Source organism: Phycicoccus sp. (genome assembly GCF_035325325.1).
Lineage (GTDB): Bacteria > Actinomycetota > Actinomycetes > Actinomycetales > Dermatophilaceae > Phycicoccus.
The window spans coordinates 1-57,671 of record NZ_DAOLAC010000015.1 but is presented as its reverse complement, the minus strand read 5'-3'; the positions used below and the strand labels follow the sequence as shown (position 1 = coordinate 57,671).

Sequence of the window (57,671 nt, the reverse complement as noted above, 5' to 3'; positions counted from 1 at the left end):
CTCCCGGTCACCCCCGAGGGCCTGCCCGACCGCCGCCACGATTTCGCTCCACTCCACCATGCGCCGCACGCTAGCCACCCAGTCCGACAGCGACGGGCCGACAGGGCCGCCCGAGCCGGCGACGGCGACGTCTCACTCCCTCCAGGTCTCGCGACATGCGGACGACCGGCGCGCTGCATCCGCATGTCGCGGGACCTGGAGCACGCCGTCGAGGGCGCGCACCCGCGCCGGCCCGGCTGCTCGGCCCGGGGACGACGGAGCCGCCGCCACCCGGTGTCGGGTGACGGCGGCTCGGGGCTCGCTGCGAGCCCCCGGCGCGACGTCGCTCAGGCCTGCTTGGCGAGCTGGACGTCGATGACGATCTTGATCTTCTCGGAGACCAGGACGCCGCCCTTCTCGAGGGCCGCGTTCCAGGTGAGGCCCCAGTCGGTGCGGTCGATGTCGCCCTCGGCCTCGAAGGCGGCCTTCTCGTTGCCCCACGGGTCGGTCGCGACACCGCCGAACTCCACGTCGAGGGTGACCGGCTTGGTGACGCCCTTGATGGTGAGGTCGCCGGTGAGGGTCGAGCCGTCGAAGGAGGTCGAGCGGAAGGTCATGTCCGGGTGGTTCTCGACGTCGAAGAAGTCGGCGCTGCGCAGGTGACCGTCGCGGTCGGCGGTGCCGGTGGCGACGGACGCGGTCTTGATGACGACCTCGGCGGTCGAGTCGGCGAGCGTCTCGCCGACGACGACGGTGCCGGAGACGTCGGTGAACGACCCGCGGACCTTGCTCACCATGAGGTGGCGGACCGAGAAGCCGACCTCGGAGTGCGAGGGGTCGATGGTCCAGGTGCCGGTGGACAGGCCGGTCAGGGTGGCGGTGCTCATGGGGACTCCTCGGGTGGGGGGCGGGATGGTGCGGTAGTTGACGGTTCAACTATGCCGCATCCGGATGTATTCCGCGCGCGGGGGTCCACGGCGTGAGCGGGCGCACTCCGCGACCGATCGCCCGGGCGCTGCTCGTCGACGTGGGACCATGGCCCCGTGACCGACGAGGTGCGCTGGCTGGACGCCGACGAGCAGACGTGGTGGCGCGCGTACCTGCGCGCCAACCGCGAGATCGACGCCGCCCTCGACCGCGACCTCGCCTGCCACGGCGTCAGCCTGTCCGAGTACGAGCTGCTCTCGATGCTCTCGGAGGCCGAGGGGCGGCGGCTGCGGATGTCCGCGCTGGCCGAGCTCATCGTCCAGTCCCGCAGCCGGGTCACGCACACCGCGGCCCGGCTCGAGCGGCGCGGCTGGGTCCGGCGCACCCCGGCCCCGGACGACGGCCGCGGCGTCGTCCTCGAGCTCACCCCCGACGGCCTGGCGGCGGTGGAGCGCCTCGCCCTCGCGCACGTCGCGAGCGTGCGGCGGCACGTCGTCGACGTCCTCGCCCCCTCGCAGTTCCGGGCGCTCGGCGAGGCGATGGCCACCGTGCGGGCGGCCTACGCGGCGGACCCGACCACCCCGCCGACGCCCTGCGACCCCCGCTGACCCGACAATGGGCGGGTGACCGACACCCCCTCCGCCCTGCCCGCTGACGACGCGCCCGCGTCGGCCGCCCTCCTGGCCCGCGCCCGCGCGGTGACCCCCGGCGGGGTCAACAGCCCGGTCCGGGCCTTCCGGTCGGTCGGCGGCACGCCGCGGTTCATGGTGAGCGGCCGGGGGCCGCTGCTCACCGACGCCGACGGTCGCGAGTACGTCGACCTCGTCGGCAGCTGGGGACCGATGATCCTCGGCCACGCGCACCCAGCGGTCCTCGACGCCGTGCACACCGCGGCCTCGCGCGGCACCTCGTTCGGCACCCCGAGCGAGAACGAGGTCCTCCTCGCCGAGGAGCTCGTGGCCCGCGTCGGACCGCTCGAGCGGGTCCGGCTCGTGAGCAGCGGCACCGAGGCGACGATGAGCGCCATCCGGCTGGCCCGCGGGTTCACCGGGCGCCCCCTCGTCGTCAAGTTCGCCGGGCACTACCACGGGCACGTCGACTCCCTCCTCGTCGCCGCGGGCTCGGGGGTGGCGACGCTCGCCCTCCCGGACTCCGCCGGCGTCCCCCGCGAGATGGCCGCCGAGACGGTCGTGCTGCCGTACAACGACGTCGCCGCCCTCGAGGAGCTCTTCGCGGTGCGGGGCGAGGCCATCGCCTGCGTCGTCACGGAAGCGGCCGCGGGCAACATGGGCGTCGTGCCGCCGGCGCCCGGGTTCACCGAGGCACTGCGCCGGGTCACGGCCGACCACGGCGCCCTGCTCGTGTCCGACGAGGTGATGACCGGCTTCCGCTGCAGCCGCGCCGGCTGGTGGGGCCACGAGGGCGTCGACGTCGCCCCCGACCTCATGACTTTCGGCAAGGTGATGGGGGGCGGCTTCCCGGCCGCGGCGTTCGGCGGCCGGGCGGACGTGATGGCCTTGCTCGCGCCGGACGGGCCGGTCTACCAGGCGGGCACGCTCTCCGGGAACCCGGTCGCCACCGCAGCCGGGCTCGCCACGCTGCAGCACTGCGACGACGCCGTCTACGCCCGCCTCGACGAGGTGTCCCGCACCATCGCCACCGCCGCCTCGGAGGCCCTGACCGCCGCCGGCGTCGCCCACCACGTGCAGCACGCGTCGTCGATGTTCTCGGTCTTCTTCCGCGACGGCGCGGTGCGCGACTACGACGACGCCCGCGCCCAGGACACCGCAGCGTTCGGCCGGTTCTTCCACGCGATGCTCGAGGCCGGGGTGTACCTCCCGCCGAGCGCGTTCGAGTGCTGGTTCGTCTCGGCCGCGCACGACGACGCAGCGGTCGAGCGGGTCCTCGCGGCCCTGCCCGCCGCGGCGGCCGCGGCGGTCTCCGCCGGCTGAGCGACGGGTGTCGAACCCCGTCCGAGGCGCTCAGGTCCGTTTGCGACAATCGGCGCCATGACCTCGTCCCCGGGTGGTGCCGTGCCCGATGAGCCGCCGCGCACCACGGTGCACCTGCTGCGCCACGGCGAGGTCCACAACCCCGGGCACGTCCTCTACGGCCGGCTGCCCGGCTACCACCTCTCCGAGCTCGGGCGGCGGATGGCCGACCTCGCCGCCGAGCACCTCGCCGACCACGACGTCGTCCACGTCGTCTCGAGCCCGCTCGAGCGCGCGCAGGAGACCGCCGCACCGGTCGCCGCGGAGCACGGTCTCGAGGTGCAGCTCGACGAGCGCGTCGTTGAGGCCGAGAACGACTTCGAGGGACTGCCGGTCGCGGGCGGGCGCGGGCTGCTGGCCCACCCCCGGCTCTGGCCGAAGATGCTCAACCCGCTGCGCCCGTCGTGGGGCGAGCCCTACGCGCGGATCGTCGAGCGGATGCGCGCCGCGATCGTCGACGCCCGGGCCGCCGCCCGGGGCCACGAGGCCGTCGTGGTCAGCCACCAGGCCCCGATCTGGATGATCCGGCTGGCCACCGAGGGGCGCCCGCTCGTGCACAACCCGGCGCGCCGCCAGTGCTCGCTCGCCAGCCTCACGTCGCTGACCTTCGTCGGCGACGAGCTGCTCTCGCTCTCCTACAGCGAGCCCGCCGCCGCGCTCCTCCCGCGCGCCCAGAAGGGAGCCGGCGCATGACGCGGGGTCCCGTCCGCCTGGTCGCCGGCGTCGCGGCCCTCGCCCTGGCCGGGGTCGCCCTCGCCGGCTGCACGAGCGACCCGAACTCGGTCGCCTCGCAGGCGAAGGCCGGCGACCAGAAGGGCTACGTCTCGGGCGACGGCGCGGTCGAGGCCATCCCCGCCGCGGAGCGCGGCGAGCCGGTGACGATGCAGGGCGAGCTCGTCGACGGCACCGCCTGGGACATCGCGGCGACCCGCGGGAAGGTCCTCGTCCTCAACGTCTGGGGATCGTGGTGCCCGCCGTGCGTCGCCGAGGCCCCCGACCTCCAGAAGGCGTGGGAGGCGCAGCAGGCGAAGCGGGCCCCGGTCCAGTTCATGGGCATCGACACCCGCGAGGAGGCGGCCCGCGGCGCGGCGTTCATCCGCAAGGCCGGCCTCACCTACCCGAGCCTCAGCGACCAGTCCGGCGTCCTGCTCCTCCGGCTCCAGGGCAAGGCGCCGACGACCCCGAGCACGCTCGTCCTCGACCGCGAGGGGCGGATCGCCGCGCGGGTCAACGGACCGGTCGACGCGAGCACTCTCGGCGGGCTCGTCGACGACGTGGTCGCCGAGTCGTGACGCCCGCCCTCGTCGCCGCCGCCGGCGACACCGTGTCGAGCGGGGCGCTCCCGCTCGCGGTCGGCGTCGCCGCGCTCGCCGGGCTGGTCTCGTTCGCCAGCCCCTGCGTGCTGCCGCTCGTGCCGGGCTTCCTCGGCTACGTCACCGGCCTCACCGGCGAGTCCGCGGCCGAGCGCTCGCGCGGCCGCACGGTGGCCGGCGCGCTCCTCTTCGTCCTCGGCTTCACCGTCGTGTTCGTCCTCGGTTCCATCTTCGTCACCGGGGTCGGGGCCTCGCTCGTCGAGCACCGCGAGGTGCTGATGCGGGTCGGTGGCGGCCTCGTCGTCCTCATGGGGCTGGTCTTCGTCGGGCTGGGCAGCCAGCGCGAGGCACGCATCCACTGGCGACCGCGGGCCGGCCTGCTCGGCGCGCCGCTGCTCGGGGCGGTCTTCGCCCTGGGCTGGGCACCGTGCACCGGCCCGACCCTGGCCGCCGTCCTCGTGATGGCCACCGCCTCGAGCGACCCCCAGCTCGTCCGCGGCGTCACCCTCGCGGTCGCCTACGGCCTCGGCCTCGGGGTGCCGTTCCTGCTCGTCGCCGCCGGCCTCGACCGCGCCGGGCGGGCGTCGGCGTGGCTGCGCCGGCACACCCGCGTCATCCAGGTGCTCGGTGGGGTGTTGCTCGTCGTCGTCGGGCTGCTCCTGCTGACCGGCGTCTGGGAGTCGATGAACCGCTGGGTGCAGACCGAGCTCGTCTCGGGGTTCGAGGTGTCGCTGTGAGCACCGACCAGTCGCTCTCGACCCAGCCCGCCCCACCGGACGGCGGCGGCCCGGGCGACGGCATCACCCAGCCACGGCTCGGACCGGTCGGTTGGCTCCGCTTCCTCTGGCGGCAGCTGACGAGCATGCGCACCGCGCTGTTCCTCCTCCTGCTGCTCGCCGTCGGGGCCGTGCCGGGCTCGACCTTCCCGCAGCGCTCGATCGACGCCGCCCGCACGACGCAGTGGATCACCGACCACCCGACCGCGGGCCCGCTCCTGGACCGGCTCGGGTTCTTCGAGGTCTACGCGTCACCGTGGTTCGCCGCGATCTACCTCCTGCTCTTCGTCTCGCTCATCGGCTGCGTCGTGCCGCGCACCCGCATCCACTGGCACCAGCAGCGTTCCCGTCCGCCGCGGGCGCCGCGCCGGCTCGAGCGGCTGCCGGCCCACCGCGAGGAGGTCCTCGACGCCACCCCGGACGAGGCACTCGAGCGGATGCGGACGGCGCTGCGGGCCCGCCGCTACCGGGTGCACGCGCACGACGCCACGTCGCTGTCCGCCGAGAAGGGCTACCTCAAGGAGACCGGGAACCTCGTCTTCCACCTCGCGCTGATCGGCGTCCTCGTCGGGGTCGCCTGGGGGCACCTGCTCGGCTGGAAGGGCGACGTCATCCTCCCGGTCGGCCAGACCTTCGCGAACACGCTCTCGCGCTACGACACCTTCAGCCCCGGGCCGTGGGTCGACCCCACCGACCTCGACCCGTTCACGATCCGGCTCGACTCGATGGACGTGTCCTTCGAGACCGGCGACAAGGGCAAGGGGCAGTTCGGGATGCCTCGTGACTTCCGGGCCGCGACGACCTTCACCGGGCCGGACGGCCGCGCCGAGCGGCGCGAGATCGCCGTCAACCACCCGCTCGAGACCGGCGGCGGCACCGTCTTCCTCCTCGGCAACGGCTACGCACCGCACATCACCGTCAGGGACGCCGCCGGCACCGTCATCTACGCGGACGCCACACCGTTCCTCGCCCAGGACAACAACTACACGTCGGTCGGCGCGGTCAAGGTGCCCGGGGCGCAGCCGGACCAGCTCGGGTTCGCCGGGTTCTTCCTGCCGACCGGGGTCATCGACTCCCAGCGCGGCCCGCACTCGGTCTTCCCGGACACCCTCGACCCCCAGCTGGCGCTCACCGCGTTCAGCGGCGAGCTGTTCCCCGGCGGCGCCCCGCAGTCGGTGTACACCCTCGACACCGCGAAGATGACCCCGTTGCCCGGCAAGGACGGCACCGGCCAGCTGCGCATCCTGCTGCGCCCGGGGGAGACCTTCCAGCTGCCGGGCGGTCGCGGCTCGATCACCTTCGACGGCGTCGAGCGGTTCGCCGGCCTCTCGATCCGCACCGACCCCGGCAAGACCCTCACCCTCGTCTCGGCGCTCCTCGCGCTCGCCGGGCTCGTCCTCAGCCTCGTCGTCCGGCGCCGCCGGGTGTTCGTCCGGGTTGGTCCGCACGAGGGCACGGGTCGTACCGTGGTCTCCGTCGGCGCCCTGGCCAAGGACGACGACGAGGGCATGGACGACGAGGTCGCCGCCGTCCTCTCCGGACCCGAAGGAACCCGATGACCGACTACACGCTCGCCCAGCTGTCGAACTACTCCGTGTACTCCTCGATGGTCGTGCTGACGCTCGCGATGCTCGCGCACGGCGTCTACCTCGCCCGCATCGTGCCCGCCCGGGAGACCGTGGCCGAGGCGGCCCCCGAGCGCGAGCTCGTCGCGGCGGGTGCGGCCACCGGCGGTGCGGTGACGCCCCCGGCGGACACCGTCGCTCCCGCGACGGCCGAGGAGCCGGCGTCGGCCCGTAAGGCGGCGGGGATCGCTCGCTCGCTCACCTGGCTCGGCACGCTGCTGCTCGTCGCCGGGGTCGTCCTGCGGGCCGCCGAGGTGCACCGCTGGCCGCTGGGGAACATGTACGAGTTCGCGCTCGTCGGAGCGATGTTCACCCTGCTCGGCTACGTCGGCTGGTCCACGCGCCGCGACCTGCGGTGGCTCGGGCTCTTCATCGTCACGCCGGTGCTGCTGGTCCTCGGCGCGGCCATCACCGTCTGGTACACCGACGCCTCCGAGCTCATGCCGTCGCTGCGCTCGTACTGGCTCGCCATCCACGTCACGGTGGCGACGATGACCGTCGCCGTGTTCACCCTCGGCGCTGCGCTCGGCGTCCTGTACCTCGTCCAGGACCGCCTCGAGGCGGGCTCCGGCGAGGCCGGCCGGCGCTCGTTCATGGCGCGCCTGCCCTCCGCCAGGGCCCTCGAGCGGATGACCTACTCGACGCACATCGTGGCCTTCCCGATGTGGACCTTCACCGTCATCGCCGGGGCGATCTGGGCCCGGCAGGCGTGGGGCTCGTACTGGAACTGGGACCCCAAGGAGGTGTGGAGCTTCGTCATCTGGGTCTTCTACGCGGCCTACCTCCACGCCCGGGCGACGACCGGCTGGAAGCGGCAGAACGCCGTCTGGATCGCGCTCGCCGGCTTCGTCTGCGTCGTGCTGAACTTCGCCGTCGTCAACGTCTTCCTCGTCGGCATGCACTCGTACTCGGGGCTGTGAGGACGCTCCAGCGATGAACGCCTTCCTGCGCTACACCGTGCTGCGCCTGCTCGTCTTCTTCGGGTGCGTGCTGCTGCTCTGGCTGGTCGGCCTGCGCGGCCGTGACCAGTACCTCCTGCTCGTCGTCCTCGCGGCGCTGCTGTCGATGGTCGTCTCGTACGTCGCGCTCCGGCGCTTCCGGCAGGACTACTCGACCCAGCTCTCCGAGACCATCGAGCGGCGGGTCGAGGCCCGGCGCGCCAAGGGCGGCGACCGGCGCACCGATGAGGAGGCCGAGGACGCGGAGGTCGTCACCCGCCGGGGGGACGAGGGCGAGGACGACTTCCGCTGAGCGAGCCGCTCAGAGCGCCCGCCCGAGGGCCACGCCGACGAGCACGAGCACCGCGTACGCGACCTCGTAGAGCCCGGTCGACGCGAGCACCGGCACGAGCCCCGGCCCGACCGTCCCGGAGCGCACGACCCGCACCCCGCGGGCGGCCACCGCGAGGGCCAGGAGGGCGAGGAGCGCCCACGGCTGCGCGACGGCCATGACGGCCAGGGCCACGACCGAGACGCCGACCAGCGCGAGGTAGAACGAGCGGGTGCGGGCGTCGCCGAGCCGGACCGCCAGCGTGCGCTTCCCGTGCTCGGTGTCGGTGGGGATGTCGCGCAGGTTGTTCGCGACGAGGATGGCCGACGCGACGGCCCCGACCCCGACCGCCCCGGCCATCCCGAACCACGAGACCGAGCCGGCCTGCGTGTACTCGGTGCCGAGCGTGGCCATCAGCCCGAAGAAGACGAAGACGTAGACCTCGCCGAGCCCGCGGTAGCCGTAGGGGTTGTCGCCGCCGGTGTAGCGCCACGCGGCGAGGACGGCGAGGGCGCCGAGCGGCAGCATCACCCAGGCCTGGGACAGCGCGACGAGCAGCAGGCCGAGCACGCCGGCGGCCCCGAACGCGAGGAACGCGGCGAGCCGCACCTGCCCGGGGTCGGCCAGTCGCTGGCCGACCAGCCGCACCGGTCCGGCACGCACCTCGTCGGTGCCGCGCACGCCGTCGGAGTAGTCGTTGGCGTAGTTGACGCCGACCTGGAGGGCGAGGGCGACGAGCAGTGCGAGCAGGGCGCGCGCGAGGTCGGCGGCGTCGACCCGCAGGGCGGCGGCGGTGCCGAGGACGACGGGGGCGACGGCGGCCGGGAGCGTGCGCGGGCGCGCGCCGGCGACCCACTGGGCGGGAGTGGCCATCGCGCGGTCAGATGCCCTTGAGGAAGTCGGGGTCGTCGTCCGGGCCGCGCGGCGGCTGCCGGCGCTCGCGCATCTCGCGGTCGCGCTCCTTGCGGCGGTAGTCGGCCTCCCAGCGCTCCTGCTGGGTCAGGTAGCTGGTGCTGCTCTCGCGGGTCGGCCGTCCCGCGACGAGCCAGGCGACGGGTCCGACGACGGGGAAGAGCAGGATGAGGAGGACCCATCCCGTCTTCGGCAGGTTGCGGACGACGACCTCGTCGGTCTGGAGGCAGTCGATGAGGCAGTAGACCGTCAGCGCGATGTCCAGGAGGACGGGCAGGTAGCGGACCACGGCGGTCATCCTGCCACGGCGAAGAGCGCGGCGACGGCGGCTCGGTCCGGCTTGCCGGGCCCGCGCAGCGGGACGGCGGGTGCCGCCGTGACCCGGCGGGGCAGGGCGTGCGCCGGCAGGTGGGGGCGCAGCAGGTCGCGGACCTCGGCGAGCGAGAGCGGCCGGGCACCCGGGGCGGGGACCACGAGGAGGCTGACCGCCTGGCCCCACTCGGGGTCGGGGGTCCCGACGACGACGGCCTCGAGGACGCCCGGGACGTGGTCGACGGTGGCCTCCTCGACGAGGCGCGGGGCCACCTTGAGCCCGCCGGTCGACACGAGGTCGTCGAGCCGGCCCTCGACGTGCAGCCGGCCCTCGTCGTCGAGGTGGCCCGCGTCGTCGGTGCGGAACCACCGCGAGCCGTCGGGGTCGACGGTGAAGGCCCGGAAGGTGAGGTCGGGACGGCCGAGGTAGCCGTGGGCGAGGGTCGTGCCGCCGAGGCGGACGCGACCGTCGTCGTCGAGGCGCACCTCGGCCCCGGTGAGCGCCCGGCCGTCGTAGACGCAGCCGCCGCAGGTCTCGCTCATCCCGTACGTCGTGTGGACGCGCACCCCGCCCGCCTCGGCCCGGCGGCGCAGCGCGGGCGGGGTGGCGGCCCCGCCCACGAGGACGCCGTCGAGGCGGGCCAGCGCCGCGGTGCCGGCCGGGTCGGCGAGGAGGCGGACGAGCTGGGTCGGCACGAGGGCCGTGTAGTGCCGGTGCCCGGGGTCGAGGCGGGTGGTCGCGTCGGCGAAGGCGGCCGGGGTGAAGCCGTCGCGCAGGTCGGTGCTCACCGGCTCGGTCTCGGCGTCGAGGCTGCGCAGGAGGACCTGAAGGCCGGCGACGTGGCCCGCGGGGAGGGTGAGCAGCCACTGCCCCGGTCCGCCGAGCCGCTCGTGCGTGGCCCGGGCGCTCGCGGTGAGGGCGGCGGCGCCGAGCATCGCGAGCTTGGGGCTGCCGGTCGAGCCGGAGGTGCCGAGGACGACGGCGAGGTCGGGAGGCAGGGCTGCCGCGGCGTGCCGCGGGAGGACCGGGGCGGGGTCGCCGGCGAGGTGGGGGGCCACCGGGGCGCCCCCGGCGAGGGCCCGCCGCAGCCGGGGCAGGACCGTCATCGCGTCCGCGCCGGCCGGGACGGGGAGGAGCTCGAGGTCCATGGCGCCACTGTAGGCAGCGGGCCGGGTGAGGCCCTGCACTGGTGAGCCGGGGCGCATCGCGGGACGATGGACGCGACGGTGAGGAGGTGCGGCATGGACGAGGCCTTCACGGCCCACCTGGACCGGGTGCGGGCGCACCGGGCCGAGCTCGGGGAGTCGATGGCGGCCCTCGACGCCGCCCTGGCCCTCCCCGTCGGTCTCGGGTCGGTGTGGCGGCGACGGGTGCGGGCGGCGCTCACCGAGCTCGCCCACGACCTGCGCGACCACGTCGAGCTGACCGAGGCCCCGGACGGCATCTACGCCGACCTGCGGGCCCAGGCGCCGCGGCTCGCGCACGACGTCGGGGTGCAGCTGACCGAGCACCAGGAGCTCCTCGCCGAGGTCGACCGGCTGCTCGCCGAGCGCGACGACGGGCTCGAGGGCGAGGAGGCCGTGCGGGCGCACCGCGAGGCGGCGACGTCACTCATCGGGCGGCTCGTCCGGCACCGACAGCGCGGGTCCGACCTCGTGTACGCCGCCTACGACATCGACCTCGGCGGGTCCGGCTGAGCGACGCCCGGGCACCGGCTCATTCCCGGTGCCGGCCATGATCGGCTGTTCGGCCGGAGCGCGGGGTGGCTGTTCGGCTGCCCCTGGGGCCCGGCTGTTGTGAGCCGGGTGGCGCGGGTGCGACGGTGTCAGCGATGCCGCACCCCGCCGCCCTGCTCCCCGAGGACACCCGCCCATGAGGCCCTCACCGGTCACCACCGACCCCCGTCACGAGACCGACACCCGGCTCGTCGACCCCACCTCGGAGACGGACTCGGAGGACGCCGGCAGCCACCCCGGTGCCGAGCCCCCCCCCGCGCGCGCGCCGGGCCCCCCGGGGGCCGCGGCCCCCGACCCCCAGCCGCCGGCGCCGCGTCGCCGGCAGGGGGGGTCGGGGCCCCCCCGCCCGCCGCTGCCCGTCATGGAGCCGCCCGCCAGCCACACCCTGACGTGGACCGGCGGCTTCGCGATCGCCGCCACGGTCCTGCTCTGGCTGGGGTACCTCGGCTGGGCGGTGTTCTCCCAGTTCGTCGACCACGGCCTCCAGGGAAGCCAGTTCATTCGGGAGACGATCGCCTACGTCATCGTCATGACGTTCCTCACCTTCTCGGCCTGCATGTACCTCGTGGCCCGGCAGGGAGCCCTCTACCGCTCCCGCGAGCACGTGCGCGTGCCGCGCGCCGAGATCGACGCCTTCATGGCCGCCTCCCCGCCGAGCCTCACCGTGCTCGTCCCCTCGTACTGCGAGGAGCCCTCGGTGGTGCGCTCCACGCTGCTCTCGGTGGCCCTCCAGGAGTTCCCGGGGGCCCGCACCGTGCTGCTGCTCGACGACCCGCCGAACCCCACCGACCCGGCCGCCGCCGCGAGCCTCGCGGGCTGCCGCGCCCTGCCGGGCGAGATCATGGCCCTGCTCGCCCAGCCCTACGAGCGCTTCCGCAGCTCGCTGGAGCGGCACGAGGCCGTCGCCGCCTCCGGCGGGTCCACCACCAGCGACGGGGTCCGCTCGCTGGCGCTCGACCACCTCTGGGCCGCCGAGTGGCTGCGCGAGCAGGCGGCCGCCTACCCGCGCACCTCGAACGCCGACGACTTCCTCGCCGACGAGGTCCTCGGGGCCCTCGCGACGGACATCGAGACGACCGCGCGTGCCCTCTTCGCCGCCCTCGACGAGGGGGCCGTGCTGCCGGCGGAGCGCCTCAGCCAGCTGTGTCGCCGCCTCGTGTGGACCTTCCAGGCCGACATCACCTCGTTCGAGCGCAAGAAGTACGCCCACCTCCCGCACGACGCGAACAAGGCGATGAACCTCAACGCCTACCTCGGCCTGATGGGGCGCCGGGTGCAGCAGATCCCCACCCAGCTGGGGATCGTGCTGCGCGACAGCGACGCGCCGGACGCCCTCGAGTTCCCCGACAGCGACTTCGTCCTGACCCTCGACGCCGACAGCGTGCTGCTGCGCGAGTACTGCCTGCGGCTGGTCCACCAGCTGCAGCTCCCGGGCAACGAGCGCATCGCGGTCATCCAGACGCCCTACGCGGCCTTCCGGGGCGCGAGCACCCGGCTGGAGCGCATCGCCGGCGCCACGACCGACATCCAGCACCTGGTGCACCAGGGGCTCACGTACTTCGGGGCGACCTTCTGGGTCGGCGCGAACGCGGTGATCCGCAAGGTCGCGCTCGACGACATCGTCGAGGTGTCGTACGTCGGCGGCCAGGAGGTGCGCCGGTACGTCCAGGACCGCACGGTCATCGAGGACACCGAGTCGAGCATCGACCTCATCGCGCACGGGTGGACGCTGCACAACTACCCCGAGCGCCTCAGCTACAGCGCCACCCCCACCGACTTCGGCTCCCTCGCGGTGCAGCGCGCCCGGTGGGCCAACGGTGGTCTCCTCATCGCCCCGAAGTTCTGGCGCCACGTGCGGCGGATGCGCAAGGAGGGCACCCGCGTGCCGCGCGCCGCGATCGCCCTGCGCTTCAACTACATGGCCTCGATCTGCTGGGCCAGCGTGGGGCTCGTCTTCCTCCTCGTGTTCCCCTTCGACAGCAAGCTGCTCAGCCCGATCCTGCTCGCCGCGGCGCTGCCGTACTTCCTCGCGATGTCCTCGGACCTGCACCGGCTCGGCTACAAGCGCACCGACGTCTTCCGGGTCTACGCCTTCAACCTCATCCTCCTGCCGGTCAACCTCGCCGGGACGCTCAAGTCGCTCCAGCAGGCGGCGGCCAAGTCGAAGATCGCCTTCGCCCGGACGCCGAAGGTCAAGGACCGGACCGCGGCCCCGGCCCTGCACGTCCTCAGCGCCTACCTCATCGCGGTCTTCGCCTTCACGACCCTGGCCAACGACGTCCTGACCCGCAACTGGACCAACGGCGCCTTCGCGGCCTTCAACGGCGTCCTCACGACGTACGCGATCGTCGCCTTCATCGGGGTGCGCAACTCGGTCGTCGACGTCGTCCTCGGCATCGCGCACTGGGTGCGGGTGCCGGTCAAGGCGCCGACGCCGACGTCCCCGGCGCCCGTCCAGGCCGACTGGACCTCGGTGCTCTACTTCGGCCCCGACGCCCCGGCCTCGATCGAACGAGCCCGGATCGGGGTCAGCCAGGCGCCTCCGCCCCGCCGCGGCGACACCCGCGCCCGACAGAGGTCCTGATGACCACCCGCCCCCTCCGACCCTGCCCCTCCAGGAGCCCCCGTTGAGCACGCCCGCCGTCGCGCCCGGCCCCGCCCGGACGCGCATCTCCCTCGCGCGCGTGGCCGTGCTGGTCGTCTGCGTCCTCGTCGCCGGATGGGTCGGCACCCGCGCCATCTCGTCGGCGGTCACCCCGCAGCGCGTGGTGCCCTCACCCACCTTCTCGGGGTACGTCGACGTCACCGCCACCCCCGCCTACGCCTTCGAGACGCCCCGCGGAGCGGCCCAGTCGCACGTGACGCTGGCCTTCGTCGTGTCCGGCTCCGAGGGGGCGTGCACCCCGATGTGGGGTGGCGCCTACTCCCTCGACCGCGCCTCGTCCGACCTCGACCTCGACCGCCGCATCTCGCAGCTGCGCCTCGTCGGCGGCGACGTCCGCGTCTCCTTCGGCGGCCAGGCGGGCACCGAGCTGGCCGCGACGTGCACCGACCAGGGCGCGCTCGCCGACACCTACCGGACGGTCGTCGACCGCTACGAGCTGACGAGCATCGACCTCGACCTCGAGGGCACCTCGCAGGGTGACGCCGCCGCGGCGGCGCGCCGGGCCGGCGCCGTCAAGCAGGTCCAGGACGACGTGCGCGCCACGGGTCACCCGCTGGCGGTCTGGCTCACGCTCCCGGTCGCACCGACCGGCCTCACCGACGAGGGCGAGGGCGTGCTCGCGGGCATGCTCGCGGCCGGCGTCGACGTGGCCGGGGTCAACGGGATGACGATGGACTTCGGCGCGGCGGCCGCCCCGGGCCGGACCATGGCCGCGCAGGCCGTCGACGCCTCGACCGCGCTCCAGCGCCAGGTGCGCGGAGCCTTCGAGAACGCCGGACGCCCGCTCGACGACGACGCGGCGTGGAGGCGGGTCGGCATCACCCCGATGATCGGCCAGAACGACGTCCAGTCGGAGCGGTTCACGCTCGACGACGCCGAGGCGGTCAACGCCTTCGCCCGCACCCACGGCGTCGGCCAGGTGTCGATGTGGTCGCTCAACCGGGACGCCACGTGCGCCCCGCCGCTGCCGGCCGTGCTCCCCGTGGTGCAGACCTCGTGCAGCGGGGTCGACCAGGCCGGCCGGTCCTTCGCCGACGTCCTCGCCGCCCACCTCGACACGACGCGTCCGTCGTCCACGAGCTCCCCCTCGGCGGCGCCCACCCGTCCCGTCGGGTCCGCCACCGAGGCATCGGGCACCGGCGTGGTCGACGACCCCGCCCACAGCCCCTTCCCCGTCTGGGACCCGCTCGGCCGCTACCCGGGGGGCACGAAGATCGTCTGGCACCGTCAGGTGTACCTGGCCCGGTACTGGACGACCGGCGTGGCCCCGGACATGCCGGTGGCCAACCCCGCGGACTCGCCGTGGACGCTCGTCGGCCCCGTGCTCCCGGGGGACACCCCAGCGCCGCTGCCGACGGTGCCGGCCGGCACCTACCCCGCGTGGGACCCGAAGCAGACGTACACCGCCGGGATGCGGGTGCAGCTCGGGCTCGTCCCCTACGAGGCCAAGTGGTGGTCGCAGGGTCAGAAGCCGGGCGAGTCGGCCGTCGGCGGCTCGCCGTGGCTGCTCGTCACGCCCGGCTCCTGACCGCGGGCGTCAGAAGTACCAAGGGAAGCATCCGGCCGGTCGCTGGCCGTCGTCGGCCAGCGTTGGTCCTGGACGAAAGTCTGGCCTGACCTGCCCAAACGCTGCCTCGACCCGCGCCGCCGGCCTCATGAGGGAGTCGGTGAACTCGGCTCAGCGAGTCCACGCGTGAGCGCCTGGATGAGCTCCAGCCGGCGCGACTCCTGCGGGACGTGGGTCGCGGCTGGGATCACGAAGTTGCGGGCGAGCATCTCGATGTTGCCGGGCCACCGCTCCAAGAGTTCGGCGAGCCGGTCTGGCCCGATGAGATCGGCAACATCCGCGCCCAGCAAGCGAGCCGCCGCGCGCGGGACGTCGACTTCCTCGGCGAGGAGCATGTCGCTTCCCTGCGGCGACTCGTAGAGCCGGTCCTGGACCTCTGACGACTCCGCGTACCGGTGCACGGTCAGGGCGATGTCGTTGGCGTCCTTCGGCTCGCCCCACGCGGTCGATCCAGCCAGGCGGCCAGCTTCGCGGCGGCGGAGCCCGGGCACCGTCGGGCATCGGATCGCCAGCGAAGGAGTGAGCGACAGTGGCCGCGCGGGGTCGAAGATCTCCGTGAACGCCCACACCGAGATCGTGTCGTCTCCCTTCGGTGGATGCACTTCTCCGACCGGATCCTCCAGCTCCCCGAACGGGATGAGGTCTGCCACCATCTCCGCGATCCGGAAGGCTAAGCCAGTGTCTGACGCCGCCGGAAAGAGCCTTGCGAGCTGCTCGTAGACGTCCCATCCCGACAGGGCCAATGCGATGTCGACGTCGCGTGTCGCTCGGGTCTCGAAGTCGTGCCCGAGTGCAGCGTGCAGGGTGTCCCGGCACCAGGCGCCCACCAGCATGACCCGGTCCGGCTCGAGTACGGGAGCGTGCTCGAGCATCTGATCAACAACGCGGACGATCGGATCGAAGAACCCCTCAGCGATCGAGCTCACGTCGAGCAACGCGCCTCCTCCACTCCGGTGCCACGCCGCGAACGCGCGGGTCATCGCTGGCCATCAGGTCGGCGTACACCAGCAGGACCGGCGCCAGGCGCTGGCCAACGAGCGGACCGTCGTCGTCGTGCGACTCGTCGCTCGGAGTCGTCCAGAACTTGTGGCGGACCGTGATGTTCCCGTTCCCGTCCGCGCGCCACCGGTTTCTCACCGGCAGCATCGGGTCGAGCTCCGCCACGTAGATCGTCAAGGCCGCCGGTCGAAGCAGGTCGTCCGCTGCCAGCTCCCCGACATCGCAGAACCAGCCAGGAAGACTGGATCCTCTGCGTTGACCTTCCTGAACTCTTCCACCGAGCCGCGATAGGTCGCCAGCGTGAGCTTCGTGGCCAGCCCTGTCGGAAACGCTGCAACCCAGAGGTCCAAGAGCTCCGTGTCGCTCCGATGCCCGCCTGGCCCGAAGCCGGAGTGGCGGAACATCCTGACGGCGTCGTTCGCCTGACCGAGGGAGACCCCGGCTGCCTCTGCGACCTCGCGCTGAGGTGCCCTCCACAACCTCGGCCATTGCAGCAAAACGAAGGCGACCTGAGCTCGCGCCCTGCTGAACAGATTGCCGCCCTTCTCGTGCTCGGGCTGAGGTTGATCGCGATCGGTGCGACGACCCCGGACGTCAATGAGGACGTCGCCGAAGTGGATCGAAGCGTTGCCCCCCGAGTCGATGAACTGGATCCCTGCCCGTCGGAAGGCGTCGGCCGACCGAGGCGACACCGACGCAGCCCCGACCATCGGGAGGATCGGTCCGGCCACGGCTGGCCGGATCCGGTCGAGGTTGGACAGCGTTGGGCGCGTCCTCAACTGCATCGCGAAGGCCTGTCGCGCACGTCCCCTCGACAACACCAAGTCCACGTCGTATCCGATGTCGTGACTCTCTCGCAGCGGATGGGCCTGGACGCGCAACCCGTAGTCCTCGATCCGAGCCACCAGTTCGTTCAGCAAGTCATCCACGCGCAATCCCCGTTGTTCGGTGTTATCCGAGGTTCGGATTACTTGAACAAGCGCAAACCCTGAACACCGCGAGCGCGACTCACCCCTCGCGATCGGGACTCACGCCGACTACACCGCCGACCAGGATTGGACTCGTGCGGACTCTTTGCGGACTGAGCGCAGACTCGGAAGCTCCAAACTCCGTCTGACCTGCGCAAACGCACCGGATCAGTAGTACCAGGGGAAGGGTGACCAGTCCGGGTCGCGCTTCTCGAGGAACTGGTCGCGCCCCTCGACGGCCTCGTCGGTCATGTACGCCAGCCGCGTCGCCTCGCCGGCGAAGACCTGCTGACCCATGAGCCCGTCGTCGACGAGGTTGAACGCGAACTTCAGCATCCGTTGGGCCTGGGGCGACTTCGACATCACCTCGCGGGCGACGTCGAGGGCCGTCGCCTCCAGCGACGCGTGGTCGGCGACGAGGTTGACCGCGCCCATCCGGTGCATGTCCTCGGCGGAGTACTCGCGCCCGAGGAAGAAGATCTCGCGGGCGAACTTCTGCCCGACCATCCGGGCCAGGTAGGCCGACCCGTAGCCCCCGTCGAACGACCCGACGTCGGCGTCGGTCTGCTTGAAGCGGGCGTTCTCCCGCGACGCGACGGTGAGGTCGCACACGACGTGCAGGCTGTGCCCGCCCCCGGCCGCCCAGCCGTTGACGACCGCGACGACCACCTTGGGCATCGTCCGGATGAGCCGCTGCACCTCGAGGATGTGCAGCCGCCCGCCCTCCGCCCGCGCCCGGCGCGCGTCGACCGAGTCGGCCGTCTCGCCCTCGGCGTACTGGTACCCGGACCGGCCGCGGATGCGCTGGTCGCCACCGGTGCAGAAGGCCCACCCGCCGGTGCGCGCCGACTGCCCGGCCCGCGGGGTCGGACCGTTGCCGGTGAGCAGCACGACGCCGACGTCGGCCGAGCGCCGGGCGTGGTCGAGGACGCGGTACAGCTCGTCGACCGTGTGCGGGCGGAAGGCGTTGAGCACCTCGGGCCGGTCGAACGCCACGCGGACGCAGCCGAGCCCGACGGCGCGGTGGTAGGTGACGTCCGTGAGGTCCTCGAAGCCGGGGACCTCCTCCCACGCGCTCGGGTCGAAGGTCTCGCTCACTCCGGGGATCGCGCTCACGCCGGCAAGGCTAACCGGGGCGGCCCTGTGGAAAACCCGGCGGGCCGGACGGGGGTCCGTGGCACGGTCGGCCCGGGACGCGGTCGGCGTCCGGGAGCGGCAGACGGGGGTGGCGACGGTGGTCGAGGGATGGCAGGGGCCGCGGAGCGGGCGACGCTGGGAGGAGGACCTCGACGGCGTGCTGCGCCCGGACCGGTGGGGCGACGACGCGCCGTTCGACGAGCCCTCCGAGGAGCCGTGGAGCGGGTCGTGGGGGGCGCCGTCCGCGGGGTCGCTGGGCCGGGTGTCGGACCTCGACCTCCTCACCACACGGCGTGACCACGTCACGACCATCGTCCTCATCGGGGACCGTGTCGTCGACGTCGTCAGGAGGCCGACGTGGGGCAGCGAGTACGAGTGCGCGGCGCTGGAGCTCGACGACGCCCGGTACCGACCGCCGCCCCCGCCCGTGCCTCGTCCCCCCGGGCACGAGCTCCAGCTGGCCTGGCTCGCGACCGTCGTCGGCGGTGAGGAGGCCTTGGCGTCGCTCGACCGCTCGCCCCTCCCGGAGGAGGCCCTGCTGCTCGACGACGTCCCGGAACACCGGCGCGCGCGGGCGGAGGCGGTCGAGGCGCTGATGGCCGGCCCGACGCTCGAGCTCCTCGGCGCCGAGGGGCTGACGGCGTGCCGCCGGCTGCTGTCCCGCCTCGTGCGCGAGACCCCGGGCGCCGTCCTGCGCTCCGACCGGCCGGAGGCGACCGCCGCCGCACTGCTCTGGGCCGTGGCGCGCGGCAACGACCTGGCCGGGACCGGTCGCCCGCTGCGGTCCCGGCCCGTGCAGGAGGCCTTCGGCCTGAGGTCGGCCCCGAGCAGCCGCGCGACGGCGCTCGCGCACGCCGTCGGGGGTGGGGCGGCCGGCTTCACGCGGGCCGGGTACTTCGGGGCGCAGAGTCCGGACGTCGTGCCGCTCGGTGACCCGGCCCTGCTGCTCGGGAGGTTCCGTGGTCGGGTCATCGGGATGCGGGACCGGGCCCTCGAGCTGCGCCGCCGGACCGGTCCCCGCTGACCTCACCGGCGCGACCCCCCCCCGCTGCGGCACCGGTCGCGGTCGTCGCGCTCGCGGTCGACGAGCTCGTGAAGGCGGTCACCGGCGACCGACCCGACCGGAGGTCGGTCCTACGGTGGTCCCGTGACCCTTCCCTCGCTGCCGGAGCTCCTCGCCGGCACCCGCGTCGTGGCCGTCCCGATGCACGTGCCGTTCCGCGGGGTACGGGTGCGCGAGGTCGCCGTCCTGCGGGGTCCGCTCGGGTGGGGCGAGTTCGGCCCCTTCCTCGAGTACGGTCCGGCCGAGGCGGCGCGCTGGCTGGCGGCCGGCATCGAGGCCGCGTGGGAGGGATGGCCGGATGCCGTGCGCGGCACCGTGCCCGTCAACGCCACGGTGCCGGCGGTCGCTCCGGACGAGGTGCCCGGCGTGCTCGCCCGCTTCCCGGGCTGCACGACGGCGAAGGTCAAGGTCGCCGAGCGCGGACAGCAGCCGGCCGACGACGTCGACCGCGTCGCGGCCGTTCGCTCGGCGCTGGGCCGGCACGGACGGATCCGGGTGGACGCCAACGGCGCCTGGTCGGTCGAGGACGCCGCCGACGCCCTGGGCCGGCTGGCCCGCTACGACCTCGAGTACGCCGAGCAGCCGTGCAACACGGCCCTCGAGCTGCGCGACCTGCGCCGGCTGCTGTCCCGCCGCGGCGTGGCGGTGCCGGTCGCGGCCGACGAGTCCATCCGCAAGGTCTCCGACCCGCTCAGGGTGCGCGAGCTGGAGGCCGCCGACGTCGTCGTCGTCAAGGTCGCGCCCCTCGGCGGGGTGCGCGCGGCCCTCGAGGTCGTCGAGGCGTGCGGACTGCCCGCGGTCGTCTCCTCCGCCCTCGACTCCAGCATCGGCATCGCGGCCGGGGTGGCGCTGGCCGCGGCGCTCCCCGACCTGCCGTACGCCTGCGGGCTCGGGACGGCCGCACTGCTCGCGGGTGACGTGGCCCGCGACCGGATGCTGCCGGTCGACGGCTCGCTCGCCGTGCGCCGCATCGCGGCCGACGAGGACCTCCTCGACCAGTGGGCCGCCCCGCCGGACCGGGTCGAGTGGTGGCGCGAACGGGTCGGGACCGCCCACGCCCACCTGGCGGGGGCGCTCGGGTGAGTGCGCGGTCGGTCAGCGCGTCAGGGGAAGGCCGAGCAGCGCGTTCTCGACCACCTCGGAGAGGGCCGGGTGGATCCAGTACTGGCCACGGGCCACCTCGTGCGCGGTCTGCCCGAGGCTCGCGGCCTGGACGAGCGGCTGGATGACGCTCGAGGCCTGCGGGCCGACCATGTGTGCGGCGAGCAGGTGGCCGTCCGGGCTGGCGTGCACCGTGAGCACCCCGGTCGTGTCCTCGAGCGCCCAGCCGTAGGCGACGTCGCCGACCTTCTGCGTGAAGGAGACGAACTCCGTTCCGTCCGAACGGAGCTGTGCGGCCGTGGGCCCGAACGCCGCCACCTGGGGGTGGCCGAAGACCGCGTGCGGGACGGGCCGCCCGTCGTCCTCCACCGGGGGTCCGGCGATCCGGCCGAGGTCGACGGCCAGGTTGTGCGCGACGATCCGCGCCTCGCCGTTCGCGACGTGCTTCAGCTGGTGCTCGGAGCTGATGTCGCCGAGCGCCCAGACTCCCCGGACGCTCGTGCGCTGCCGGGCGTCGACGACGAGCCGGCCGTCGGGGTGGGTCTCCAGCTGACCGGCCGCGGCGTCGAGGAGGTCGGTGTTGGGCCGGCGCCCGATGGCGACGAGCACTGCCTCGGCCTCGACGTGGCCGGGCCCGTCCGGGCCCTCGGTCTCCAGCCGCCACACCCCGCGCGTGCGCTCGGCCGAGGTGACGGTGGTCGAGAGGCGGAGGTCGTAGCGCTCGCGCGCCACCGCGGTGTAGTGCTCGGCGACCTCGAGCTCCTCGGCCGTGAGGAGGCGGGCCGAGCGCTGCACCTGGGTGACGCGCACCCCGAGGGACGAGAAGACGTGCGCCATCTCGCAGGCGACGAACCCGCCGCCGACGACGGCCAACCGCGTCGGCAGGGCGTCCATCCGCATGACGGTGTCCGAGGTGTGCACGCCGCGGTCCGGGTCGGCGGCGGTGAGGCCGTCGACGGGCAGCCCGACCGCCCGGCTCCCGGCGGCGACGACGACGCGCTCGGCCGTCAGCTCCTCACCGCTGTCGAGGACGAGCCGACGCGGGCCGGCGAAGCGGGCGCGCGTGCGGTAGAGGGTGACGTGCTCCTGGCCGCGGCGGTACTCCTCGCCGCCGCGCGAGATGGGGTCGATCCGCCCGAAGATGCGGTCCCGGATGCCGGGCCAGTCGACGCGCGGCGGTTCGAAGGTGACGCCGAGGCGGCGGGCGTCGTCGGCCTCGACGACCCGGTCCGCGGGGAGGACGAACATCTTCGTCGGGATGCAGCCGACGTTGAGGCAGGTGCCCCCGAAGGTCCCCTTCTCGACGATGGCGACGTCCAGGCCCTCGAGCTCGGGGGTGAGCAGCGAGTTGCCCGAGCCGCTGCCGATGATCACGAGGTCGTGGTGGGGCATGCGCCTCAGGGTAGGTGGCGGGTCCGTCGTCCACAGCCGCCGGGCCGGGCCGGGTCCGTCCACAGGACGGCCGCGGGGGGTGGCGCAGGCCGGCCCCTGCGCGGTGGGCTGGACCCGGGAGAGGAGGTGGCGGTGGACGTCGAGGAGCTCGAGGCACTCGCCCGCCGGGTCGTCGCGGCGGCGGAGCTGGTCGACCTGCGGCGGGCGTCGCTCGGCGTCGCCGCGACGACGTGGTGGGAGGGTCCGGCCGCCGAACGGTTCCGGGGCTCGGTCGAGGAGCGCCGGGCCCGGCTCGCCGCACTGGTCGACGAGCTGGGCTGGCTGGCCGAGGCGCTCACCGCGCTCGCCGCGGCGGTGCGCGCCGAGCGGTCGCAGCGGGACGCCGACGGCCGCGGCCTCGGGCGGGCGTCGTGACCCGGGTGGGGGTGCGCTCGGACGCCCTGCTGGCGGTGGCACGGCGGCTCGTCGGGGTCGCCGACGACCTGCGCGGCGAGGGCGGCGTGCTGGCGCAGGGGGTCGCACGGTGCCGATCACCGGCGTTCGTCCGCGGCAGCGCGACCCTCGGGGCGTGGGTCCGGGTCGAGGTCGAGGCGGCGCGGGTGCTCGGTCCGGCCGGGCTCGCCGGCGAGGCGCTCGCCCTCGAGGCGCTGGCGCTCCGGCTCCGGCTCGCCGCGCGGGCCTACGCGGGGGTGGAGGAGGCCGCGGCCGCGGTGCTCGCCGGCGTCAGGGTCGGCGCCGACGAGGCGCACCGGGTCGGCTGGTTCGACGAGTCGGGCCGCGGCGCCGTGGTGCACCCGGTCCCGGCGACGTGGCACGGGGCGGCCCTCGCCGGTCCGGGCGACCTCGTGGCGCTCGGCCGGGGACTCGACGGGGGCCGTGTCCGGGTGGTCGAGGTCGGTGACCCGCAGGGCGGGTCCGCCTGGGTCGTCGCCGTGCCAGGCACGCAGACCTGGTCACCGGAGGCGGGCGCCAACCCCTTCGACCTGACGACCGACCTGGCGGCCGTCGGCGGCGGCGCCACCCTCGCCGGGGCCGGTGTCACGGCCGCCCTCGACGCCGCGCAGGCGGCGTCCGCACGGCGCCGCGGCACCACGACCGAGCACGTGGGCGGCGAGCCGGTCCTCCTCGTCGGGCACAGCCAGGGTGGGATCCACGCCGCCGCCCTCGCCGCCGACCCCGGCTTCACCGCCCGGCACCGGGTGACCCACGTCCTCACCACCGGCGCCCCCGTCGGTCTCGTGCCCGTGCCGACGGCGGTCCGCGTGCTGTCCGTCGAGCACGCCGACGACCCCGTCCCCGCCCTCGACCTCGGACCCGACCCGGCCCGCTCCACCTGGCTGACCCTGCGGGTGGGGCAGGGGCCGCCCGTCGACGTCTCGCGGCACCGGCTCGAGGCGTACGAGCGCACGGTGCGGGCCGCCACCGGCGCTCCGCGGGGTGTCGTGCCCGGCCTCGGCGCGTGGGAGGCCTCCGCCGGTTCCTTCCTCGGGCAGCCGGTCCGGGGCGTCACCGAGGTGGTCGTCGAGCGCGGCATCGCTCGGGGGGCGCGCACCGGTCCCGCTCCGTAGAGTGGCGAGCACCCGACGGAGGAGGCCGACGTGCCGCGTGCCACCCGATCACTGCCCCTGGGCGCCGCGCTCGCGGCGATCGCCCTCGCCCCGGTCCTCGCGTTCTCGGCGGCCGGCCCGAGCGCCGCCGTGCCGCCGGCCGGCCTCCGGAGTGCCCCCGCCGCGGCCGTGCCGGCCGCGGTTCCGACGACCACGACCGAGGTGGTCCAGGGCAACCTCACCTTCCCGTGGGACCTCGCCTTCCTCCCGGACGGCCGGATGCTCGTCACCGAGCGCCCGGGCCGGATCCGCATCTACCAGAGCGGGTCCCCGGGTGCGGCGCTCCTCGGCACGGTCACCGTCCCGAACGTGCAAGCGGTGAGCGAGGCCGGCCTCCTCGGCATCGCCGTCGACACCGACTTCCGCTCGCACCCGTACGTCTACGTGTGCGCCTCCCGCGAGTACACCGGCAGCGGCGGGTGGGTCAACCAGCTGCTGCGGTACACCGTCTCCGGCTCGCGGTTCACCGGCCCCACCCTCCTGCGTGGCGGGATGAAGGCCCACAACAACCACAACGGCTGCGCGGTCGAGATGGACCAGGCCGGCTACCTCTGGCTGGGGATGGGTGACGGAGGCGTCCAGGACCTCGCCCAGGACCGCTCCAGCCTCAACGGCAAGGTCCTGCGGATGACCCGCGACGGCGGCGTGCCGGCGACGAACCCGGTCATCCAGGGCCGGCGCGACGTCGTCTACACGATGGGCCACCGCAACCCGCAGGGCATCGCCCTGCGGCCGGGGACCTCGGAGGTGTGGGAGGTCGAGCACGGCCCGAACACCGACGACGAGGTCAACCTCCTGCGCGCGGGGGGCAACTACGGGTGGCCCTGCTACACCGGGGCAGGAAACCCGAACGCGCCCGCCGGCTGCTCGGCCGCCAGCGCCTACCGGTCGCCGCAGTGGGCTTCGGGCACACCGACGCTCGCGACGTCCGGCGCCTCGTTCCTCGGCGGCTCGCAGTGGGGCGACTGGACCGGCTCGCTCATGGTCTCGACGCTCAAGGAGAGCGACGTGCGCCGGATGCCGGTCGCGGCCGGGACGCAGACGGTCGGGACCCCGCAGGTCCTGTACGACGGCACCTACGGCCGCGTCCGCGGGAGCGTCGCCGGCCCGGGCGGCAAGCTCTACCTCACGACGTCCAACGGCACGAACGACCGGGTCGTCCGGGTCTCCCCGGCGACCTCGTCGGTCACCCGCGTCGGCGGGGCCGACCGCTACGCCGTCGCCGCCGGGGTCAGTGCCCGCTCCTACCCGGGGGGCTCGGCCCGCGTCCTCGTCGCCAGCGGTGAGACCTTCGCCGACGCGCTCACCGCGAGCGCGTGGGCCGGGCAGCTGCCCGCACCGCTGCTGCTCACCGGCCGCGACCGGCTGCCGGACGCGACCCGCACCGAGATCCAGCGGCTCGGGGCCACCGCCGTCACCGTCGTCGGCGGTCCGGGGACGGTCTCCGACACGGTCCTCGCCGAGATCCAGGGGCTCGTCGGTGGTGGCACCGTCGAGCGCATCGGCGGCGCCGACCGGTACGCCGTCGCGGCGGCGGTCGCCCACCGCACCGCGAACGGCGCCACGCCACCGGTGCTCGTCGCGTCCGGTCAGGTGTTCGCCGACGCGCTCGCCGCGGGCCCGGCGGTGGCCAAGCGCAAGGGCCGGCTGCTCCTCGTGACCCGCGACGCCGTCCCCGCGGCGACGGCGGCCGAGCTGCGCTCGACCCCCGCGACGAACATCTACGTCGTCGGCGGTGCCGGCAGTGTCAGCGACCGCGTCCTGAGCCAGCTGAACGCGTACTCGACGAACCCGGTCATCCGGCTCGGGGGCCGCGACCGGTGGGCGGTGGCTGCGACGGTCAGCCGGGCGTTCTGGTACCTCGGCGACGCCTGGGTCGCGTCCGGCGAGAACTTCCCCGACGGGCTGACGGCCGGGGCGGCGGCCGGGGCGGTGTCCCAGCCCCTGCTGCTCGGTGCGGCGTCGAACCTGCCGCCGCAGACCGGCCAGGAGACCCTGCGCCTGCGGGCCGACGACCTGGTCGTCGTCGGCGGTCCGGCGTCGGTCGGGCCTGCCGTCGAGGCGGGGCTGCGCCGGCTGGCCGGGACCCCGTAGCGCGGCGGGCGGGGGTCCGGGGCTGGCAGAATCGCCGCCCGTGACCCCCTCCTCCGCGCTCGCGTCCGTCCTCGTCGACGAGCTGGCCCGCGGCGGGGTCCGCGACGTCGTGCTCGCCCCGGGGTCGCGCTCGGCGCCGCTCGGGTACGCCCTCGTCGCCGCCGAGGCCGCCGGACACCTCCGCCTCCACGTGCGGGTGGACGAGCGGTCGGCCGGCTTCCTCGCCCTCGGGCTGGCGAAGGGCTCGGGGCGTCCGGCCGCGGTCGTCACGACGTCGGGCACGGCGGTGGCCAACCTCCACCCGGCGGTGCTCGAGGCCCACCACGCCGGCGTTCCCCTCGTCGTCCTCTCCGCCGACCGGCCGCACGAGCTGCGGGGGACCGGGGCCAACCAGACGACGACCCAGCCCGGGATGTTCGCCGGCGTCGTGCGCTTCGAGGCCGACCTGCCGGCCCCGGACGCGGTCCCGGAGCCCGGCGACGGGCGGATGCCTGCGTGGCGCACGACCGTGTGCCGTGCGCTCGCCGCCGCCACCGGCGCGCTCGGGGCGGAGCCGGGCCCGGTGCACGTCGACGTCGCCTTCCGCGACCCCCTGGCGCCCGACGACGACCCGCCGGCGGAGCACCTCGCCGGCCGGCCGGGCGGCGCACCGTGGACCGAGGTGCGCCTCGCGGTCCCCACGGTGCCGGCCGGGAGCATCGAACACGTCGAGCGCACCCTCGTGGTCGTCGGCGACACCGGCGACGTGGTGTCCGGGCAGGAGGCCGTCGACTGGGCCGTCGGCCGCGGCCACCCCGTCGTCGCCGAGCCGTTCGCTGGTCCGTCCGCGCGCGCGGGCGCCCTCCCGCACGGCCCGCTGCTGCTCACCGCCACCGGATGGCTCGACGCCCACCTCCCGGAGCGGGTCGTCGTCGTCGGTCGGGTCACCCTGGCCCGTCCGGTCGCCGCCCTGCTGCGCCGGCCCGGGATGCGGGTCGAGGTCGTGCGCGGAGCGGGGACCTGGGCGGACCCGTCGCACGCCGCCGCCCTCGTCCATCCGTGGGCGGCGCTGACGGCCGACCCGGGAGGCGTTCCCACCGGACGCGGCGCCTGGGCGCAGGGGTGGGACGAGGCCGGACGCCGCGTCGCGGATGCGGTTGCCGCGCAGGACTTCCCGTGGCCGAGCGGGCTGGCGGTGGCAGCCGCCGTGCACGACGCCCTCCCGCCCGACGCGGTCCTCGTCCTCGGCTCGTCGAACCCGGTGCGCGACCTCGACCTCGCGACGACCGGCCGCGCCGGCGATCCCGGCGGTGGGATCCGGGTGGTCGCCAACCGCGGGCTCGCGGGCATCGACGGGATGGTCTCGACGGCCGCGGGCGTGGCGCTCGGCCTCGGCCGGCCGACGCACGCGCTGCTCGGCGACCTCACCTTCCTCCACGACACGAACGGGCTGCTCGTCGGTCCCGCCGAGCCGCGGCCCGACCTCACCGTGGTGGTCGTCGACGACGACGGCGGCGGCATCTTCACGACCCTCGAGCACGGAGCCCCCGAGCGGGCCGCGACCTTCGAGCGGGTCTTCGGCACCCCGACCGGCACCGACCTCGCGGCCCTCTGCGCCGCCCACGGCGTCGCCCACGAGGTGGTGACCACCCGAGACGCCCTCGCTGCCGCGGTCGCCCGGCGGCCGGACGGCCTCCGCGTCGTCCAGGTGCCCGTCGACCGCTCGAGCCACCGCTCCGGGCACGCCGCGCTGCGCGACCTCGCGGCTCGCACCCTCGACGGCTGACCGGAGCCGATTTCGGCCGGAGCCCGCGGGCTTGCGAGAATCGACCCGTGCCGACCACCCCCACCCGCACCGACGTCCTCGTCGTCGGCGCCGGCCCCGCCGGGTCCGCCGCGGCGGCCTGGGCCGCCCGCGCCGGGCGCGACGTCGTCCTCGCCGACGCCGCGACCTTCCCGCGCGACAAGACGTGCGGCGACGGCCTGACCCCCCGCGCCATCGCCGAGCTCGACCGGCTCGACCTCGGCGACTGGGTCCGCGCGCACACCGTCAACCAGGGCCTGCGCGCGCACGGCTTCGGCCAGACCCTCCACCTCCCGTGGCCCGGCGGCACGCTCCCCGACCACGGCTCGGCCGTGCCGCGCACCGAGCTCGACGCCGGCATCCGCGAGGCCGCCCTCAAGGCCGGCGCCACCGGGGTCGAGGGGAGCAAGGCCGTCGACGCCACGCTCGAGGGCGGGCGCGTCCGGTCGGTCACCTTCCGCCGCGGAGACGGCAGCACCCACGAGATCGCCTGCGAGCGACTGGTCGTCGCCGACGGCGTGCGCTCCGGGCTCGGCAAGGTGCTCGGCCGCGAGTGGCACCAGGACACCGTCTACGCCGTCGCCGGGCGGTGCTACGTCGACTCCGACCGCGCCGACGACCCGTGGATCTCCAGCCACCTCGAGCTGCGCGGCGAGGCCGGCGAGGCGCTGCCCGGCTACGGCTGGATCTTCCCGCTCGGCGGCGGGCAGGTGAACGTCGGCGTCGGCACGCTGGCGACGACCCGCCGGCCGGCCGACGTCGCCGTCAAGCCGCTGATGCGCCGCTACACCGACGAGCGGCGGGCCGACTTCGGGCTGACCGGCGAGCAGCGGATGCCGACGAGCGCGCTGCTGCCGATGGGCGGAGCCGTGTCGAACGTCGCCGGACCCAACTGGGCGCTCGTCGGGGACGCCGCCGCGTGCGTCAACCCCCTCAACGGCGAGGGCATCGACTACGGCCTCGAGACCGGTCGGCTCGTCGCCCTCCACCTCGACGACGACCTCGCGAGGGTCTGGCCGGCGCTGCTGCGCGACCACTACGGCGAGGCGTTCTCCATCGCCCGGCGGCTGGCCGGGGTCTTCACGGTGCCCCGCACCCTCGCCGCGCTCGGCCCGGTCGGGATGCGCAGCGACTGGCTGATGACCCTCGCCCTCCGCTGGATGGGCAACCTCGTCACCGACGAGGACCGCGACCGCGCCGCCCGGGTGTGGCGCTGGGCCGGCCGGCGCTCGGTCGCCGTCGACGCCCGCCCGCCCTTCACCTGAGCGGGTCCCGGGGCGTCCGGGGGGCGGGCGTCAGGCGGTCAGCGCGTCGCGCATCGGGACGAGCTTGGCCGCGGACTCGGCCAGCTCGTCGGCCGGGACCGACCCGGCGACGATGCCGCAGCCGGCGAACAGCCGCATCCGCGACGGGTCCTGCGGGTCGACGGCGCCGCAGCGCAGCGCGATGCCCCACTCGCCGTCGCCGTCGGCGTCGATCCAGCCGACCGGTCCGGCGTACCGGCCGCGGTCCATGTGCTCGAGCTCGGCGATGACCTCGTCGGCGACGAGCCGGGGGGTGCCGCACACGGCCGCCGAGGGGTGGAGCGAGGCCGCGAGCCGGAGCGACGAGGTGTCGTCGACGAGCACCCCGGCGACGTCGGTGGCCAGGTGCATGACGTTGGACAGGTGGAGGACGAACGGCGCCTCCGGCACGTTCATCGAGGAGCAGTGCGGCGCAAGGGCATCGGCCACCGAGCGCACCGCGTACTCGTGCTCCTCGAGGTCCTTGGACGAACGGGCCAGCGACGCGGCCAGCGCCAGGTCGTGCGCGTCGTCGCCGGTCGGCCGGATGGTCCCGGCCAGCACCCGCGACGTCACGAGCCCCTTCTCGCGGCGCACGAGCAGCTCGGGCGTCGCGCCGACCAGCCCGTCGACGGCGAAGACCCACGTCGTGTCGTAGCGCTCGGCGAGCCGGCGCAGCAGCCAGCGGACGTCGATGGCGTCGTGCGCGGTGACCCCGAGGTCGCGCGCCAGCACGACCTTGTCCAGCTCGCCGGCGGTGATGCGCTCGACGGCCGTGGCGACGGCCCGTTCCCACGCGCCGGGCTCGAGCGCCCCGTCGGAGAACGCGACGTCGACCGGGCGCGGCGGCACCGGCTGCGCCACCACCTCGACCGTCCCCGGGACGGCGGCGACCGAGGGGCCGGCGCTGATCGTCGTCAGCCAGGCGCGCCCGCCCCGCCGCCCGACGACGACCTCGGGCACGACGAGCGTCCCCCCGGCCGGCGACCCGTCGGCGTACGCGACCGACCCGAAGGCCACCGGACCGGTGCCCGGCAGGTCGACCTCGTCGCGCACGACGGCCGGCCCGACCAGCCCCTCCCACCACGCCGACAGCTCGGCGAACCGGTCGGCGCCGTGCGCGACGTGCGACGCGGCGCGGCCCCAGCCGACGAGGCCCTCACCGCGGCGCACCCACGAGCACGGTGCCGTCGCGGTCCCGGAGGGCAGCACGGCGATCAGGTCGGCGGCGAGCGCGGGGTCGAGAGGCACCGTGCGGGCCACGAGGGGCGCCGCCGCGGCAGCGGGGGCCGGGCGGCCCGCGGGGAGCGAGGTCATCAGCAGGCAACGATACGGCGCCGTGCCGCGGCCCCCGGCATCGGTGGGAGGATGGCGCGCATGTCCCGCGCCTCCCTCGAGAAGGACCCCCGCGACGTCGCCGCGATGTTCGACGACGTCGCCTCCCGCTACGACGTGACCAACGACGTGCTCTCCCTCGGCCAGGACCGGCTGTGGCGACGTGCCGTCGTCGCCGCCTGCGACGCCCGCCCCGGTCAGCGCGTCCTCGACATCGCCGCCGGCACGGGCACGAGCAGCGAGCCGTTCGCCGACTCCGGCGTCGACGTCGTCCCGGCCGACTTCTCCCTCGGGATGCTGCGCGTCGGGCACCGCCGCCGCTCCGACCTCGGCTTCACCGCGGCCGACGCGATGCGCCTCCCGTTCGCCGACGACAGCTTCGACGTCGTGACGATGAGCTTCGGGCTGCGCAACGTCTCCGACCCCGACGCCGCGCTGCGCGAGTTCCTCCGGGTGACCAAGCCCGGTGGCCGACTCGTGGTGTGCGAGTTCAGCACTCCGACGAACCGGGCCTTCCGTCGGGTGTACTCCACCTACCTCATGGGCTCGCTGCCGCGGATCGCCCGCACGGTCAGCTCCAACCCCGACTCCTACGTCTACCTCGCGGAGTCGATCCAGGCGTGGCCCGACCAGCGCGGCCTCGCGACGCGGGTCGCCGCGGCCGGGTGGTCGGGCGTGGAGTGGCGCGACCTGAGCGGCGGCGTCGTCGCCCTCCACCGCGCGACGAAGGCGCCCGTCGAGGGTTAGGCATACCTCAGTTCAGGCCGTCCGGGGCGCGTCCTAGACTGCCGACGTTCGTGAAGACGTTCACAAGCAGCAAGAGGGACCCGTGACCACCACGCCGCGCGCGGTTCGCCGCGCCGAGACCGGGGGCGACACGCCCCTGGGTGCGACGTACGTCACGCCCCCTAGGATGGCCGGGACGCCGCACGCGGCCCCGGCGCCCGTCGACCACCCGACGATCCCGAGCAGCGAAAGGGGAGTCCGCCCGCGATGAGCAACCCCTACGTCCCCCTCCTCATCCTCCTGGCGCTCGGCTTCGGCTTCGCGGCGCTGTCGGTGGGGACCAGCCTCGTCGTCGGCCCGAAGCGCTACAACCGGGCGAAGATGGAGGCCTACGAGTGCGGCATCCAGCCCACCCCCCGGGCCGCCGGCGGCGGGCGCGTCCCGGTCAAGTACTTCCTCACCGCGATGCTCTTCATCATCTTCGACATCGAGTCGGTGTTCCTCTACCCCTTCGCGGTCGCCTTCGACCAGCTCGGCCTCTTCGCCCTCGTCGAGATGGTCCTCTTCATCATCACGGTGTTCGTCGCCTACGCCTACGTCTGGAAGCGGGGCGGCCTGGAGTGGGACTGAGCACCGACCGCACCACCGTCAACACCGCCTGGGAGGCGTGATGGGACTCGAGGAGAAGCTGCCCGCGGGGTTCGTCCTCACGACGCTCGAGAACGTCGTCGGGTACATGCGCAAGGCCTCGATCTGGCCGGCCACCTTCGGCCTCGCGTGCTGTGCCATCGAGATGATGGCGGTCGGGACCCCCGACTACGACATCGCCCGGTTCGGGATGGAGCGGTTCTCCGCCACGCCCCGCCAGGCCGACCTGATGATCGTCGCCGGCCGGGTGAGCCAGAAGATGGCGCCCGTCGTCCGCCAGGTCTACGACCAGATGCCGAACCCGAAGTGGGTCATCTCGATGGGCGTCTGCGCCTCCTCGGGCGGAATGTTCAACAACTACGCCATCGTCCAGGGCGTCGACCACGTCATCCCGGTCGACATCTACCTGCCCGGCTGCCCGCCGCGCCCGGAGATGCTGCTCAACGCGATCATCGAGCTGCACGGGCAGATCCAGAACAGCAAGCTCGGCGTCAACCGGGTCGCGGCGGCCCGGGCCGCGGAGGAGGCCGCCCTGCGGGCCACGCCGACCTCGCTGATGCCCCCCACCCACGACCACCTCGCGCACCTCGCTGCGCCGGCCGGGAAGAACCTCCTCGGATGAGCGACGAGAGCAAGGACCCGAAGCACCTCGAGAGCGGCGAGGGGGCCCCGGTCCCCGACAAGGAGGCCGACACCGCGGCCACCCGCACGGACGACGACCCGCAGTCCTCGGACACCGCGCAGCACACGGGCGGCGGCCGGGTCGTCGAGCTCGCCGGCGCCGACTCCGAGCCGGTGCAGATCGGTGAGCGGCGGGGCATGTTCGGCGCGACCCGGGGCCAGGACACCACCGGCTACGGCGGCCTCGTCACCCCGACCCTCCTGCCCGGCGCGAGCCCGCGCCCGTACGGCGGCTACTACGACGAGGTCGCCGACCTGCTCGCCACCGCCCTCGAGGAGGGACCCGGCCTCGGCGGCGCCGTCGAGAAGGTCGTCGTCGACCGCGGCGAGATGACCCTCTTCGTCCGGCGCGAGCACCTCCTCGAGGTCGCCCGCACCCTGCGCGACCACCCGGCCCTGCGCTTCGAGATGTGCATGGGCGTCTCCGGCGTCCACTACCCCGGCGAGGCCGGCCGTGAGCTGCACGCCGTCTACCCGCTGCTCTCGATCACCCACGGCAGCCGCCGGATCCGGCTCGAGGTCACCTGCCCCGACACCGACCCGCACATCCCGTCGGTCGTCGAGGTCTGGCCCGGCAACGACTGGCACGAGCGCGAGACCTGGGACATGTTCGGCATCCAGTTCGACGGCCACCCGGCGCTCACCCGCATCCTCATGCCCGACGACTGGCCGGGCCACCCGCAGCGCAAGGACTACCCGCTCGGCGGCATCCCCGTCGAGTACAAGGGCGGCACCGTCCCGCCGCCCGACGAGCGGAGGGCGTACAGCTGATGACGACCCACGACCAGGACACCATCTACGACGACTCGGCGCCGAGCCCCGGCCTCGACCCGTCGCTGCCGGGCAACGACCCCTACGGCGCGTCGGTCGACGACGACACCGAGGGCGCGCGCGTCTTCACCGTCTCCGGGGGCGACTGGAACGACCTCGTCGACGAGGCGACCGCCCTCCACGAGGAGCGCATCGTCGTCAACATGGGTCCGCAGCACCCGTCGACCCACGGCGTGCTCCGGCTCATCCTCGAGCTCGACGGCGAGACCGTCACCGAGGCGCGGGCGGGGATCGGCTACCTGCACACCGGCATCGAGAAGAACATGGAGTTCCGCACCTGGACGCAGGGCGTGACGTTCTGCACCCGGATGGACTACCTCACCCCGATGTTCCAGGAGGCGGCCTACTGCCTCTCGGTCGAGAAGCTGCTCGGCGTCACCGACCGCATCCCGGAGCGGGCCTCCATCATCCGCGTGATGATGATGGAGCTGACCCGCGTCAACTCCCACCTCGTGGCCCTCGGCACCGGCGGCATGGAGATGGGCGCGACGACCGTCATGACGGTCGGCTTCCGTGAGCGCGAGCGCATCCTGCGGGTCTTCGAGGCGATCACCGGCCTGCGGATGAACAACGCCTACATCCGCCCCGGTGGTGTCGCGCAGGACGTCCCGCACGGTGCCGTCGACATGGTCCGCGGCGTCGTCGGCGAGATCCGGCGCGGCCTCGGCGAGCTCGAGATGCTGCTCAACGAGAACCCGCTGCTCAAGGGCCGCACGGTCGGCGTCGGGTACCTCGACCTCACCGGCTGCGTCGCGCTCGGTGTCACCGGCCCGGTGCTGCGCTCCACCGGCCTGCCGCACGACCTGCGCAAGTCCGCGCCGTACTGCGGGTACGAGACCTACGACTTCGACGTCATCACCCGCACCGGGTGCGACGCCTACGACCGCCTGCGGATCCGCATCGACGAGATGTACGAGTCGCTGAAGATCGTCGAGCAGTGCCTCGACCGGTTGCAGCGCACCGAGGGCCAGCCGGTCATGGTCGAGGACAAGAAGATCGCGTGGCCGGCCCAGCTGGCCATCGGCGGCGACGGCCAGGGCAACAGCCTCGACCACATCCGCGAGATCATGGGCACCTCGATGGAGGCGCTGATCCACCACTTCAAGCTCGTCACCGAGGGCTTCCGCGTCCCGCCGGGACAGGCGTACGTGGCCGTCGAGTCCGCGAAGGGCGAGCTGGGCTGCCACACCGTCTCCGACGGTGGCACCCGTCCCTACCGGGCGCACTTCCGTGACCCGAGCTTCAACAACCTCCAGGCCGTGGCCGCGATGTGCGAGGGATCGCAGGTCGCCGACGTCATCGTCGCCGTGGCCTCCATCGACCCCGTCATGGGAGGTGTCGACCGCTGATGGCCGGTGACTTCGGTCTGCAGTCCGCTTCCGGGCACCTCACGGTGCCCGAGGAGTCCAAGGAGCCGTACCCCGCCGACGTCGAGGCGGGCCTGCGCGCCGACGCCGCGCAGGTCATCGCGCGGTACCCGCAGAAGCGGTCCGCGCTGCTCCCGCTGCTCCACCTCGTCCAGTCCGTCGACGGCTACGTCACCGGGCGCGGCATCGACCTGTGCGCCGAGCTGCTCGACCTGACGACCGCCGAGGTCTCCGGCGTCGCGACGTTCTACACGCAGTACAAGCGCCACCCCAACGGCGAGTACACGGTCGGCGTCTGCACCAACACGCTCTGCGCGGTGATGGGCGGCGACGAGATCTGGGAGACCGTCTCGGAGCACCTCGGCATCGGTCACGACGAGACCACCGACGACGGCAAGGTCACGCTCGAGCGCATCGAGTGCAACGCGGCGTGCGACTACGCGCCGGTCGTCATGGCCAACTGGGAGTTCTTCGACAACCAGACGCCGGAGTCGACCGTCGAGCTCGTCGACCGGCTGCGCGCCGGCGACGAGGTCCGCCCGACCCGCGGGCCGAACCGCCTGTGCACCTTCAAGCAGGTCAGTCGTACCCTCGCGGGGTTCAGCGACGGCCTCGCCGACGAGGGCGTCGGTGCCGGCCCGGCCTCGCTCGTCGGCCTCGAGATCGCGAAGCGCAACGGCTGGACCGCTCCCGAGGGCGACGGCTCCCGCTCCGGCGGCTCGGCCCCCGCGAAGGACGCCCCCGGCAGCACCGAGGTCACGCCCGCGCACGACGAGGCGAAGGCCGACAAGGCCGAGCCCGCCGCCGAGCGCGACGAGGCCGACGACGCCCCCGGCGAGGAGAAGCCCGGCTCGGCGGGGAAGCCCGCGAAGAAGGCCACGAAGAAGACCGCGTCGACGACGGCATCCCCGGCCGCCCCCGAGGTCGTCTCCACGGGCGACGGGGTCTCCGGGGTGGCGCGCGAGACCGACGCGACGGCCGACCCGGTCGACGTCGCGCCCGCCCAGGAGGCGGCCCCGAAGAGCGCGAAGGGCCGGGCGAGCACCGTCTCGGCGCAGAGCGCGAACGTGCCCACCGACCACGACGCCTCGCCCGGGGCGACCCTCTTCGACTCCGCCGACGACGACGCCGCCGGCACCGACGACAGCGACGGGAAGGGCCAGCGATGACCACGCTCACCCCGATCCTCACCCGCGACTGGGACCACGAGCGGTCCTGGACGCTCCAGACCTACCGCGAGGGCGGAGGGTACAAGGCCCTCGACAAGGCGCTCGGGATGGAGGCCGCCGACGTCCTGACCATGGTCAAGGACTCCTCCCTGCGGGGCCGCGGCGGCGCCGGCTTCCCGACCGGGCTGAAGTGGTCGTTCATGGCCCCGCCGGACGGCGGCCCCCGCTACCTCGTCGTCAACGCCGACGAGTCCGAGCCGGGCACGTGCAAGGACATCCCGCTGATGATGGCCAACCCGCACGTCCTCATCGAAGGGGTGATCATCTCCTCGTACGCCATCGGCTGCGAGCACGCGTTCATCTACCTGCGCGGCGAGGTCGTCCACGTCTACCGCCGGCTCCTGCGGGCGGTCGAGGAGGCCCGGGCCGCCGGGTTGCTCGGGACGGACATCAACGGCACGGGCGTCACCGTCGACATCACCGTCCACGCCGGCGCCGGTGCCTACATCTGCGGCGAGGAGACCGCGCTCCTCGACTCGCTCGAGGGTCGCCGGGGCCAGCCGCGCAGCAAGCCGCCGTTCCCCGGTGCCGCCGGCCTCTACGCCCGGCCGACCTCGGTCAACAACGTCGAGTCGATCGCCTCGGTCCCCGGCATCGTGCTCGAGGGCGTCGACTGGTTCACCGGCATGGGCACCGAGAAGTCCACCGGCTTCGGCATCTTCAGCCTCTCCGGGCACGTGCGGAACCCGGGCCAGTTCGAGGCGCCGCTCGGCATCACGATGCGCGAGCTGATCGACCTGGCCGGCGGGATGCGCGACCCCGACAAGGAGCTGAAGTTCTGGACCCCCGGCGGGTCCTCGACGCCGATCTTCACCCCGGAGCACCTCGACGTGCCGCTCGACTTCGAGTCGGTCGCCGCGGCCGGCTCGATGCTCGGCACGCGGGCCCTCCAGGTCTTCGACGAGACCGTGTGCGTCGTGCGCGCCGTCGACCGCTGGACCGACTTCTACATGCACGAGTCGTGCGGCAAGTGCACCCCGTGCCGAGAGGGCACCTGGTGGCTCAAGCAGATCCTCGGCCGGCTCGAGCACGGGGAGGGCAGCGAGGAGGACCTCGACAAGCTCCTCGACATCTGCGACAACATCCTGGGCCGTGCGTTCTGCGCCCTCGGTGACGGCGCGACGAGCCCGATCACGAGCTCGATCCAGTACTTCCGCGACGAGTACGTCGCCCACCTGACCCACGGTGGCTGCCCGTTCGACCGGGCCGCCTCGACCGTGTGGGCCACGGCAGGCGGCGCGAAGGAGACCGTCTCCGCATGACTGCCACGCCCGAGACCCAGGCCCCGGTCGAGCTCGTCACGCTGAGCATCGACGACGTCGAGGTGTCCGTGCCCAAGGGCACGCTCATCATCCGCGCCGCCGAGCAGGCCGGGATCGACATCCCGCGCTTCTGCGACCACCCGGGCCTGGACCCGGTCGGTGCCTGCCGCCAGTGCCTCGTCGAGGTCTGGATGCCCGGCCGCCCCGGGCCCGACGGCACGCCGGGGGAGCCGACCCAGATGCAGGGCCCCCCCGGCCGGATGAAGCCCCAGGCCTCGTGCACGATGACCGTCGCCCCGGGGATGGTCGTCAAGACGCAGTACACGTCCGAGGGCGCCGACAAGGCGCAGAAGGGCGTGATGGAGATGCTGCTCATCAACCACCCGCTCGACTGCCCGGTCTGCGACAAGGGTGGCGAGTGCCCGCTGCAGAACCAGGCGATGAGCAACGGCCGCGCCACCTCGCGCTTCGAGGACGTCAAGCGCACCTACCCCAAGCCGATCAACATCTCCTCGCAGGTCCTCCTCGACCGCGAGCGCTGCGTGCTCTGCGCCCGCTGCACCCGCTTCTCCGACCAGGTCGCCGGCGACCCGTTCATCGCCCTCGTCGAGCGCGGCGCGCTGCAGCAGGTCGGCATCTACGAGGAGAAGCCGTTCGAGTCCTACTTCTCCGGCAACACCGTCCAGATCTGCCCGGTCGGCGCGCTGACCGGCGCCGCCTACCGCTTCCGCTCGCGCCCGTTCGACCTCGTGTCGACCCCGAGCGTCTGCGAGCACTGCGCGAGCGGCTGCGCGACGCGCACCGACCACCGCCGCGGCACCGTGCTGCGCCGGATGGCCTCGGCCGACCCGCTGGTCAACGAGGAGTGGAACTGCGACAAGGGCCGATGGGCCTTCGCCTACACCCAGGTCGGCGACCGCGTCGAGTTCCCGATGGTCCGCGGCGAGGACGGCGAGCTGCGCGTCGCGTCGTGGCGTGAGGCCCTCGAGCGGGCGGCCGCCGGGCTGCGCGGCGCGCGGGCCGGTGTGCTCGTCGGCGGCCGGGTCAGTGCCGAGGACGCCTACGCCTACGGCAAGTTCGCCCGCACCGTGCTGGGCACGAACGACGTCGACTTCCGGGCCCGCCCGCACAGCGCCGAGGAGGCCGACTTCCTCGCCTCGACGGTCGTCGGGACCGGTCCGGACGGCGGCGCGGTCACCTACACCGACCTCCAGGCCGCCTCGCACGTCGTCCTCGTCGGCTTCGAGCCCGAGGACGAGTCCCCGATCGTCTTCCTGCGCCTGCGGAAGGCGTTCCGCAAGAACCGTACCCGGGTGTTCGCGGTCTCGCCCGTGGCGACCCGTGGCCTCGCGAAGATGGGCGGCACGCTCATCCCGACCGCCCCGGGCACCGAGCCCGAGGTGCTGCGCGCCCTCGGAGAGGGCTCGGGCACCGAGGTCGTCGCCGAGGCCGGCCGCGGCCTGCGCGAGGGCGGCATCGTCCTCGTCGGCGAGCGGCTCGCCATGGTCCCCGGCGCGCTGAGCGCCGCCGCCGCCCTCGCCGAGAGCACCGGCGCCCGCCTCGCGTGGGTCCCGCGCCGGGCGGGAGAGCGCGGTGCGCTCGAGGCCGGCGCCCTGCCGACCCTCCTGCCCGGTGGCCGCCCGGTCGCCGACCCCGCCGCCCGCGACGAGGTCGCGACCGTGTGGCACGTCGGCCCGCTCCCCGAGGCCCCCGGACGCGACACCGCCGGCATCGTCGCCGCGGCCGCCGCCGGTGAGCTCGACGCCCTCGTCGTCGGTGGGGTCGACCCCGCCGACCTCGGGGTCGACGGCGCCGCCGCGGCGCTGCGGGCCCCGTTCGTCGTCTCGCTCGAGATCCGGCGCTCGGCGGTCACCGAGCACGCCGACGTCGTCCTGCCGGTCGCCGCGCACGCCGAGAAGGGCGGGTCGTTCGTCGACTGGGAGGGCCGGGTCCGCCCGTTCGAGGCCGCCCTCGACACCGCGTACGTCAGCGACTACCGCGCGCTCGAGATGCTCGCCGACGAGATGGGCGAGTTCCTCGGCACCCGCACCCTGCGCGAGGTCCGCACCGAGATGCAGCAGCTCGGCCCGTGGGGCGGTGCGCGCCCGGCGGCGCCGACCACCGAGGCCGGTGAGGTCCCCGAGCTCACCGAGGGGACGCTCGTCCTCGCGACGTGGCGCCACCTGCTCGACCGCGGCTCCCTCCAGGACGGCGAGCCGTTCCTCGCGGGGACCGCGCCCCGGCCGGTGGCCCGGATCTCGGCGAGCACCGCGGCGGCGCTCGGCGTCGTCGACGGCGACCACCTCACCGTGCGGGCCGCGCAGACCACGGTCACCGCGCCGGTGCTGGTCAGCGAGATGGCCGACCACGTCGTCTGGCTCCCCACGAACTCGCAGGGCTGTGACCTGCGGGCGACCCTCGCGGGTGCACCCGGTGCGCTCGTCACCGTCACCCCGGCGACCCAGGAGGTCTCCGCATGAGCAGCGTCCCCGCCCTCGCTGGCCTGGCCACCGCGAACACCGACAACCCGGTCGCCGACTTCTCCGACACCCCGCTGTGGCTGAGCCTCGTCAAGGCGCTCATCATTTTCGTGTACCTGCTCGTCTCGACGCTGCTCGTCATCTGGTTCGAGCGTCGCGTCATCGGGCGGATGCAGCAGCGCCCCGGCCCGAACCGCAACGGCCCGTTCGGCCTCCTGCAGACCCTGGCCGACGGCATGAAGTCGATGCTCAAGGAGGACGTGCGGCCCAAGGCCGCCGACGCCTTCGTCTTCACCCTCGCGCCGCTCATCACGGCGACGATGTGCTTCGTCTCGTTCTCGATCATGCCGCTCGCCGGCAAGGTCTCGATGTTCGGCCACTCGACGCCGTTCCAGCTCACCGACACCCCCGTCGCGGTGCTCCTCGTGCTCGCGGTCGCCGGCGTCGGCATCTACGGCGTCGTGCTCGCCGGCTGGTCCTCGGGCTCGACCTACCCGCTCATGGGTGGCCTGCGCTCCTCGGCGCAGATGATCTCCTACGAGATCGCGATGGGCCTCTCGCTCGTCGCCGTCTTCCTCTACGCCGGGTCGATGTCGACCTCGCAGATCGTCGGCGCCCAGCGCGACCTCTGGTTCGTCGTGCCGGCGTTCTTCAGCTTCTTCGTCTACGTCATCACGATGGTCGGCGAGACCAACCGCCTCCCGTTCGACCTCGCCGAGGGCGAGGGCGAGCTGACCGGCGGGTTCCACACCGAGTACGGCTCGATGCGCTTCGCGATGTTCTTCCTCGGCGAGTACATCAACATGTTCACCGTCTCGGCCCTGGCCACGACGATGTTCCTCGGCGGCTACGAGGCCCCTCCCGGCATCGCGGCGATCAACGGCGGGATGTTCAACGAGGGCTGGTGGGGCGTGCTCTGGTTCACCGCCAAGCTCTGGCTGTTCATGTTCTTCTTCGTCTGGCTGCGCGGCTCGCTGCCCCGGGTCCGCTACGACCAGTTCATGCGCTTCGGCTGGAAGTTCCTCATCCCGGCCACCCTCGGCTGGGTCGTGCTCGTCGCGTTCTTCCGCGCCGGCCAGCAGGGCTGGCTCGGGGGTGACGTCGTCTTCGCCGGCCGCAGCTTCCCGGTGTTCTCGCTCGCCCTCGTCGGCGTCATCGCCGTCGGCGCGCTCGTCGTCGGCTGGCTGTGGGACAGCCGGGCCGAGCGGCGCGAGGCGAGGCAGCACCCCGGCATCCCCGAGGAGATCGACCCGTACGCCGGGGGGCACCCGGTGCCCCCGATGCCCGGGCAGCGGCTGCGCGAGCCCTCGCTCACCGCGCCCGCCCTGACCACCCGGCCCGACACCGAGGAGGCCACTCGTGGCTGACGAGCAGAGGAAGTCCGGCTTCCTCTCCGACCTGTTCGCCCCCGTCGCCGGCTTCGGCGTCACCTTCTCGACGATGTTCCGGAAGGTCGCGACGGAGGAGTACCCGGAGGAGAAGCGCCCGACCCAGCCGCGGTTCCACGGCCGCCACCAGCTGAACCGCCACCCCGACGGCCTCGAGAAGTGCGTCGGCTGCGAGCTGTGCGCGTGGGCCTGCCCGGCCGACGCGATCCTCGTCGAGGGCGCGAACAACGACGACACCGAGGGCGGCGCCGGCCGGTTCAGCCCCGGGGAGCGCTACGGCCGCGTCTACCAGATCAACTACCTGCGCTGCATCTTCTGCGGGCTGTGCATCGAGGCGTGCCCGACCCGGGCCCTGACGATGACCAACTTCTACGAGCTCGCCGACGACAACCGCGCCGACCTCATCTACACCAAGGACCAGCTCCTCGCCCCGCTCCAGCCGGGCATGCTGCGCCCGCCGTTCCCGATGGTCGACGGCATGGAGGAGCGCGACTACTACCTCGGCAAGGTCACCGAGGCCACGGACGGCCAGCGCGAGTACGTCGAGCAGCACACGCGCACCGACGAGGACGCGGAGGTGGGCTCGTGACCGGCACCGGCGAGGAGATCATGTTCTGGATCCTCGGGCCCCTCGCGGTGCTCGGGGCGCTCGGCCTGGTCTTCGCGAGGAAGGCCGTGCACGCCGCGCTCGGCATGGCCCTGGCGATGATCATCCTCGGCGTCTTCTACATCGCCCAGGACGCCGACTTCCTCGGGGTCATCCAGATCTTCGTCTACACCGGCGCCGTGATGATGCTCTTCCTGTTCGTCGTCATGCTCATCGGCGTCGACTCCAGCGACAGCCTCGTCGAGACGATCACCGGGCAGCGGTGGGCCACCCTCGTGCTGGTCATCGGGCTCGGCGGCATCCTCGGCTTCTCGGTCGGGCACGTCACCTGGGGGGCGCCCGCGGGCGTGGCCTCGGTCAACGCCGAGACCGGCAACGTCTCCGGTGTCGCGCAGCTGATCTTCGGCCGGTACGTCTGGGTCTTCGAGATCACGAGCGCGCTCCTCATCACGGCCGCCCTCGGCGCGATGGTCCTCGCCCACCGCGAGCGACTCGGCAAGGGCCCGGACCAGAAGGAGTGGAGCCGCCGGCGCTTCCAGGAGGGCAAGTACCTCGCCGGCCTGCCGGCCCCCGGCGTCTACGCGCGGCACAACGCCGTCGACACCCCGGCGCTGCTGCCCGACGGCACGCCGTCCGAGCTGTCCGTCTCGCGCGTGCTCACCGCCCGCGAGCAGAACCGCTCGCCCGAGGTCTACACCGAGGGCGAGCGCCAGATCGAGCGCGACGTGCGCGAGGGGAGCGAGCGATGAGCCTCGTCAACTACGTCTACCTGGCGACGGTCCTCTTCGTCATCGGGGGCGCGACCGTCCTCACCCGGCGCAACGCGATCATCGTCTTCATGGGCGTCGAGCTGATGCTCAACGCGGCGAACCTGGTCTTCGTGACCTTCGCCCGGATGCACGGCACGCTCGACGGCCAGGTCCTCGCCCTCTTCGTCATGGTCGTCGCGGCCGCCGAGGTCGTCGTCGGCCTCGCGATCATCATGGCGATCTTCCGGTCCCGCCGGTCGGCCTCGGTCGACGACGCGAACCTGCTGAAGCTCTGAAGGAGTAGACGTGCACTCACTGATCACCGAGGGCGGCGCGATGACCGCGGGCGCCGCGACCGGCGCCGCGTCGGTCGCGTGGCTGCTCGTCGCGCTGCCCCTCCTCGGTGCGGCCGTCCTGCTGCTCGGCGGGCGACGCACCGACAAGGTCGGCCCGGGCCTCGCGACCGGGCTGTCCTGGGCGAGCTTCGGCGTGGGGGTCGTCATCCTCGTCCAGCTGCTCGGCCAGGCGGCGGGTGAGCGCGCGCACCACCTCACGCTGTGGAGCTGGGTGCCGGCGGGGTCCTTCAACCTCGACCTCGGGCTGCTCGTCGACCCGCTGTCGCTCGCGTTCGTCATGCTCATCACGTTCGTCGGGTCGCTCATCCACGTGTACTCGCTCGGGTACATGGAGCACGACCCGGACAAGCGGCGCTTCTTCGCCTACCTCAACCTCTTCGTGGCGTCGATGCTCCTGCTCGTCCTCGCGGACAGCTACCTGCTGCTCTTCGTCGGCTGGGAGGGCGTCGGCCTCGCGTCCTACCTCCTCATCGGGTTCTGGAACTGGAACCCCGCCTACGCCACCGCCGCGAACAAGGCCTTCTTCGTCAACCGGGTCGGCGACCTCGGGCTGTCCATCGCGATCATGACGATGTTCATCGCCTTCGGCGGGGTCGACTACAAGACCGTCAACGAGGCGGTCGGCGGCGCGAACCAGTCGACGCTCACCGCCATCGGGTTGCTCCTGCTCGTCGGCGCGTGCGGCAAGTCCGCGCAGTTCCCCCTGCAGTCCTGGCTCGGGGACGCGATGGCCGGCCCGACGCCGGTGTCCGCGCTGATCCACGCCGCGACGATGGTCACCGCCGGCGTCTACCTCGTCGTCCGCTCGCACGTCATCTTCGACGCCGCCCCGGACGCCGCGCTCGCCGTGGCCCTCGTCGGGGCGGTGACGCTCATCTTCGGGGCGGTCGTCGGCTGCGCCAAGGACGACATCAAGAAGGCCCTCGCGGCCTCGACGATGAGCCAGATCGGCTACATGATGCTCGCCGCGGGGCTCGGCCCGGTCGGGTACGCCTTCGCGATCTTCCACCTGCTGACCCACGGCTTCTTCAAGGCCGGGATGTTCCTCGGCGCCGGGTCGGTCATGCACGGCATGGACGACCAGGTGAACATGCGCCGCTTCGGCGGGCTCTCCGGGGCCATGAAGATCACCTGGGGCACGTTCGCGCTCGGCTGGCTGGCCATCCTCGGCGTGCCGCCGTTCTCCGGCTTCTGGTCCAAGGACAAGATCATCGAGGCCGCGTTCGTCGGCGAGGGCTGGAAGCCGTGGGTGCTCGGCGGTGCCGCGCTCGTCGGCGCCGGCATCACCGCGTTCTACATGTCCCGCCTGTTCTTCATGACGTTCCACGGCGAGAAGCGCTGGACCGACGAGGTGCACCCGCACGAGTCGCCGAGGATCATGACCGTCCCGATGATGGTGCTGGCCGCCGGCTCGGCCCTCCTCGGCCTGCTGCTCGCCTGGCCGTTCGCGGCGACGGCGCCGATCGTCTCCTGGCTGTCGCCGGTCGTCGGCGAGCACGGCGAGGAGGAGGCGGTCATCGGCCAGTACCCGCTCATGGGCCTGACCCTCCTGCTCGTCGCCGGTGGCATCTACCTCGCCTGGCGCCAGTACTGGCGCGAGGACGTCCCCGAGGTCGCCCCCCGCGGCTCGGTGCTCACCCGCGCCGCCCGCGTCGACCTCTACCAGGACGCCGTCAACGAGGGCCTGTTCATGCGGCCGGGCATCCACCTGACCCGCTCACTCGTCTTCGTCGACGGCAAGGGGGTCGACGGCGCCGCCGGTGGCCTCGCCGCCCTCGTCGGCGGGTTCTCCTCGAGGCTGCGTCGCCTCCAGACCGGCTACGCCCGGTCGTATGCCCTGACGATGCTCACCGGTGTCGTCGCCGTCCTCGGTGCTCTGTGGGTGATCCAGTGACCTCCCTGCCCCTGCTCACGCTCATGATGGTCGTGCCGGTGCTCGGCGCGGTCGTCGTCGCGGCGCTGCCCGTCGGCTCGGCCCGGCTCGTGCGCCCGGTGGCCCTGGGCACGACGCTGGTCACGCTCGTCCTCGCGGTCGCCGCGTGGGTCGCCTTCGACAGCGGCTCGGGCAGGATGTTCCAGCTGACCGAGACCCACTCCTGGATCCCGCAGTTCGGCGTCTCCTACGCACTCGGTGTCGACGGCATCGCGCTCGCCCTCATCGTCATGGCCGCCATCCTCACCCCGGTCTGCGTGCTCGCCGCGTGGAACGACGTCGACGAGGCCGAGTTCGGGCGGATGAAGCGCTACTTCGCGCTGATGCTCGTCCTCGAGGCGTTCATGGTCGGCGTCTTCGCCGCCACCGACGTCTTCCTCTTCTACGTCTTCTTCGAGGCGATGCTCATCCCGGTGTACTTCCTCATCGGGATGTACGGCGGTCCGCAGCGGCAGTACGCGGCGATGAAGTTCCTCCTCTTCTCGCTGGCCGGCGGTCTCGTCATGCTCGTCGGCGTCATCGCGGTCTACTTCGTGGGCCCCGGCGGCCAGGACGGCTTCCTCGTCGAGAAGCTGATCGGCGGGCTCGACGGCTCCACCGTCGCGCTGCGCTGGATGTTCGTCGCGTTCTTCGTCGCGTTCGCGGTCAAGGCCCCGATGTGGCCGGTGCACACCTGGCTCCCGGACGCCGCCACCGAGTCGCGCCCGGCCACCGCGGTGCTCCTCGTCGGCGTCCTCGACAAGGTCGGCACCTACGGGATGATCCGCTTCTGCCTCCAGCTCTTCCCGGAGGCCTCGCACTGGGCGACGCCGGTCGTGCTCACCCTCGCGGTGATCTCGGTCGTCTACGGCGCGCTGCTGGCCATCGGCCAGACCGACATGATGCGGCTCATCGCGTTCACCTCGATCAGCCACTTCGGCTTCATCGTCCTCGGCATCTTCGCGATGACGAGCGTCGGTGGCGCCGGCTCGACCCTCTACATGGTCAACCACGGCTTCTCGACGGCCGGCCTGTTCCTCATCGCCGGCTTCCTCGTGACGCGGCACGGCTCGAAGCGGATCCCGGACTACGGCGGCTGGCAGCGGGTCACGCCGGTGCTCGCCGGCACCTTCCTCGTCGCCGGCCTGTCCTCGCTCGCGCTGCCCGGGCTGTCCTCGTTCGTGTCCGAGTTCCTCGTGCTCCAGGGCACCTTCATGCGCTACAAGGTCGCGGCGGTCGTCGCGGCGCTCGGCATCGTCCTCGCGGCCCTCTACATCCTGCTCATGTACCAGCGCACCATGACCGGCCCGAAGCCGTCGTTCGCCGAGGGCGAGGCGCCGCGCGACCTGTCGCTGCGTGAGCGGTGGGTCGTCGCGCCGATCATCGTCTCGTTCGTCGTCCTCGGCTTCTTCCCGAAGCCGGTGCTCGACCTCGTCAACCCGGCCGTGGACAAGACGCTGCAGATCGTCGGCGTCACCGACCCGGCCCCCACCGACGCCTCCGGGAGTGCCAAGTGATGCCCGCCGTGCTGCCGACCGCCTTCCAGCAGGCGTCGATCGACTACCTCGCCGTGCTGCCGATGATCATCGTCGTCGCCGGTGCGCTCGTCGGGGTGCTCGTCGAGGCCTTCGCGCCGCGCGACCGTCGGCACCCGATCCAGGTGTGGCTCACCGTCGGGACGCTGCTCGTGGCCCTCGTCGTCCTCGCGGTCTGGAGCCGCGACCACCAGGCGGTCACCCTCGGCGGCTCGGTCGCCGTCGACGGCGTCTCGCTCTTCCTCCAGGGCACGCTGCTGCTCCTGTCGGTCATCGGCGTCCTCGTCATGGCCGAGCGCTTCGGCGGGGTCGGCTCGGACGCCTTCACCCCGATGGGCGCCTCGACGCCGGGCTCGACCCAGGAGGACGCCGCGACCCGCGCCGGGTACGCCACCTCCGAGGTCTTCCCGCTCACCCTCTTCGCCGTGCTCGGGATGATGGTCTTCGTCTCGGCCAACGACCTCATCACGCTGTTCGTCGGGCTCGAGGTCCTCTCGCTCCCGCTCTACGTGATGACCGGCCTCGCCCGGCGCCGGCGCCTGCTCTCGCAGGAGGCCGCGCTCAAGTACTTCCTCCTCGGGGCGTTCTCCAGCGCGTTCTTCCTCTTCGGCGCGGCCCTGCTCTTCGGGTACGCGGGCTCCGCCGACCTCAAGGTGCTCGCGTCGGCCATCCAGACCAACGCCGGTGACCTCGACGGCCTGCTCCTGCCGGGCGTCGTGCTCACCCTCGTCGGCCTGCTCTTCAAGGTCGGCGCGGTGCCGTTCCACTCGTGGACCCCGGACGCCTACCAGGGCGCCCCGACCCCGGTCACCGGCTTCATGGCCGCCTGCACCAAGCTCGCCGCGTTCGGCGCCATCCTCCGGCTCACCTACGTCGGCGTCGCCCCGGACCGCTGGGACTGGCAGATCGGCGTCGTCGTCATCGCCATCCTCACGATGGTCGTCGGTGCGGTCCTCTCGGTCACCCAGACCGACGTCAAGCGGCTCCTCGCGTACTCGTCGATCGCGCACGCCGGCTTCATCCTCGTCGGCGTCCTCGCGTTCTCGCGCACGGCGATCGGTGGGGTGATGTTCTACCTGCTCGCCTACGGGGCGACGACCATCGCCGCGTTCGCCATCGTCACGATGGTCCGCCAGGACGGCTCGGAGGCCTCGCACCTGTCGCAGTGGGCCGGCCTGGGCCGCAACCACCCGGTCGTCGCCGGCACCTTCGCCTTCCTGCTGCTCGCGTTCGCGGGCATCCCGCTCACCTCCGGCTTCACCGCGAAGTTCGCGGCGTTCGCGCCCGCGGTGCAGTCGGGCACGGCGGGCACGGTCATGGTCGTCGTCGGTGTGCTCGCCTCGGCCGTCACCGCGTTCGTCTACGTCCGGCTCATCGTCCTCATGTACTTCACCGAGCCGGTCGAGGGCGTCGTCGCTCTCCAGCCGTCGGTGCCGTCGACCATCGCGATCACCCTGGGGGTGGCCGTCACGGTCGTCGCCGGCGTCGCGCCGGCCGTCGTGCTGGAGCTCGCGAACAACGCCTCCCAGTTCCTGCTGTGAGCTCGGCGGGTGGGGTGACGGCGCAGCGGGGGACCCCGTCGGTGCTCGCGCTGCCCGGCGCCAGCGAGGAGCTGCGCGGCCGCCTGGCCACGGGGCTGGAGCAGGTCGAGGCGCTCATCGTCGAGCGCGTCGACCACGAGGACCCGTTCATCGCGCAGGCCTCCTCGCACCTCACCCTCGCCGGCGGCAAGCGGTTCCGGCCGCTGCTCACGCTGCTGGCCTCCGAGCTGGGGTCCGGGGCGTCGGCGTCCGTCGTCGCAGCGGCGGCGGGGGTCGAGCTCACCCACCTGGCGTCGCTGTACCACGACGACGTGATGGACGAGGCCGACGTGCGCCGCGGCGCGCCATCGGCGAACGCGCTGTACGACAACTCGACCGCCATCCTCGTCGGCGACCTGCTCTTCGGCACGGCGAGCGACATCGTCGCCGACCTCGGGCCCGAGGCGGTCAAGATCCAGGCGCAGACCTTCGTCCGGCTGTGCGCCGGGCAGATCCGCGACGACCGGCCGTGCCCCGAGGGCCAGGACCCGGTCGAGTACTACCTGAAGGTCCTCGAGGACAAGACCGGCGTGCTCATCGCGACGGCCGCGAGGTACGGCGCGATGTTCGGCGGCTGCTCAGCGCAGGTCGTCGAGGTGATGCGTGAGTTCGGCGAGCGCCTCGGGATGGCCTTCCAGCTCGCGGACGACCTCATCGACATCTCCTCCGAGGCCGACGAGACGGGCAAGACCCCGGGCACCGACCTGCGCGAGGGCAAGCGGACGCTGCCGGTGCTCTTCGTGCTCGCGTCGGACGACCCGGCGGACGAGCGCCTCCAGGAGCTGTTGCTGGGCGACCTGTCCTCGGACGAGCACCTCGCCGAGGCGCTGGGGCTGCTGCGGGCGCACCCGGCGATGGAGCGGGCCCGTGAGCACACGCACGCGGTGGCGACCCGTGCCCAGTCGGTCCTCGACGCGCTGCCGCCGAGCGACGCCCGCGACGCGCTGCACGCGCTGGCCACCGGCGTCGTCACCCGGGTCGGCTGAGGCGCGCACTAGGGTCGGGTCCGTGGGCTCGGTTCCGGAGGACGTGACCGCGCGGTGGGACGCCGCGACGCGTGGGCTGCCGACGCCGCTCGTCGTCCTCGACCTCGACGGCTACGAGGCGGACGCCGCCGACCTCGTGCGGCGGGCCGGTGGCCGGCCGGTCCGGGTCGCCTCGAAGTCGCTGCGCTGCCGGTGGGTGCTGGCCGACGTGCTCGCCCGGCCCGGGTTCGCCGGGGTGATGGGCTACGCCGTCGCGGAGGCGGTCTGGCTGGTCCGCGGCGGGGTGCGCGACGTGTACGTGGCGTACCCGTCGGTCGACGTCGCGTCGCTGCGCGAGGTGGCCGGTGACGACGAGCTGCGCCGCGAGGTGACACTGACCGTCGACTCGGTCGAGCACGTGCGCTGGCTGCGGGACGTCCTCGGTGACGCCGTCCGCGGCGTGGGGGTCGCGGTCGACGTCGACTGCTCGGTGCGGGTCGGCCGGCTGCACCTCGGGGTCCGCCGCTCGCCGACCCGCACGCCGGCCGAGGCGCTGGCCGTCGCGCGGGCGGCATCCGGGGTGGGCCTGGAGGTGCGCGGCCTGATGTTCTACGACGCGCAGGTCGCCGGGCTGCCGGACTCGGCGGCCGTGCGGGTGCTCAAGCGGCGCTCGGTGCACGAGCTGCTCGAGCGCCGGGCGGCAGTCGTCGACGCCGTGCGTGCCGAGTGCGACCTGCGGTTCGTCAACGGCGGCGGCACCGGCAGCCTGCACACGTTCGCGGCCGACACCGCCGTCACCGAGCTCGCGGCCGGGTCCGGTCTCTACGCCTCGACCCTCTTCGACGGCTACGACGACTTCACCCCGCGTCCGGCGATGGCCTACGCGGTGTCGGTCGTCCGGCGTCCGGGGCGTGGGCTGGTCACGACCTTCGGTGGCGGCTACGTCGCGAGCGGGGAGCCCGGCTGGTCGCGCGTGCCGTCGCCGGTGCGGGCCGGCTGGTCGCTGGTGCGCACCGAGGCGGCCGGGGAGGTGCAGACACCGGTCGAGGGCCAGGGGGTCGACGCCCTGGGGTTCGGCGACCGGGTGTGGATGCGCGGCGCCAAGGCCGGCGAGCTGCTCGAGCGCTTCGACGTGCTGCACCTCGTCCGGGACGGCGAGCTCGTCGACTCGGTCCCCACCTACCGCGGCGAAGGACGGAACCACGGATGAGCTCAGGCAGCGGCGCGACCTGGCGCAACTGGGGCGGCAACGTCACCGCGCACCCGAGCGTCGTCACCGAGGTGTCGACGGTCGGGGGCGTCGTCGACGCGGTGCGGACGGCTGCAGCGCGGGGGCTCACGCTGCGGGTGGCCGGGACGGGGCACTCGTTCACCCCCCTCGTCGCGACCGACGGGGTGCTGCTGCGGGTCGACGGCCTGCGCGGGGTGCTCGGGGTCGACCGCGAGCGGATGCGCGTGCGCGTCGCCGCGGGCACGCCTCTGCACCAGCTGAACCCGGCCCTCCAGGCGCTCGGGCTGGCGCTACCCAACCTCGGCGACATCGACCGCCAGACGATCAGCGGGGCGGTCGCCACCGGCACGCACGGTACGGGCGTGCGGCGGCAGGGGATCGCCGCGGCGGTGTGCGGGCTGACGCTCGTCCTGGCCGACGGGTCGGTGCTGCGCTGCTCGGCCGAGGAGTCGCCGGAGGTCTTCGAGGCGGCGCGGGTCGGGCTCGGGGCGCTGGGCGTCGTCGTCGAGGTCGAGCTCCAGTGCGTGCCGGCGTTCCGGCTGCACGCGCGCGAGTCGGGGGAGTCGTTCTCGTCGGTGCTCGGGGGCATCCACGAGCTCGCCGACGCGCACGACCACGTCGACATGCACTGGTTCCCGCACACCGACCGGGTGCTGCTCAAGCGCAACGACCGGGTCGGGCCGGGGGAGGGGCCGGGCCCGTTGCCGCCCTGGCGGTCCCGGCTGGACGACGACCTGCTGGCCAACCGGGTCTACGAGGGCGTCAACCGGGTGCTGGCCCGCGCCCCCCGGCTCACGCCCCGGGTCAACCAGCTGAGTGCGCGGGTCCTCGGGGCACGCGAGTTCGCCGACGACTCGTGGAAGGTGTTCTGCTCCTCACGCGAGGTGCGCTTCGTCGAGTCCGAGTACGCCGTGCCGAGGACGTCCGTCGTCCCGGTGCTCTCGGAGCTGCGCGCGTGGTTCGAGCGGACCTCGGCGCCGGTGCCGTTCCCGGTCGAGGTGCGCTTCATCGGGGCCGACGACGTCTGGCTCTCGACGGCGTACGAGCGCGACAACGCCTACGTCGCGGTGCACCAGTACCACCGGATGGACCCGGGTCCGCTGTTCGCGGCCTTCGAGGCGATCGTCGCCGAGCACGAGGGGCGGCCGCACTGGGGCAAGGTGCACACCCTCGGCGCCGACCGGCTGCGCTCGCTCTACCCGCGGTTCGACGACGTCCTCGCGGTCCGCGACCGCCTCGATCCCGGGCGCCTCTTCACGAACGCCCACGTCGCCCACCTCCTCGGCGACTGACCCCGCGCGTCGGCTCAGCCGCCTCGGTTCTGCTCGGCTTTCCCGCCTGGTGTCACCCACCTCGGCGTCGACGCGGCGGGCCGTCTCGGTGATTGCACGTCGTCGAGGGGAGGCAACACGCAGACCTCGCGCGACCGACACCTGCGTGTTGCCTCCTCTCGGCGGGCGAACTCGGCGCGGGGAGGGGGACCTCGCCGTGGGGACCCCGCCGTGGGGCCCGCTGTCCGATGGGCGCGTGAACGCGTCCGGTGCGCGGAGGCGTGCGTCGGGCGAGCGGGTCAGGCTGGTGGTTCCACATCGAATCCGTTCGACACACCAGGAGACCACCGTGTTCATCGCCATCCTCGACCTCGCCACGACCCCCGCCGACCGCGCCCGTGCCCTCGCCCAGCTCGAGGGAGAGCGGCCGACCGTGCGCTCGATGCCGGGCAACGTCGCGTTCCGCGTGTACGCCTCGCGCGAGGACGACCGCACCGTGACGGTCGTGCACGAGTGGGCCGACCAGGCCTCGTTCGCCGCGTACCTCGTCTCGGAGGCCTTCGCCCGGTCCAACGCGGTGCTGCGGCCGCTCGTCGTCGACGGCCCGGTCAGCCGCCGCTTCCGGGCCGAGCTCGTCGAGTCGGTGGCCTGAGCACCCGCACCGTCCCTAGCATCGGGCCATGGTGCTCCCGTGACCCGCGAGGCGTTCGCGTTCACCCGGTCCTTCGAGCCGACCGGACCGAGCGAGCTGGTCGTCGACCGGCACTACCTGCTGTGCGCCTCCTCCGGCGCGCTGCGGCTGGAGGCCGAGGGGCAGCGCTGGCTGCTGCCCCCGGCGCGGGCCGCCCTGCTGCGCGCCGGGCGACCGGTCACCGTGTCGATCCCGCAACCGGCTAGGACCGCCTCCGTGCTCTTCGACGTGGGCTTCGTGCCGCCGCCGCCTCGGGACCTGACCGTCGTCGACCTCGACCCGCTGGCCCGGGCGCTGCTCGCCGAGTGCAGCGGGTGGCCCGAGTCCGAGGGCCCGCTGCCGGCCTACCCGCGCACGATGTTCGCCGCGCTGGCCGCGGTCGCCTGGCGACTGGCCGAGCACCCGAGCCCGGTCGTCGTGCCGGCCGGGCGCTCGCCCGAGGTGAGGGCCGCGCTGGCCCTCACCGAGGAGCGCCTCGGCGAGGAGGTCCGCTTCGAGGACGTCGCACGCGCCGTCGGTCTCGTACCCCGCTCCCTCGCACGGCGGTTCGAGAGCGAGATCGGGATGCCCTGGCGCGCCGTCCTGCGCCGGATGCGGGTGCTGCGCGCCGTCGAGCTGCTCGCCGCCGACAACACCCCGGTGACGGCCATCGCCCACCGGGTCGGCTACGGCTCCCTCTCGGCGTTCAACGCCGCCTTCCGGGAGCTGACCCGTTCCACCCCGTCGGACTACCGCGCCACGTTCACCCGCTGAGCCGCCGCGGCCGCCGGCGGTCGGTCGGTCGGTCGGTCGGTCGGACGCCTCCCATCCTGCCTGGCGGTTGCGGGCTCAGGCCCCCGGGTCGGCCCGGGGTGGGCGGTACTGGTGGACGAAGGGCGCGACCTCGACCGGTGGTTCGCCGAGGTGGACCACCACCCGACACCCCGGGTCGCCGACGGCGATGCGCTCCTCGAGGAGGACGGACGCTCCGCCCTCGTGGTTGCGCGCCGCGATGCCGCCGAAGACGCTCGAGGTCATCCGGCACAGGGCCGGAGCCTGACGGACCGACTCACCGAACGGGCACCGCGTGTTCACGAGGACCACTCGCTCGGCGTTCGCCTCGAGGACGCTGAACCCGCCGTCGATGGCGTGCTTGAGGCGCACGTAGCAGCGGCCGAGGTCCTCGGGGGAGAGCCGGCCGACGATCTGCTCGGCGAGTCGGACCTCCTGCTCCATCTGCCCGCCGACATCGGTGCCGACCTGCGCCACGGCAGCCTCGGCCGCGTCGGGTCCGTGGTGGTGCTCGATGGCCTGGGACAGCTGGACGACGAGGGCCCGCAGGAACGACTCCTTCCCGAAGCCTCCGCCGGGCCGCGCCTCGTGCAACGCCGGCAGCAGCCCGCTGCTGCGCCGTGGCGGGTCGACGCTCTGCGCGGGCCGGCGCGAGACGGCGAGGCGCATCGAGACGACCGTCCCCGACTCGCGACGCACCCGTGCCACGACGTCGTGGGCGAGGTGACGGATGAGCGCCATGCCGCGCCCGGACTCGGGGAGCTCGTCGTCGGGCGCGAGGGACGGGACCGACGGTCGGCCCGCGCCGGCGAGGTCGGCGGCGGACGTCCCGACGTCGTACACGGTGAGGAGGGGGTGCTGCTCGGTCCAGCGCAGGGACACCCAGACCGGCCCCGTGCTGTGCCGCATGGCGTTCCCGACCGCTTCGCTGACCACGAGCTCGGCGTCCTCGACGGCCTCGGTGTCGGCGGTCGCGTGGCGGGCCAGGTACCGGCCGATCTCGCGGCGCAGGTCGCCCAGCTGCTCCGCGCGGTCGAGGTACCAGTCCATGCTGACCCATGATGGGCGTTCGGTGCCGCCGACGGGGCCGCATCGACGACGCGACTCCCACGGTGGACAGGGATCAGACGGTGGGTTCGGGGCAGCCGGGCTCGCGCTCGGCGGCTGCCGCCCGCCGCGAGGACCGCGTCGCCGTCAGCGAGTCGTAGGACAGCAGGACGAGCGCCACCCAGACGATGCCGAACCCGACCCACAGCCGTCCGGAGACGTGTTCGCCCAGCAGTGTGACGCCGACGACGAGCTGGAGCACCGGGGTGATGAACTGGATGAGCCCGACCGTGACGAGGGGGATGCGCCGGGCGGCCGCGGCGAAGAGCAGCAACGGGACCGCCGTGACGACCCCCGAGAGGACGAGCAGGGTCGTGTGGCCGGCGCCGTCGGCCGTGAACGTCGTCGCCGACTGCGCTGCCAGCACCAGGAGCACGACGACCGCGACGGGCGACAGGACCGCGGTCTCCGCCGCCAGCGAGCGCATCGCCGTGAGCGACGCCCCGACCTTCTTCTTGACCAACCCGTACAGGCCGAACGAGAACGCCAGCGCGAGAGGGATCCACGGCACGACGCCGCCCGCGACGGCCAGCCACACCGACGCCACCGCGCCGACGCCGACGGCCACCCACTGCAGCGGCCGCAGCCGTTCGCGGAGCACGAGCACCCCGAGCGCGACCGTGACGATCGGGTTGAGGAAGTACCCGAGCGCCGCCTCGTAGGTCCGTCCGGTGAGGACCGCGAGGACGTAGATCGTCCAGTTGCCCGCGATGAGCAGGCCGGCGACGGTGATGCCGCCGACGAGCCGCGGACGGGCCACGAAGCCGCGGACCCAGCCGAGGTCGCGCCGGACGAGCAGGACGAGGGCGCACACCGCGAGCGTCCAGAGGATGCGGTGGGCGAGGATCTCGAACGCACCGGCCGGGGCGAGCGCGTGGAAGTAGAGCGGGAACAGTCCCCAGATGCCGTAGGCGAGGAAGCCGTAGCCGGTGCCGCGACGGACCTCGGCGTCGTCCGGGGCGGGGCCCGGTGGGGGAACGGGGCTCGGCGGGGGAGCGGGGCTCGGCGGTGGGGCCGCGCTCACCCCACGGTCCACGTGTCGCGACCGCGAAGCAGCGCACCGAGGTCGTCGTCCGTGGCCGGTCCGCCGGCCGCGTCGACGGCACCCTCGACCTGGGCGCGGACGAGGTCGTCGTAGGCCGGCCGCTCCACCTGCCGGAAGATGCCCATCGGCACGTGCGTCATCTCCGGGGTGTCCAGGCGGGAGAGCTGGAAGGCCTGCGACGGGTCGTCGAGCGTCGGGTCGTGGACGACGACCGCGCCCTTCTCACCGGTCTCGGCCTCCGCCTCGTCGATGAACTTCATGACACCGGATCCCTTGCGCACCAGCACCTTCCGGTCGTCCTCGGCGCCGACGGTGATCGCCTCGCCGGCGCGCAGGCGGACGATGCGGGCATCCTGCTGGCTGCGGTCCTTGAGCACCTCGAACGCGCCGTCGTTGAAGATCGGGCAGTTCTGGTAGATCTCGACGAGGGCCGTGCCGCGGTGCTGGGCGGCCGCCTTGAGCACCGCCTTGAGCTCGTCGCGGTCGGACTCCATCGCCCGCGCGACGAACGTCGCCTCGGCACCGAGCGCCAGCGACACCGGGTTGAACGGGGCGTCGACCGACCCGAGCGGGCTCGACTTCGTCACCGACCCGGTGCGCGACGTGGGGGAGTACTGGCCCTTCGTCAGCCCGTAGATCTGGTTGTTGAACAACAGGATCGTCAGGTTGACGTTGCGGCGCATCGCGTGGATGAGGTGGTTGCCGCCGATCGACAGCGCGTCGCCGTCCCCGGTGACGACCCACACCGACAGGTCGGGACGGGACGTGGCGAGCCCGGTGGCGATGGCCGGCGCGCGGCCGTGGATCGAGTGCATCCCGTAGGTGTCGAGGTAGTACGGGAAGCGCGACGAGCAGCCGATGCCGGAGACGAAGACGATGTTCTCGCGGCGCAGCCCGAGCTCGGGGAGGAAGGACTGCACGGCGGCGAGGATGACGTAGTCGCCGCAGCCGGGGCACCAGCGCACCTCCTGGTCGGAGGTGAACTCCTTCTTGGTCTGGCGCGGGGCGTCGTCGGGCAGGTGGGGGACGTGCTGGAGCCCGGTGACGGGCATGCCCAGCTCGACGGTGGTCACGAGATCTCCTCGAGGGTGGACGAGATGACGTCGGCGAGCTCGACCGTCGTGAACGGCAGGCCGCGGACGGCGGTGTGCGAGCGGACGTCGACGAGGAAGGTGCCGCGCAGCAGGAGTGCGAGCTGCCCGGTGTTCATCTCCGGGACGACGACGCGCTCGTAGCGGCGCAGGACGTCGCCGAGGTTCGCGGGGAAGGGGTTGAGGTGGCGCAGGTGCGCGCGGGCGACGGCGTGGCCGGCGTTGCGCACGACGCGCGTGGCCGCGGCGACCGGGCCGTAGGTCGAGCCCCACCCGAGGACGAGGACCTTCGCGTCGCCGCTCGGGTCGTCGACCTCGAGGTCGGGCACCGTGATGCCGGCGACCTTCGCGGCGCGCAGCCGGACCATCCGGTCGTGGTTGTCCGGGTCGTAGCTGATGTCGCCGGTGACGTTGGCCTTCTCGATGCCGCCGATGCGGTGCTCGAGCCCCGGTGTGCCCGGGACGGCCCACGGCCGGGCCAGCGTCTCGGGGTCGCGCAGGTAGGGCCGGAAGACGGGCTCGCCCTTGTCGTCGGTGGCGTTCGGTTCGGTGGCGAGCTCGACGGTGAGGTCGGGAAGGGCGTCGACGTCGGGGACCGGCCACGGCTCGGAGCCGTTGGCGAGGTAGCCGTCGGAGAGCAGGACGACCGGGGTGCGGTACGTCGTCGCGATGCGCACGGCGTCCATGGCGGCGTCGAAGCAGTCGGCCGGGGTCTGGGCGGCGACGACGGGCACGGGCGACTCGCCGTTGCGGCCGTACATCACCTGGAGGAGGTCGGCCTGCTCGGTCTTGGTCGGCAGGCCGGTGGACGGGCCGCCGCGCTGGATGTCGACGACGACGAGGGGCAGCTCGAGCGAGACGGCGAGGCCGATCGTCTCCGACTTCAGGGCGATGCCCGGGCCGGAGGTGGACGTGACGCCGATCGCGCCGCCGTAGCTCGCGCCGAGGGCGACCCCGATGCCGGCGATCTCGTCCTCGGCCTGCACGGTGGTGACGCCGTGCCTCTTCATCCCGGAGAGCGCGTGGAGGATGTCGGACGCCGGGGTGATCGGGTACGAGCCGAGGACCAGCGGGCGGCCGACCCGGTGGGCCGCGGCGACGAGGCCGAGCGCGAGCGCGGTGTTGCCGGTGACGTTGCGGTAGGTGCCGGGTGCCATCGGGGCGGCCTTGACGACGAACGACGAGGCGAAGTCCTCGGTGGTCTCGCCGTAGTTCCAGCCGGCGCGCAGGGCGGCGAGGTTGGCCTCGAGGATCTCGGGGTGGCCGCCGAACTTCTTCGTGAGGAACGCCTCGGTGCCGGCGGTGGGGCGGGTGTACATCCACGAGAGGAGGCCGAGGGCGAACATGTTCTTCGCCCGCTCCTTCTCCTTGCGGGTCAGCCCCGCGAACGGGGCGAGTGCCTCGACGGTGATGCTCGTCAGCGCGACGGGGTGGACGTGCCAGGACTCGAGGCTGCCGTCGTCGAGGGGGTTCTCGGCGTAGCCGACCTTGGCGAGGTTGCGCTTGGTGAACTCGTCGGTGTTGGCGACGATCGTGGCGCCGCGCGGGAGGTCGCCGAGGTTGGCCTTGAGGGCGGCGGGGTTCATCGCGACGAGGACGTCCGGGGCGTCGCCGGGGGTGAGGACGTCGTGGTCGGCGAAGTGCAGCTGGAAGCTCGAGACGCCGGGGAGGGTGCCCTGGGGCGCGCGGATCTCGGCGGGGAAGTTGGGGAGGGTCGAGAGGTCGTTGCCGAGGGCCGCGGTCTCGGACGTGAAGCGGTCGCCGGTCAGCTGCATGCCGTCGCCGGAGTCGCCGGCGAAGCGGATGACGACCCGGTCGAGGGTCTGGACGGTCTTGCTGGTCACCGTGGTCCCTGGGGTGTCGGGAGTGCTCGTGGAGGGGCCCGCCGCGGTGGGTGGACGCACCGCTCTCCATCGTACGTCGCAGGTGAGGGTCGCTCTCCGCGTATCCCACGCTCCGGCACGTGCGGGTGTCGGGATGGTCGGGCGCGGGAGTCCGGGGGCATCGGAGGCGTGGGCGCCCGGGTGCGAGGGTGGGGGGCGGCTATCGGATGCCCGCCGTGGGGGCGCAACTGCAACGAGCGGTGGGCGCCGTCCGCGCCCGGCGGCGTCCGCAGGAGGGGTGGTCGGTGTCTCTCGGATGCCCGCCGTGGGGGCGCAACCGCACCGAGCGGTGGGCGCCGTCCGCGCCCGGCGGCGTCCTGAGGAGGGGTGGTCGGTGTCTCTCGGATGCCCGCCGTGGGGGCGCAACCGCACCGGGCGGTGGGCGCCGTCCGCGCCCGGCGGCGTCCTGAGGAGGGGTGGTCGGTGTCTC

Annotated in this window: 52 protein-coding genes and 1 pseudogene (1 of these 53 running past the window's edge); 38 read left to right on the top strand and 15 right to left on the bottom strand. The window is 73.6% G+C overall.

The window, feature by feature from the left end; all coding sequences use genetic code 11:
• Both PKA89_RS11020 and PKA89_RS11015 read right to left on the bottom strand, forming a co-directional pair.
• On the bottom strand, positions 1-60 hold the beginning of the coding sequence (locus PKA89_RS11020; protein WP_324419344.1) for a hypothetical protein. 390 nt of this gene lie to the left of the window's left edge; 60 of the gene's 450 nt are visible here — the first part of the coding sequence; it begins with the start codon at positions 58-60; the stop codon falls past the left edge of the window.
• Positions 61-326: 266 nt separating this feature from the next.
• A complete protein-coding gene (locus PKA89_RS11015) occupies positions 327-866 on the bottom strand; it encodes a YceI family protein (RefSeq protein WP_324419342.1) in 540 nt (179 codons plus the stop codon).
• 156 nt (positions 867-1,022) lie between these two features.
• Between PKA89_RS11015 and PKA89_RS11010 the strand changes: the two genes are divergently transcribed.
• The 8 genes from PKA89_RS11010 to PKA89_RS10975 are packed head-to-tail and all read left to right on the top strand — an operon-like array spanning position 1,023 to position 7,862.
• The gene (locus tag PKA89_RS11010) at positions 1,023-1,514 is read left to right on the top strand and encodes a MarR family transcriptional regulator (RefSeq protein WP_324419340.1); all 492 of its coding nucleotides are present in this window, start codon (positions 1,023-1,025) and stop codon (positions 1,512-1,514) included.
• 15 nt (positions 1,515-1,529) lie between these two features.
• On the top strand, positions 1,530-2,858 hold the full coding sequence (gene hemL / locus PKA89_RS11005) for a glutamate-1-semialdehyde 2,1-aminomutase (RefSeq protein WP_324419338.1): 1,329 nt from the start codon (positions 1,530-1,532) through the stop codon (positions 2,856-2,858).
• Positions 2,859-2,915: 57 nt separating this feature from the next.
• Positions 2,916-3,590: a histidine phosphatase family protein gene (locus PKA89_RS11000; RefSeq protein WP_324419336.1), complete on the top strand. Its 675-nt coding sequence runs from the start codon at positions 2,916-2,918 to the stop codon at positions 3,588-3,590.
• Positions 3,587-4,189: a TlpA disulfide reductase family protein gene (locus tag PKA89_RS10995; protein WP_324419334.1), complete on the top strand. Its 603-nt coding sequence runs from the start codon at positions 3,587-3,589 to the stop codon at positions 4,187-4,189. The genes PKA89_RS11000 and PKA89_RS10995 overlap by 4 nt, the downstream gene beginning before the upstream one ends.
• On the top strand, positions 4,186-4,947 hold the full coding sequence (locus PKA89_RS10990; RefSeq protein ID WP_324419332.1) for a cytochrome c biogenesis protein CcdA: 762 nt from the start codon (positions 4,186-4,188) through the stop codon (positions 4,945-4,947). Before PKA89_RS10995 ends, PKA89_RS10990 begins: the two co-directional genes overlap by 4 nt.
• Positions 4,944-6,545, top strand: coding sequence for a cytochrome c biogenesis protein ResB (locus tag PKA89_RS10985; RefSeq protein WP_324419330.1), 1,602 nt, complete (start codon positions 4,944-4,946; stop codon positions 6,543-6,545). Before PKA89_RS10990 ends, PKA89_RS10985 begins: the two co-directional genes overlap by 4 nt.
• Positions 6,542-7,531: a c-type cytochrome biogenesis protein CcsB gene (ccsB, locus tag PKA89_RS10980; RefSeq protein WP_324419328.1), complete on the top strand. Its 990-nt coding sequence runs from the start codon at positions 6,542-6,544 to the stop codon at positions 7,529-7,531. The genes PKA89_RS10985 and ccsB overlap by 4 nt, the downstream gene beginning before the upstream one ends.
• A gap of 13 nt (positions 7,532-7,544) precedes the next feature.
• The gene (locus PKA89_RS10975; RefSeq protein ID WP_324419326.1) at positions 7,545-7,862 is read left to right on the top strand and encodes a DUF4229 domain-containing protein; all 318 of its coding nucleotides are present in this window, start codon (positions 7,545-7,547) and stop codon (positions 7,860-7,862) included.
• 9 nt (positions 7,863-7,871) lie between these two features.
• On the opposite strand, the gene PKA89_RS10970 is transcribed toward PKA89_RS10975, so the two are convergent.
• From PKA89_RS10970 to menE, 3 genes are read right to left on the bottom strand one after another with little or no spacing between them, the layout of a single operon-like run.
• Positions 7,872-8,753: a 1,4-dihydroxy-2-naphthoate polyprenyltransferase gene (locus PKA89_RS10970; RefSeq protein WP_324419324.1), complete on the bottom strand. Its 882-nt coding sequence runs from the start codon at positions 8,751-8,753 to the stop codon at positions 7,872-7,874.
• Positions 8,754-8,760: 7 nt separating this feature from the next.
• Positions 8,761-9,090 carry a PLD nuclease N-terminal domain-containing protein gene (locus PKA89_RS10965; protein WP_324419322.1) on the bottom strand — a complete coding sequence of 110 codons (330 nt, stop codon included), beginning with the start codon at positions 9,088-9,090 and terminating at the stop codon, positions 8,761-8,763.
• Complete coding sequence (gene menE, locus PKA89_RS10960; protein ID WP_324419321.1) at positions 9,087-10,253, bottom strand: o-succinylbenzoate--CoA ligase; 1,167 nt, start codon at positions 10,251-10,253, stop codon at positions 9,087-9,089. Before menE ends, PKA89_RS10965 begins: the two co-directional genes overlap by 4 nt.
• Before the next feature lie 93 nt (positions 10,254-10,346).
• Here menE and PKA89_RS10955 point away from each other — a divergent pair, with 93 nt between their 5' ends.
• The 3 genes from PKA89_RS10955 to PKA89_RS10945 all read left to right on the top strand — a co-directional run bounded on the left by PKA89_RS10955 (position 10,347) and on the right by PKA89_RS10945 (position 15,034).
• Positions 10,347-10,802 (top strand): hypothetical protein, encoded by a 456-nt coding sequence (locus tag PKA89_RS10955; protein ID WP_324419319.1) that lies wholly within the window; start codon positions 10,347-10,349, stop codon positions 10,800-10,802.
• 400 nt (positions 10,803-11,202) lie between these two features.
• Complete coding sequence (locus tag PKA89_RS10950; RefSeq protein ID WP_324419317.1) at positions 11,203-13,425, top strand: glycosyltransferase family 2 protein; 2,223 nt, start codon at positions 11,203-11,205, stop codon at positions 13,423-13,425.
• Positions 13,426-13,468: 43 nt separating this feature from the next.
• Entirely contained in the window at positions 13,469-15,034 is a 1,566-nt protein-coding gene (locus tag PKA89_RS10945; protein WP_324419315.1) for a glycosyl hydrolase family 18, read from the top strand.
• Between the two features lie 125 nt (positions 15,035-15,159).
• Here PKA89_RS10945 and PKA89_RS10940 read toward each other — a convergent pair whose 3' ends face one another.
• The 4 genes from PKA89_RS10940 to PKA89_RS10925 form a co-directional block, all read right to left on the bottom strand.
• Positions 15,160-16,008, bottom strand: coding sequence for a hypothetical protein (locus PKA89_RS10940; RefSeq protein WP_324419313.1), 849 nt, complete (start codon positions 16,006-16,008; stop codon positions 15,160-15,162).
• Positions 15,983-16,237 carry a type IV toxin-antitoxin system AbiEi family antitoxin gene (locus PKA89_RS10935; protein WP_324419311.1) on the bottom strand — a complete coding sequence of 85 codons (255 nt, stop codon included), beginning with the start codon at positions 16,235-16,237 and terminating at the stop codon, positions 15,983-15,985. Before PKA89_RS10935 ends, PKA89_RS10940 begins: the two co-directional genes overlap by 26 nt.
• A gap of 8 nt (positions 16,238-16,245) precedes the next feature.
• Positions 16,246-17,001, bottom strand: coding sequence for a hypothetical protein (locus PKA89_RS10930; protein ID WP_324419309.1), 756 nt, complete (start codon positions 16,999-17,001; stop codon positions 16,246-16,248).
• A 207-nt stretch (positions 17,002-17,208) separates the two neighbouring features.
• Positions 17,209-18,156, bottom strand: coding sequence for a 1,4-dihydroxy-2-naphthoyl-CoA synthase (locus PKA89_RS10925; protein WP_324419307.1), 948 nt, complete (start codon positions 18,154-18,156; stop codon positions 17,209-17,211).
• Between the two features lie 58 nt (positions 18,157-18,214).
• Here PKA89_RS10925 and PKA89_RS10920 point away from each other — a divergent pair, with 58 nt between their 5' ends.
• Complete coding sequence (locus tag PKA89_RS10920; RefSeq protein WP_324419306.1) at positions 18,215-19,201, top strand: hypothetical protein; 987 nt, start codon at positions 18,215-18,217, stop codon at positions 19,199-19,201.
• Positions 19,202-19,324: 123 nt separating this feature from the next.
• Positions 19,325-20,323: an o-succinylbenzoate synthase gene (locus tag PKA89_RS10915; protein ID WP_324419304.1), complete on the top strand. Its 999-nt coding sequence runs from the start codon at positions 19,325-19,327 to the stop codon at positions 20,321-20,323.
• 12 nt (positions 20,324-20,335) lie between these two features.
• Here PKA89_RS10915 and PKA89_RS10910 read toward each other — a convergent pair whose 3' ends face one another.
• Positions 20,336-21,733 carry a mycothione reductase gene (locus PKA89_RS10910; protein WP_324419303.1) on the bottom strand — a complete coding sequence of 466 codons (1,398 nt, stop codon included), beginning with the start codon at positions 21,731-21,733 and terminating at the stop codon, positions 20,336-20,338.
• Between the two features lie 132 nt (positions 21,734-21,865).
• On the opposite strand from PKA89_RS10910, the gene PKA89_RS10905 reads away from it, so the two are divergent.
• Genes PKA89_RS10905 through PKA89_RS10885 form a run of 5 tightly spaced genes read left to right on the top strand, consistent with a single transcriptional unit; the run spans position 21,866 to position 28,482 of the window.
• Positions 21,866-22,147, top strand: coding sequence for a hypothetical protein (locus tag PKA89_RS10905; RefSeq protein WP_324419301.1), 282 nt, complete (start codon positions 21,866-21,868; stop codon positions 22,145-22,147).
• On the top strand, positions 22,144-23,301 hold the full coding sequence (locus PKA89_RS10900) for a hypothetical protein (protein ID WP_324419299.1): 1,158 nt from the start codon (positions 22,144-22,146) through the stop codon (positions 23,299-23,301). The genes PKA89_RS10905 and PKA89_RS10900 overlap by 4 nt, the downstream gene beginning before the upstream one ends.
• Before the next feature lie 30 nt (positions 23,302-23,331).
• The gene (locus PKA89_RS10895) at positions 23,332-25,434 is read left to right on the top strand and encodes a PQQ-dependent sugar dehydrogenase (protein WP_324419297.1); all 2,103 of its coding nucleotides are present in this window, start codon (positions 23,332-23,334) and stop codon (positions 25,432-25,434) included.
• 40 nt (positions 25,435-25,474) lie between these two features.
• Positions 25,475-27,199 carry a 2-succinyl-5-enolpyruvyl-6-hydroxy-3-cyclohexene-1-carboxylic-acid synthase gene (gene menD / locus PKA89_RS10890; RefSeq protein WP_324419295.1) on the top strand — a complete coding sequence of 575 codons (1,725 nt, stop codon included), beginning with the start codon at positions 25,475-25,477 and terminating at the stop codon, positions 27,197-27,199.
• A gap of 47 nt (positions 27,200-27,246) precedes the next feature.
• Positions 27,247-28,482 (top strand): geranylgeranyl reductase family protein, encoded by a 1,236-nt coding sequence (locus tag PKA89_RS10885; protein WP_324419293.1) that lies wholly within the window; start codon positions 27,247-27,249, stop codon positions 28,480-28,482.
• A 30-nt stretch (positions 28,483-28,512) separates the two neighbouring features.
• On the opposite strand, the gene PKA89_RS10880 is transcribed toward PKA89_RS10885, so the two are convergent.
• Entirely contained in the window at positions 28,513-29,817 is a 1,305-nt protein-coding gene (locus tag PKA89_RS10880; RefSeq protein WP_324419291.1) for an isochorismate synthase, read from the bottom strand.
• 60 nt (positions 29,818-29,877) lie between these two features.
• Here PKA89_RS10880 and PKA89_RS10875 point away from each other — a divergent pair, with 60 nt between their 5' ends.
• From PKA89_RS10875 to PKA89_RS10780, 20 genes and pseudogenes are all read left to right on the top strand, one after another.
• A complete protein-coding gene (locus PKA89_RS10875) occupies positions 29,878-30,582 on the top strand; it encodes a demethylmenaquinone methyltransferase (RefSeq protein WP_324419289.1) in 705 nt (234 codons plus the stop codon).
• 246 nt (positions 30,583-30,828) lie between these two features.
• The gene (locus tag PKA89_RS10870; protein ID WP_324419287.1) at positions 30,829-31,191 is read left to right on the top strand and encodes an NADH-quinone oxidoreductase subunit A; all 363 of its coding nucleotides are present in this window, start codon (positions 30,829-30,831) and stop codon (positions 31,189-31,191) included.
• Positions 31,192-31,231: 40 nt separating this feature from the next.
• Positions 31,232-31,831: an NADH-quinone oxidoreductase subunit B family protein gene (locus tag PKA89_RS10865; protein ID WP_324419286.1), complete on the top strand. Its 600-nt coding sequence runs from the start codon at positions 31,232-31,234 to the stop codon at positions 31,829-31,831.
• Positions 31,828-32,661, top strand: coding sequence for an NADH-quinone oxidoreductase subunit C (locus PKA89_RS10860; RefSeq protein WP_324419284.1), 834 nt, complete (start codon positions 31,828-31,830; stop codon positions 32,659-32,661). The genes PKA89_RS10865 and PKA89_RS10860 overlap by 4 nt, the downstream gene beginning before the upstream one ends.
• Positions 32,661-34,070: an NADH-quinone oxidoreductase subunit D gene (locus PKA89_RS10855; protein ID WP_324419282.1), complete on the top strand. Its 1,410-nt coding sequence runs from the start codon at positions 32,661-32,663 to the stop codon at positions 34,068-34,070. Before PKA89_RS10860 ends, PKA89_RS10855 begins: the two co-directional genes overlap by 1 nt.
• Positions 34,070-34,930: pseudogene (gene nuoE, locus PKA89_RS10850) on the top strand (NADH-quinone oxidoreductase subunit NuoE); the annotation flags it as partial. The gene PKA89_RS10855 and the pseudogene nuoE, both read left to right, overlap by 1 nt.
• Before the next feature lie 323 nt (positions 34,931-35,253).
• Positions 35,254-36,579 (top strand): NADH-quinone oxidoreductase subunit NuoF, encoded by a 1,326-nt coding sequence (gene nuoF, locus PKA89_RS10845; protein WP_324419280.1) that lies wholly within the window; start codon positions 35,254-35,256, stop codon positions 36,577-36,579.
• Positions 36,576-39,059 (top strand): NADH-quinone oxidoreductase subunit G, encoded by a 2,484-nt coding sequence (locus PKA89_RS10840; protein WP_324419278.1) that lies wholly within the window; start codon positions 36,576-36,578, stop codon positions 39,057-39,059. The genes nuoF and PKA89_RS10840 overlap by 4 nt, the downstream gene beginning before the upstream one ends.
• A complete protein-coding gene (nuoH, locus tag PKA89_RS10835; protein ID WP_324419276.1) occupies positions 39,056-40,426 on the top strand; it encodes an NADH-quinone oxidoreductase subunit NuoH in 1,371 nt (456 codons plus the stop codon). Before PKA89_RS10840 ends, nuoH begins: the two co-directional genes overlap by 4 nt.
• Positions 40,419-41,036 (top strand): NADH-quinone oxidoreductase subunit NuoI, encoded by a 618-nt coding sequence (nuoI, locus tag PKA89_RS10830; RefSeq protein WP_324419274.1) that lies wholly within the window; start codon positions 40,419-40,421, stop codon positions 41,034-41,036. The genes nuoH and nuoI overlap by 8 nt, the downstream gene beginning before the upstream one ends.
• Positions 41,033-41,803, top strand: a complete 771-nt coding sequence (locus PKA89_RS10825) for an NADH-quinone oxidoreductase subunit J (protein WP_324419272.1) — start codon at positions 41,033-41,035, stop codon at positions 41,801-41,803. Before nuoI ends, PKA89_RS10825 begins: the two co-directional genes overlap by 4 nt.
• The gene (gene nuoK / locus PKA89_RS10820) at positions 41,800-42,099 is read left to right on the top strand and encodes an NADH-quinone oxidoreductase subunit NuoK (RefSeq protein WP_324419271.1); all 300 of its coding nucleotides are present in this window, start codon (positions 41,800-41,802) and stop codon (positions 42,097-42,099) included. The genes PKA89_RS10825 and nuoK overlap by 4 nt, the downstream gene beginning before the upstream one ends.
• A 40-nt stretch (positions 42,100-42,139) precedes the next feature.
• Entirely contained in the window at positions 42,140-44,053 is a 1,914-nt protein-coding gene (gene nuoL / locus PKA89_RS10815; RefSeq protein ID WP_324419392.1) for an NADH-quinone oxidoreductase subunit L, read from the top strand.
• Positions 44,050-45,588: an NADH-quinone oxidoreductase subunit M gene (locus PKA89_RS10810; protein WP_324419269.1), complete on the top strand. Its 1,539-nt coding sequence runs from the start codon at positions 44,050-44,052 to the stop codon at positions 45,586-45,588. Before nuoL ends, PKA89_RS10810 begins: the two co-directional genes overlap by 4 nt.
• Positions 45,588-47,147 carry an NADH-quinone oxidoreductase subunit NuoN gene (gene nuoN / locus PKA89_RS10805; protein WP_324419267.1) on the top strand — a complete coding sequence of 520 codons (1,560 nt, stop codon included), beginning with the start codon at positions 45,588-45,590 and terminating at the stop codon, positions 47,145-47,147. Before PKA89_RS10810 ends, nuoN begins: the two co-directional genes overlap by 1 nt.
• Before the next feature lie 14 nt (positions 47,148-47,161).
• Complete coding sequence (locus PKA89_RS10800) at positions 47,162-48,172, top strand: polyprenyl synthetase family protein (protein WP_324419265.1); 1,011 nt, start codon at positions 47,162-47,164, stop codon at positions 48,170-48,172.
• A gap of 22 nt (positions 48,173-48,194) precedes the next feature.
• Entirely contained in the window at positions 48,195-49,361 is a 1,167-nt protein-coding gene (locus PKA89_RS10795) for an alanine racemase (protein ID WP_324419263.1), read from the top strand.
• On the top strand, positions 49,358-50,674 hold the full coding sequence (locus PKA89_RS10790) for a D-arabinono-1,4-lactone oxidase (RefSeq protein ID WP_324419261.1): 1,317 nt from the start codon (positions 49,358-49,360) through the stop codon (positions 50,672-50,674). Before PKA89_RS10795 ends, PKA89_RS10790 begins: the two co-directional genes overlap by 4 nt.
• Before the next feature lie 328 nt (positions 50,675-51,002).
• Positions 51,003-51,305 carry an antibiotic biosynthesis monooxygenase gene (locus PKA89_RS10785; protein ID WP_324419259.1) on the top strand — a complete coding sequence of 101 codons (303 nt, stop codon included), beginning with the start codon at positions 51,003-51,005 and terminating at the stop codon, positions 51,303-51,305.
• Between the two features lie 39 nt (positions 51,306-51,344).
• Positions 51,345-52,097 carry an AraC family transcriptional regulator gene (locus PKA89_RS10780; protein WP_324419257.1) on the top strand — a complete coding sequence of 251 codons (753 nt, stop codon included), beginning with the start codon at positions 51,345-51,347 and terminating at the stop codon, positions 52,095-52,097.
• Between the two features lie 75 nt (positions 52,098-52,172).
• On the opposite strand, the gene PKA89_RS10775 is transcribed toward PKA89_RS10780, so the two are convergent.
• The 4 genes from PKA89_RS10775 to PKA89_RS10760 form a co-directional block, all read right to left on the bottom strand.
• A complete protein-coding gene (locus tag PKA89_RS10775; protein WP_324419255.1) occupies positions 52,173-53,165 on the bottom strand; it encodes an ATP-binding protein in 993 nt (330 codons plus the stop codon).
• A 73-nt stretch (positions 53,166-53,238) separates the two neighbouring features.
• Positions 53,239-54,246, bottom strand: coding sequence for an EamA family transporter RarD (gene rarD, locus PKA89_RS10770; RefSeq protein ID WP_324419253.1), 1,008 nt, complete (start codon positions 54,244-54,246; stop codon positions 53,239-53,241).
• The gene (locus PKA89_RS10765; RefSeq protein WP_324419390.1) at positions 54,243-55,319 is read right to left on the bottom strand and encodes a 2-oxoacid:ferredoxin oxidoreductase subunit beta; all 1,077 of its coding nucleotides are present in this window, start codon (positions 55,317-55,319) and stop codon (positions 54,243-54,245) included. The genes rarD and PKA89_RS10765 overlap by 4 nt, the downstream gene beginning before the upstream one ends.
• Positions 55,320-55,336: 17 nt before the next feature.
• A complete protein-coding gene (locus tag PKA89_RS10760) occupies positions 55,337-57,202 on the bottom strand; it encodes a 2-oxoacid:acceptor oxidoreductase subunit alpha (RefSeq protein WP_324419252.1) in 1,866 nt (621 codons plus the stop codon).
• Positions 57,203-57,671 lie beyond the last annotated feature (469 nt).

Coding starts and splice junctions, on each gene's coding strand:
- PKA89_RS11015 (WP_324419342.1), bottom strand. CDS start 866: ATGAGCACCGCCACCCTGACCGGCCTGTCCACCGGCACCTGGACCATC.
- PKA89_RS11000 (WP_324419336.1), top strand. CDS start 2,916: ATGACCTCGTCCCCGGGTGGTGCCGTGCCCGATGAGCCGCCGCGCACC.
- PKA89_RS10995 (WP_324419334.1), top strand. CDS start 3,587: ATGACGCGGGGTCCCGTCCGCCTGGTCGCCGGCGTCGCGGCCCTCGCC.
- ccsB (WP_324419328.1), top strand. CDS start 6,542: ATGACCGACTACACGCTCGCCCAGCTGTCGAACTACTCCGTGTACTCC.
- PKA89_RS10975 (WP_324419326.1), top strand. CDS start 7,545: ATGAACGCCTTCCTGCGCTACACCGTGCTGCGCCTGCTCGTCTTCTTC.
- PKA89_RS10970 (WP_324419324.1), bottom strand. CDS start 8,753: ATGGCCACTCCCGCCCAGTGGGTCGCCGGCGCGCGCCCGCGCACGCTC.
- PKA89_RS10965 (WP_324419322.1), bottom strand. CDS start 9,090: ATGACCGCCGTGGTCCGCTACCTGCCCGTCCTCCTGGACATCGCGCTG.
- menE (WP_324419321.1), bottom strand. CDS start 10,253: ATGGACCTCGAGCTCCTCCCCGTCCCGGCCGGCGCGGACGCGATGACG.
- PKA89_RS10955 (WP_324419319.1), top strand. CDS start 10,347: ATGGACGAGGCCTTCACGGCCCACCTGGACCGGGTGCGGGCGCACCGG.
- PKA89_RS10950 (WP_324419317.1), top strand. CDS start 11,203: ATGGAGCCGCCCGCCAGCCACACCCTGACGTGGACCGGCGGCTTCGCG.
- PKA89_RS10910 (WP_324419303.1), bottom strand. CDS start 21,733: ATGCCCCACCACGACCTCGTGATCATCGGCAGCGGCTCGGGCAACTCG.
- PKA89_RS10880 (WP_324419291.1), bottom strand. CDS start 29,817: ATGACCTCGCTCCCCGCGGGCCGCCCGGCCCCCGCTGCCGCGGCGGCG.
- PKA89_RS10875 (WP_324419289.1), top strand. CDS start 29,878: ATGTCCCGCGCCTCCCTCGAGAAGGACCCCCGCGACGTCGCCGCGATG.
- PKA89_RS10870 (WP_324419287.1), top strand. CDS start 30,829: ATGAGCAACCCCTACGTCCCCCTCCTCATCCTCCTGGCGCTCGGCTTC.
- PKA89_RS10865 (WP_324419286.1), top strand. CDS start 31,232: ATGGGACTCGAGGAGAAGCTGCCCGCGGGGTTCGTCCTCACGACGCTC.
- PKA89_RS10860 (WP_324419284.1), top strand. CDS start 31,828: ATGAGCGACGAGAGCAAGGACCCGAAGCACCTCGAGAGCGGCGAGGGG.
- PKA89_RS10855 (WP_324419282.1), top strand. CDS start 32,661: ATGACGACCCACGACCAGGACACCATCTACGACGACTCGGCGCCGAGC.
- nuoF (WP_324419280.1), top strand. CDS start 35,254: ATGACCACGCTCACCCCGATCCTCACCCGCGACTGGGACCACGAGCGG.
- PKA89_RS10840 (WP_324419278.1), top strand. CDS start 36,576: ATGACTGCCACGCCCGAGACCCAGGCCCCGGTCGAGCTCGTCACGCTG.
- nuoH (WP_324419276.1), top strand. CDS start 39,056: ATGAGCAGCGTCCCCGCCCTCGCTGGCCTGGCCACCGCGAACACCGAC.
- nuoK (WP_324419271.1), top strand. CDS start 41,800: ATGAGCCTCGTCAACTACGTCTACCTGGCGACGGTCCTCTTCGTCATC.
- nuoL (WP_324419392.1), top strand. CDS start 42,140: ATGACCGCGGGCGCCGCGACCGGCGCCGCGTCGGTCGCGTGGCTGCTC.
- nuoN (WP_324419267.1), top strand. CDS start 45,588: ATGCCCGCCGTGCTGCCGACCGCCTTCCAGCAGGCGTCGATCGACTAC.
- PKA89_RS10790 (WP_324419261.1), top strand. CDS start 49,358: ATGAGCTCAGGCAGCGGCGCGACCTGGCGCAACTGGGGCGGCAACGTC.
- PKA89_RS10775 (WP_324419255.1), bottom strand. CDS start 53,165: ATGGACTGGTACCTCGACCGCGCGGAGCAGCTGGGCGACCTGCGCCGC.
- PKA89_RS10765 (WP_324419390.1), bottom strand. CDS start 55,319: ATGCCCGTCACCGGGCTCCAGCACGTCCCCCACCTGCCCGACGACGCC.